The 45,260-nt window shown below is 61.5% G+C and carries 53 protein-coding genes and 1 tRNA gene; 12 read left to right on the forward strand and 42 right to left on the reverse strand.

Going from position 1 to position 45,260, the window contains the following annotated elements; all coding sequences use genetic code 11:
* From BEK68_RS22105 to BEK68_RS22125, 5 genes are all read right to left on the reverse strand, one after another.
* Positions 1-221 (reverse strand): transposase (locus BEK68_RS22105; RefSeq protein WP_139111376.1); only part of this gene is annotated, 221 nt, incomplete at its 3' end.
* Entirely contained in the window at positions 221-616 is a 396-nt protein-coding gene (locus BEK68_RS22110) for a hypothetical protein (RefSeq protein WP_065851901.1), read from the reverse strand. The genes BEK68_RS22105 and BEK68_RS22110, both read right to left, overlap by 1 nt.
* Positions 613-2,109, reverse strand: a complete 1,497-nt coding sequence (locus BEK68_RS22115; RefSeq protein ID WP_012436528.1) for a type I restriction-modification system subunit M — start codon at positions 2,107-2,109, stop codon at positions 613-615. The genes BEK68_RS22110 and BEK68_RS22115 overlap by 4 nt, the downstream gene beginning before the upstream one ends.
* A 363-nt stretch (positions 2,110-2,472) precedes the next feature.
* Positions 2,473-2,760 carry a type II toxin-antitoxin system mRNA interferase toxin, RelE/StbE family gene (locus BEK68_RS22120; RefSeq protein WP_012436529.1) on the reverse strand — a complete coding sequence of 96 codons (288 nt, stop codon included), beginning with the start codon at positions 2,758-2,760 and terminating at the stop codon, positions 2,473-2,475.
* On the reverse strand, positions 2,757-3,215 hold the full coding sequence (locus BEK68_RS22125; protein WP_012436530.1) for a hypothetical protein: 459 nt from the start codon (positions 3,213-3,215) through the stop codon (positions 2,757-2,759). Before BEK68_RS22125 ends, BEK68_RS22120 begins: the two co-directional genes overlap by 4 nt.
* A gap of 196 nt (positions 3,216-3,411) precedes the next feature.
* On the opposite strand from BEK68_RS22125, the gene BEK68_RS22130 reads away from it, so the two are divergent.
* Both BEK68_RS22130 and BEK68_RS22140 read left to right on the forward strand, forming a co-directional pair.
* Positions 3,412-3,642 carry a hypothetical protein gene (locus tag BEK68_RS22130; RefSeq protein ID WP_012436531.1) on the forward strand — a complete coding sequence of 77 codons (231 nt, stop codon included), beginning with the start codon at positions 3,412-3,414 and terminating at the stop codon, positions 3,640-3,642.
* A gap of 243 nt (positions 3,643-3,885) precedes the next feature.
* Entirely contained in the window at positions 3,886-4,662 is a 777-nt protein-coding gene (locus BEK68_RS22140) for a 3'-5' exoribonuclease (protein ID WP_249262952.1), read from the forward strand.
* A gap of 566 nt (positions 4,663-5,228) precedes the next feature.
* On the opposite strand, the gene BEK68_RS22150 is transcribed toward BEK68_RS22140, so the two are convergent.
* Complete coding sequence (locus tag BEK68_RS22150; protein ID WP_249262953.1) at positions 5,229-5,672, reverse strand: hypothetical protein; 444 nt, start codon at positions 5,670-5,672, stop codon at positions 5,229-5,231.
* A 169-nt stretch (positions 5,673-5,841) separates the two neighbouring features.
* Positions 5,842-6,177 (reverse strand): plasmid mobilization protein, encoded by a 336-nt coding sequence (locus BEK68_RS22155; RefSeq protein ID WP_249262954.1) that lies wholly within the window; start codon positions 6,175-6,177, stop codon positions 5,842-5,844.
* Positions 6,178-6,972: 795 nt separating this feature from the next.
* Here BEK68_RS22155 and BEK68_RS22160 point away from each other — a divergent pair.
* A complete protein-coding gene (locus BEK68_RS22160) occupies positions 6,973-7,152 on the forward strand; it encodes a hypothetical protein (protein WP_065851903.1) in 180 nt (59 codons plus the stop codon).
* A gap of 994 nt (positions 7,153-8,146) precedes the next feature.
* On the opposite strand, the gene BEK68_RS22165 is transcribed toward BEK68_RS22160, so the two are convergent.
* Entirely contained in the window at positions 8,147-8,935 is a 789-nt protein-coding gene (locus BEK68_RS22165) for a S1 family peptidase (protein ID WP_012436538.1), read from the reverse strand.
* A gap of 504 nt (positions 8,936-9,439) precedes the next feature.
* Here BEK68_RS22165 and BEK68_RS22170 point away from each other — a divergent pair.
* Positions 9,440-10,102: a hypothetical protein gene (locus tag BEK68_RS22170; protein ID WP_198135790.1), complete on the forward strand. Its 663-nt coding sequence runs from the start codon at positions 9,440-9,442 to the stop codon at positions 10,100-10,102.
* Positions 10,103-10,136: 34 nt separating this feature from the next.
* Here the strand turns inward: BEK68_RS22170 and BEK68_RS22175 are convergent, their stop codons facing one another.
* The 10 genes from BEK68_RS22175 to BEK68_RS22215 all read right to left on the reverse strand — a co-directional run bounded on the left by BEK68_RS22175 (position 10,137) and on the right by BEK68_RS22215 (position 17,245).
* Positions 10,137-11,168, reverse strand: a complete 1,032-nt coding sequence (locus BEK68_RS22175; RefSeq protein ID WP_012436540.1) for a PIN domain-containing protein — start codon at positions 11,166-11,168, stop codon at positions 10,137-10,139.
* Positions 11,169-11,311: 143 nt separating this feature from the next.
* The gene (locus BEK68_RS22180) at positions 11,312-13,084 is read right to left on the reverse strand and encodes a hypothetical protein (RefSeq protein WP_012436541.1); all 1,773 of its coding nucleotides are present in this window, start codon (positions 13,082-13,084) and stop codon (positions 11,312-11,314) included.
* 2 nt (positions 13,085-13,086) lie between these two features.
* Entirely contained in the window at positions 13,087-13,371 is a 285-nt protein-coding gene (locus tag BEK68_RS22185) for a hypothetical protein (protein WP_012436542.1), read from the reverse strand.
* A gap of 17 nt (positions 13,372-13,388) precedes the next feature.
* Positions 13,389-14,132, reverse strand: coding sequence for a conjugative transfer protein TrbJ (locus tag BEK68_RS22190; protein ID WP_012436543.1), 744 nt, complete (start codon positions 14,130-14,132; stop codon positions 13,389-13,391).
* 8 nt (positions 14,133-14,140) lie between these two features.
* A complete protein-coding gene (locus BEK68_RS22195; protein ID WP_012436544.1) occupies positions 14,141-14,323 on the reverse strand; it encodes a hypothetical protein in 183 nt (60 codons plus the stop codon).
* A gap of 19 nt (positions 14,324-14,342) precedes the next feature.
* Complete coding sequence (locus BEK68_RS22200) at positions 14,343-15,236, reverse strand: KfrB domain-containing protein (RefSeq protein WP_012436545.1); 894 nt, start codon at positions 15,234-15,236, stop codon at positions 14,343-14,345.
* A 41-nt stretch (positions 15,237-15,277) separates the two neighbouring features.
* Positions 15,278-15,478: a hypothetical protein gene (locus BEK68_RS22205; protein ID WP_012436546.1), complete on the reverse strand. Its 201-nt coding sequence runs from the start codon at positions 15,476-15,478 to the stop codon at positions 15,278-15,280.
* Between the two features lie 222 nt (positions 15,479-15,700).
* Positions 15,701-15,994, reverse strand: coding sequence for a hypothetical protein (locus BEK68_RS25255; RefSeq protein ID WP_081311604.1), 294 nt, complete (start codon positions 15,992-15,994; stop codon positions 15,701-15,703).
* A gap of 79 nt (positions 15,995-16,073) precedes the next feature.
* A complete protein-coding gene (locus BEK68_RS22210; protein WP_065851905.1) occupies positions 16,074-17,027 on the reverse strand; it encodes a hypothetical protein in 954 nt (317 codons plus the stop codon).
* 2 nt (positions 17,028-17,029) lie between these two features.
* On the reverse strand, positions 17,030-17,245 hold the full coding sequence (locus BEK68_RS22215; RefSeq protein ID WP_012436549.1) for a hypothetical protein: 216 nt from the start codon (positions 17,243-17,245) through the stop codon (positions 17,030-17,032).
* Between the two features lie 193 nt (positions 17,246-17,438).
* Between BEK68_RS22215 and BEK68_RS22220 the strand changes: the two genes are divergently transcribed.
* The gene (locus tag BEK68_RS22220) at positions 17,439-18,083 is read left to right on the forward strand and encodes a hypothetical protein (RefSeq protein ID WP_012436550.1); all 645 of its coding nucleotides are present in this window, start codon (positions 17,439-17,441) and stop codon (positions 18,081-18,083) included.
* Here BEK68_RS22220 and BEK68_RS22225 read toward each other — a convergent pair.
* The 7 genes from BEK68_RS22225 to petA form a co-directional block, all read right to left on the reverse strand.
* Positions 18,058-19,113 (reverse strand): tyrosine-type recombinase/integrase, encoded by a 1,056-nt coding sequence (locus BEK68_RS22225; RefSeq protein ID WP_012436551.1) that lies wholly within the window; start codon positions 19,111-19,113, stop codon positions 18,058-18,060. The genes BEK68_RS22220 and BEK68_RS22225 overlap by 26 nt on opposite strands.
* Positions 19,114-19,210: 97 nt before the next feature.
* Positions 19,211-19,286 (reverse strand) — tRNA-Thr (locus BEK68_RS22230).
* Between the two features lie 29 nt (positions 19,287-19,315).
* Entirely contained in the window at positions 19,316-19,813 is a 498-nt protein-coding gene (locus BEK68_RS22235; protein WP_004634651.1) for a ClpXP protease specificity-enhancing factor, read from the reverse strand.
* A 70-nt stretch (positions 19,814-19,883) separates the two neighbouring features.
* Entirely contained in the window at positions 19,884-20,495 is a 612-nt protein-coding gene (locus BEK68_RS22240) for a glutathione S-transferase N-terminal domain-containing protein (RefSeq protein ID WP_004634649.1), read from the reverse strand.
* A gap of 150 nt (positions 20,496-20,645) precedes the next feature.
* The gene (locus BEK68_RS22245) at positions 20,646-21,389 is read right to left on the reverse strand and encodes a cytochrome c1 (RefSeq protein WP_004634646.1); all 744 of its coding nucleotides are present in this window, start codon (positions 21,387-21,389) and stop codon (positions 20,646-20,648) included.
* Positions 21,390-21,426: 37 nt separating this feature from the next.
* Positions 21,427-22,830: a cytochrome b gene (locus BEK68_RS22250; protein WP_024542174.1), complete on the reverse strand. Its 1,404-nt coding sequence runs from the start codon at positions 22,828-22,830 to the stop codon at positions 21,427-21,429.
* Positions 22,830-23,438, reverse strand: a complete 609-nt coding sequence (gene petA, locus BEK68_RS22255; protein ID WP_004634643.1) for a ubiquinol-cytochrome c reductase iron-sulfur subunit — start codon at positions 23,436-23,438, stop codon at positions 22,830-22,832. Before petA ends, BEK68_RS22250 begins: the two co-directional genes overlap by 1 nt.
* Positions 23,439-23,683: 245 nt before the next feature.
* On the opposite strand from petA, the gene mscL reads away from it, so the two are divergent.
* Positions 23,684-24,112, forward strand: a complete 429-nt coding sequence (mscL, locus tag BEK68_RS22260) for a large conductance mechanosensitive channel protein MscL (protein WP_012436552.1) — start codon at positions 23,684-23,686, stop codon at positions 24,110-24,112.
* Between the two features lie 12 nt (positions 24,113-24,124).
* On the opposite strand, the gene BEK68_RS22265 is transcribed toward mscL, so the two are convergent.
* The gene (locus tag BEK68_RS22265) at positions 24,125-24,871 is read right to left on the reverse strand and encodes a Nif3-like dinuclear metal center hexameric protein (protein ID WP_012436553.1); all 747 of its coding nucleotides are present in this window, start codon (positions 24,869-24,871) and stop codon (positions 24,125-24,127) included.
* 19 nt (positions 24,872-24,890) lie between these two features.
* Here BEK68_RS22265 and BEK68_RS22270 point away from each other — a divergent pair, with 19 nt between their 5' ends.
* Complete coding sequence (locus tag BEK68_RS22270) at positions 24,891-26,105, forward strand: Do family serine endopeptidase (protein WP_012436554.1); 1,215 nt, start codon at positions 24,891-24,893, stop codon at positions 26,103-26,105.
* Positions 26,106-26,550: 445 nt separating this feature from the next.
* Here the strand turns inward: BEK68_RS22270 and BEK68_RS22280 are convergent, their stop codons facing one another.
* Both BEK68_RS22280 and BEK68_RS22285 read right to left on the reverse strand, forming a co-directional pair.
* Positions 26,551-27,657 carry a porin gene (locus BEK68_RS22280; RefSeq protein ID WP_012436555.1) on the reverse strand — a complete coding sequence of 369 codons (1,107 nt, stop codon included), beginning with the start codon at positions 27,655-27,657 and terminating at the stop codon, positions 26,551-26,553.
* A 334-nt stretch (positions 27,658-27,991) separates the two neighbouring features.
* Positions 27,992-29,134 (reverse strand): ABC transporter substrate-binding protein, encoded by a 1,143-nt coding sequence (locus tag BEK68_RS22285; RefSeq protein ID WP_012436556.1) that lies wholly within the window; start codon positions 29,132-29,134, stop codon positions 27,992-27,994.
* Positions 29,135-29,253: 119 nt separating this feature from the next.
* Between BEK68_RS22285 and BEK68_RS22290 the strand changes: the two genes are divergently transcribed.
* The 5 genes from BEK68_RS22290 (at position 29,254) to BEK68_RS22310 (ending at position 35,694) form a co-directional block, all read left to right on the forward strand.
* Complete coding sequence (locus BEK68_RS22290) at positions 29,254-29,955, forward strand: response regulator (RefSeq protein ID WP_004634631.1); 702 nt, start codon at positions 29,254-29,256, stop codon at positions 29,953-29,955.
* On the forward strand, positions 29,952-31,481 hold the full coding sequence (locus BEK68_RS22295; RefSeq protein ID WP_012436557.1) for a sensor histidine kinase: 1,530 nt from the start codon (positions 29,952-29,954) through the stop codon (positions 31,479-31,481). The genes BEK68_RS22290 and BEK68_RS22295 overlap by 4 nt, the downstream gene beginning before the upstream one ends.
* 122 nt (positions 31,482-31,603) lie before the next feature.
* Entirely contained in the window at positions 31,604-32,710 is a 1,107-nt protein-coding gene (locus tag BEK68_RS22300) for an ABC transporter substrate-binding protein (protein WP_004634626.1), read from the forward strand.
* 94 nt (positions 32,711-32,804) lie between these two features.
* Positions 32,805-34,616 (forward strand): ABC transporter permease, encoded by a 1,812-nt coding sequence (locus BEK68_RS22305; protein WP_012436558.1) that lies wholly within the window; start codon positions 32,805-32,807, stop codon positions 34,614-34,616.
* On the forward strand, positions 34,609-35,694 hold the full coding sequence (locus tag BEK68_RS22310) for an ABC transporter ATP-binding protein (protein WP_012436559.1): 1,086 nt from the start codon (positions 34,609-34,611) through the stop codon (positions 35,692-35,694). Before BEK68_RS22305 ends, BEK68_RS22310 begins: the two co-directional genes overlap by 8 nt.
* An 87-nt stretch (positions 35,695-35,781) precedes the next feature.
* Here BEK68_RS22310 and tatC read toward each other — a convergent pair whose 3' ends face one another.
* The 14 genes from tatC to hisG form a co-directional block, all read right to left on the reverse strand.
* Positions 35,782-36,585 (reverse strand): twin-arginine translocase subunit TatC, encoded by an 804-nt coding sequence (tatC, locus tag BEK68_RS22315; RefSeq protein WP_004634621.1) that lies wholly within the window; start codon positions 36,583-36,585, stop codon positions 35,782-35,784.
* A gap of 61 nt (positions 36,586-36,646) precedes the next feature.
* Positions 36,647-37,159: a Sec-independent protein translocase protein TatB gene (gene tatB / locus BEK68_RS22320; RefSeq protein WP_004634619.1), complete on the reverse strand. Its 513-nt coding sequence runs from the start codon at positions 37,157-37,159 to the stop codon at positions 36,647-36,649.
* A 21-nt stretch (positions 37,160-37,180) separates the two neighbouring features.
* Positions 37,181-37,438, reverse strand: a complete 258-nt coding sequence (gene tatA / locus BEK68_RS22325; RefSeq protein ID WP_004634617.1) for a Sec-independent protein translocase subunit TatA — start codon at positions 37,436-37,438, stop codon at positions 37,181-37,183.
* A gap of 62 nt (positions 37,439-37,500) precedes the next feature.
* Positions 37,501-37,875, reverse strand: coding sequence for a DUF4870 family protein (locus BEK68_RS22330; RefSeq protein WP_004634615.1), 375 nt, complete (start codon positions 37,873-37,875; stop codon positions 37,501-37,503).
* Between the two features lie 31 nt (positions 37,876-37,906).
* Positions 37,907-38,281 (reverse strand): phosphoribosyl-ATP diphosphatase, encoded by a 375-nt coding sequence (locus tag BEK68_RS22335; protein WP_004634613.1) that lies wholly within the window; start codon positions 38,279-38,281, stop codon positions 37,907-37,909.
* A complete protein-coding gene (hisI, locus tag BEK68_RS22340) occupies positions 38,274-38,696 on the reverse strand; it encodes a phosphoribosyl-AMP cyclohydrolase (protein ID WP_004634611.1) in 423 nt (140 codons plus the stop codon). The genes BEK68_RS22335 and hisI overlap by 8 nt, the downstream gene beginning before the upstream one ends.
* The gene (gene hisF / locus BEK68_RS22345) at positions 38,693-39,469 is read right to left on the reverse strand and encodes an imidazole glycerol phosphate synthase subunit HisF (RefSeq protein ID WP_004634609.1); all 777 of its coding nucleotides are present in this window, start codon (positions 39,467-39,469) and stop codon (positions 38,693-38,695) included. Before hisF ends, hisI begins: the two co-directional genes overlap by 4 nt.
* Positions 39,470-39,516: 47 nt before the next feature.
* Entirely contained in the window at positions 39,517-40,260 is a 744-nt protein-coding gene (hisA, locus tag BEK68_RS22350) for a 1-(5-phosphoribosyl)-5-[(5-phosphoribosylamino)methylideneamino]imidazole-4-carboxamide isomerase (RefSeq protein WP_004634607.1), read from the reverse strand.
* 73 nt (positions 40,261-40,333) lie between these two features.
* Complete coding sequence (gene hisH, locus BEK68_RS22355) at positions 40,334-40,987, reverse strand: imidazole glycerol phosphate synthase subunit HisH (RefSeq protein WP_004634605.1); 654 nt, start codon at positions 40,985-40,987, stop codon at positions 40,334-40,336.
* 8 nt (positions 40,988-40,995) lie between these two features.
* A complete protein-coding gene (locus BEK68_RS22360; protein ID WP_012436560.1) occupies positions 40,996-41,619 on the reverse strand; it encodes a MarC family protein in 624 nt (207 codons plus the stop codon).
* Between the two features lie 54 nt (positions 41,620-41,673).
* On the reverse strand, positions 41,674-42,264 hold the full coding sequence (gene hisB / locus BEK68_RS22365) for an imidazoleglycerol-phosphate dehydratase HisB (RefSeq protein ID WP_004634601.1): 591 nt from the start codon (positions 42,262-42,264) through the stop codon (positions 41,674-41,676).
* Positions 42,261-43,385, reverse strand: a complete 1,125-nt coding sequence (gene hisC, locus BEK68_RS22370) for a histidinol-phosphate transaminase (protein WP_004634599.1) — start codon at positions 43,383-43,385, stop codon at positions 42,261-42,263. The genes hisB and hisC overlap by 4 nt, the downstream gene beginning before the upstream one ends.
* 16 nt (positions 43,386-43,401) lie before the next feature.
* Positions 43,402-44,730, reverse strand: coding sequence for a histidinol dehydrogenase (hisD, locus tag BEK68_RS22375; RefSeq protein ID WP_004634596.1), 1,329 nt, complete (start codon positions 44,728-44,730; stop codon positions 43,402-43,404).
* Positions 44,727-45,260 (reverse strand): ATP phosphoribosyltransferase (hisG, locus tag BEK68_RS22380; protein ID WP_065851907.1); only part of this gene is annotated, 534 nt, incomplete at its 5' end. The genes hisD and hisG, both read right to left, overlap by 4 nt.

Here is a 45,260-nt window from a genome sequence, read left to right on the forward strand (position 1 = left end):
CAGCGTTGCGTCTGCTGGTACACAGCCTCCCAGGGCGGAAAGTTCGTCGGCAGCATGCGCCATGCGGCCCCCGCGCGTGCCAGCCAACGCAGCGCGTTGAACAGCTCTCGCAATTCATATCGCCTCTGCGGCGCGTCTTGGTTCATCAACGTCAAATACGGCGCCGCGAAGCTCCATTCTTCGTCACTCACGTCGCTCGGATACGGTCTGCGTTTCTCCATCACGCTTCGACTGCAGCACCGACGGAAAGTGCATAACACGCTCTAAATGGCGCGGCGATTACCTCATACTCATCTACCAGCATGCCGTAACGGCGATCATCGTTGAGATTAACTAAGTCATGGAGCCGGAAGGGCCGGAAGTCCCTGCCATGCAGTAGATAAAACGCACCATCCAGCACAGCCTTGAGGGATGTGGCTCGGGCCCAAATTTCGGCTGCGGTGGTCAGTTCACTCAAATGAGGGCTAGAGAAAGCGTACGCATTCGGCTTATCGTCTTCGATATCAACGATAAATACGACATCTGGACTGGCGAATTGATCAGCAAAGCTCTCAAACCATGAATACGCGGGATCTATTGGGAATGCCCACTTCAGTTCCGGCACCGACATGCTCATTTAAGCCATCCTCCTTTGGTCATAACCTGCGCGAGCCGTTCCTCTGCCTCGCGGCAGTGGGTGAGTGCATCCTTGAAGGATGCAATGGCGACTGGCAAAGGAGGAATGTCTTCCCGCAGCGGTGGTAACACGTAGCGCGAAATGTTCAGTGTCCAGTCCTCGGCCTTAATCTCATCGAGGCTGACCACTCGAACCGCATCCTGCACATTGGCAAAGCCGCGATACCACCCGAGGATCTCAGCGGCGTGCTCGGCCTCCAGATAGTTCTGCGCGCGCCCCCGGCGGAACAGGCGCGACGCATCGGCGATCAGCACCTTCTTCTTGTGCTTAGCCGACTTGCGCTTGCGCAGCAACAGGATGCAAGCGGCGAGTCCCGTGCCGTAGAACAGATTCGGCGCCAGACCGATCACGGCATCGACTAGATCCATTTCCAGTAGTTTCTGGCGGATGCTGCCTTCGACGCCTTTGCGGAACAGGGCGCCTTGTGGTAGCACCACTGCCATGCGGCCGGTCGCGTCGGCCATCGACTTGACCATGTGCTGCACCCAGGCGAAGTCACCGCTGGACGAGGGCGGCAGACCGGCAAAGTTGCGACCAAAGGGATCGTTCAACCACAGGTCCTCGCCCCACTTTTCCAAAGAGAACGGCGGGTTGGCGATCACGCAGTCGAAGGTAGCCAGTCGGTCGCCCTCGAAGAAGGCCGGGTTGCGCAGCGTGTCTCCGCGCACCACCTGGAAGTCCTCGATGCCGTGAAGGAACAGGTTCATCCGCGCGATGGATGAAGTGGTGAGGTTTTTCTCCTGCCCGTATAGCTTACCCCACAGCCGCTTGACGTCGCCGTGCATCTCTTTGACGTGTTGCACGGCTGCCAGCAACATGCCGCCGGTGCCACAGGCCGGGTCGTAGATGGTCTCGGCCTCCTTGGGATCGAGCATGTCGATCATCAGCCGCACCACACTGCGTGGGGTGTAGAACTCGCCGGCCTTTTTGTTGGTGGCGTCGGCGAATTTTTTGATCAGGTATTCGTAGGCGTCGCCGAGCAGATCCGAGTTGACGTTCTTGTTGCCAAACGGCAGCTTGGAAAAATGTTCGATCAGGTCTTTGAGGAGGGCATCCGACAGCCTCTCCTTGTTTGACCACTGGGCATCGCCGAACACGCCATATAGGGTGTCCGGGTTGGCTCTCTCAATTTCCCGCATCGCGCGCTGCAGCGCGGTACCGACATTGCTCGCTTTGGCGCGAACATCGTTCCAGTGGCAATCCTCTGGGATCTGAAAGCGGTGTGACTCCGGGAACCAGGCCAGTTCCTCATCGCCCGTCTCGTCAACGATCTCCTGGTATTCCTCGTCCCAGACGTCGCAGATGCGCTTGAAAAACAGCAGAGGGAAGATGTAAGTCTTGAAGTCAGCAGCATCAACCGGGCCGCGCAGAATGTTGGCGGACTCCCATAGGTGGCCTTCAAGCTGACTGAGAGTAATTTGTGGGTTGCTCAAACACATGCTCCTATTTCATCCATGCCGTAGCACTGCGGCGTGTGTTCTTGATTGGTATTCAACGACTACTCTACAAGGCTGGACTGTTTGACGATGTAGTCGGACAAGGCTGCACGGTCAGGTCGCGAGCGAAATTAGTCAAATTGCGGACCGGTGCCTTCGCGCTTCGGCTCCGCGCCGAAGGCAGGTGCCCCAGCTCGCCCAATAGAGCAGCATCGTTCCGCACCGTGTCACCTGGGCCGGAGGCTCAGCCAGCCCAAAGGTGCGAAACCTCATCAGGCTGTCCGTCCCCACCCGGTAGAGGTGGTACATCCGTGTCCACGGGTTGTAGAGAGGCATGTGAACTTCCGATTCGACATGGGCTCACCCTTCTGCAGGCCACTGCTGGCGCGCGTGCAGCACGCGGAGGATCTCCACGCGCTTGTCCGTCACGCGATAAACGATCAGGTAGTTTTCCGTCACCACGGCCTCGCGCGTGCCGCGCACGCGCCCCGGCCGATACTGCTTCGGATGCGCCGGCAAGGCTTCGGCCCTCTGCTCGATCAGTTCGTCCAGCTCAAGCGCGGCCACCGGGTTGTCCTGGCCGATGTAGTCCATGATGGCGGCGCGGTCCTCACGCGCCCTTGGGTTCCAGAGCAGCGCCAGCGTCAAGCGTTACCCCCGCGCTTCGCGATCCGCTGCCGCAGCGCCGCGCGGCGCGCGGCAAACTCGGCCTTGACCTCGGCGTGAGGAATGGATGGGCGCGGGTCATCCAGCGCCTGCTGTACCTGCTCGCGAAACCACTTGTCATAGGCTCGCGCGGCGTGTGCCTCCTTGAGCGCGGCCGACCGGTCGGGCCGCGTCGTCCGCTCAACAGAATCAGGGTCGTAGCCGGCGGCGTCCACGTCGAAGCGGCTGATGCCCAGCTCGCGCAAAAAGGCCACCAGCGTTTCGAGCTTGCGAAACACGCGCACGTCACCGCGCTTGGCCGCCAGGAAACGCTCGGTCAGACCGTACTTGGCCGCGATGGTCCAGCCGTTGCCGTGGCCGACGACATGCGCTGCACGCACCGCGCCGGCCTCCACAAGCTGCGAAAGGGTCTTTTGATCGATGGTCTCGGTTGCCATGGGAACCTCCGTCAATGGCTTGCGGCAAGCTCGGGCTTGCCAGTCCTGCACCAGCTCGCGCTGGTGCTGATGTTGAGCCAGCAGTTATTATTGCACACACCACCATTTTACAGTAATGTGGGAGACAAGGAATTTTTGAGCGGGCCGGCGATGTGACTTAACGCCCGTTCTCGGACGGATTGTGATGGAGGCAGCCATGGTCACCCCACGCGACGATGACACGGCTCGGTCGTTGTATGAACTGTTCGGGCCGCCCCTGCGCCGTGAGCGCAAGCTGCAGTGCCTGACGCTCTACGATCCGTCGACCCGCATGTATCACTTGTACCGGCTCGGCCTGGCCGGCATGATGCCGATTCGCAGCCTCGGGCCGGTCACCGTGCGCGACGCCAAGGACATCGAGCGGTGGTATTGGGAGGACGGGGCATGACCCGCGATGAGCTAATTCAGGCGGTGCCGATACGGGAGTCCCAGGGCCGTTTATACGTGCGCATGGACGACGTGCCTGAGCCATGGCGGCAGCAGTTTGCTAGGGCGATGATAGGCAGCGCGTTCATCGCGGTCCAAGGCGAGACGTGCATCACCCCGCATGCCCACGATTGGGATGCGTGGGTGAATGACCGGTGGGTCGGCCGCCCCGGACCGACAGGGCTCTCCACAAGGAGAAAAACCGGTGAATAGGGAAGATCTGCAAAGCTTGCTCATGCACCAAGAGGCGGTGCGGATGGTTCGCGCCGATCCGTCGCTAGAGGCTCGGGCACTGGAGATCCTGGAGCGCTGGGATACGGTGGCCTCCATCCGCTCCAAGCCGTTGCACGATGAATGGAAGCGCATCATTGCCGAGCGCGATTGGAAGCTGGCCCTGGAAGAGTCCGACCGTGGCCAGCAACTGCGCCAAGCCTCTCCCATGGCGATTCTGCTGCCCGAGCAGGTCCGGCTTGACATCATCCAGTCTGCTGCGCGTGCCATGCATGCATCCAAAGGCCCGCGCAGCCCGTGGAAGACGCGCTATTTTGTCGATACCGAGTTCACAGACTTTATCGATTGCCAGCTCATCAGCGTGGCGATCGTGGGTGAAGACGGCCGGGAGTTCTACGGCGAGCGTGCGGACTTCGAGCTGTCCGCGTGCAGCGAGTTCGTTCGGGCGGCTGTGCTGCCGCAGCTCGGCCGCGTCCCCGGTCGCTCGATGCCGGCCTCGCAGTTGCGTGACGAGCTAATGGCGTGGCTGCTCGCCGTGCCGGCAAAGCCCAAGCGGGTGTTGTGCTTCGACTATCAAGGCGACTTCGATCTGGTGCTCGATCTGCTCGATGCCGAAATCCCCCCTGGCTGGAAGTGCGAGCACGTAGGCGGCCGGCTTGATATGGAACGGCTAGAAACGTACTTCCGTGAGCACGGTGGCCGGCATCACGCGCTGCACGATGCGCGCGCCAATGCGTTTGCTTTTCGCTAACGACAAAGGGCCAGGGTGCAATTGGATACCCGAGACCTCCTTGTCGCCCTCAAGCGAGCCAAGGGCATAGACGGTCGGACGATGGTTGCCCCGTTGAGTCGCCACCTTAACAACACACGCGCAGAGACTGCTCGAAGTTCCGATGCCCAGGGTGGCCACAGCGTCCACCTGGCTCTAAAGGAAAAGGGGCTCGCCGAACTTTTGGTGCCGTAGCGCCTCTTCCAAGGCAGCTTGCTCACACCGGAAAGCCTCAAGGTGGTCGTCCTCAGTCATCGGTCGACGCAGCGCTTCAAGCTGCCGTAGAACCGCCCAGCCGCATCGCCACCGCCCCTCGCGGGTTAGCTCCCCGAACTCCGGGTCTTCGTCGCGGCGCACCTGATTTTCCTGGTCTGCCATGTCATCACCCTCGGATACGTGAGCCGCTATGGGGGTCATTTTCCTAACGCCACCTTGCCAACTATTGTTTGCAAAGCCGTCGCGCTCTGCCCGGCCAGGTCGAGCGTTGGGCAAGTTACACACAGTCCTACGGGACCTTCTGAGGACGCATACGTGAGCTTTCGTGGGGGTCATTTTCCGGCCCCTTGCCGCTTCGTCGACTTTCCTTTGCTTGAGGGCCGGGCGTCCTTTGGAGGACCAGCATCATTGCCAAACGCCGAATTCATGCCCTCGATCGAAACCGGCTTCGCTGGTTTCCGGATGATGCCTTTGAGAGCGGTCAATGGGCGTGCTGCTTGCCCCCTCTTATCCTGCCCATGCTCGCCACGGCCTTCGGCCATGAAATCCGGCCCGAATTTGGCGAACTTCTTCATACGCGGATGGCGCGCAATGTCGCTGCGTTCAATCCGCTTTTCGGGTGGCGTGATGCGCAACCACTCGCCCAACACTTCACGTACACAGTGCTGGCACAGATCGAGGCTGACTGTGTTGCCGTCACCAAACACCGAGTCGAAACCGCAGGAGTGATCAAACGACAACCGTTCCTGCCAGTCGCCAGGTTCATCGGCGATCAAGCGACGCTGGCAGCGGTCACAGGTACACACGGCCAGCTCTTGGATGGTTCGGGGTCGGTATTCGCGCATAACAGGCCCGACGGGGATACGTGACAAAGATGGCTGGGCCGCATGGGATGTGGTGGATGCCTGCCCGTGCCGTGTGAGGGTGTTTGACGGTCAAACACCCCTATTTCTTGCCGGCCACTCGCAGAATCGCCCGACGCGCCTCAAGTAGCACAGGCAGCAAGGCGTCCTCTGGCGGAGGAAAACCACGCTCAACCATCGAAGCATGGATTGCACGGATCTCGCGGGTGATCGCCGACAGGGCCAGCACGACCTCCGTTTCGTGATCCACATCAGCTTTCCGACCTAGGGCTGCACGTCGGATGAATTCCGCCACATCCATCTGCCGGCTTCCAGCGCTGTGGCGCACCTTCCGAGCCTCGTCCTCAGTCCATCGGACAAGCATCTGGACGCTTCGCTTCGCGGCGTCGGGCTTTTTCTGAAAGTAGGCGCGTGACATACAACCCATTATGTTGCGCGAACGCTCGCCCAGCAACCAATCCGCTCACCAATCCCTTAATCCGGGGTCTCGGGGCGTAGCCCTGAGTGTCTGCGACGGGCGCGTAGCGACCTAGCGGACAAGGATCAGGCAGCTATCGTGAGATAGCTACCTGGCATCCTGCCCTGTAGCGTGAAAACAGAAACGCTGCAAAACGCTGCAAACCGGTAGTAAATCTGAGGCAAATTTGCGATCAATTTGCGACGGATCTGCGATGGATTTGCGGCAGATCTGGGACAGACTCACCGAACATCTGCAGCGAATCTGCGGTGCATTTTGGGGGCTTCTGCGACGCATTTGCGGTGAGTCTGGAGTCAGACTCACCGCACACTTTCAACGCTTTCCGCTAAACACCGAACCTTTCTGAAACTCGTGACCATGTTGGCCGGCTTGGCAAGCATGGCGCTCATGGCTACCGCTAGTGCTGCCAGGCTGTCCGTGATCGACAGATGCCTGTGCTGCGCTCCTTAGAGCGTGCTTCGTATTGACGGCAAGGGGAGTTCGCAGCATGCCTGCGCGTCGTGTCACTTGCGCAAGCGACTGAGATGGTGGATCGTAGTATTTTGATGCTGCCGCCGGACGAAGGCAGTGGCGCACCGGTCGAGATTCACAGTGCCCCGCAACTTGATTGCGAGCGACGCGGGTTCAAGCCGGACTACTGATCAGCTGCCTACGAATCTGACCGCTCGCCGGCGGCAATCGGGGACACGATCCGCGCATGGTCGACTATCGCTTCGGGCAAGTTTAGGAACTTGTATGAGTGCACCCACCAACACCAAGAAGCTGGCGGCGACTGCCGCGCCGAAGGTCGTGGTCCGCCGGTCGGCCAAGCGCGTCATCGTTACCCGAGAGATGATGCGCCAACTGCGCGCCAATGCGAGGGGGTCCACCCGCGCCGACTTCCCCGAACTGCCAGAGTGGCGGCGCAAAGGGTGATAACGCCGCACACACCAGCAAACGGGCCGCCAGGCTCGTTGGGGCTCATACGTGAGCTGCTATGGGAGTCAAACAGCGCAACGGTTACCGACTGATGCCCGAAATCAGATTCACTAAAGGCGCCGCATAGGGGCACGGGTCAGACGGACGAAGCTCGCAGCCAACTTGGCCAAGATCCGACTGATATGTGAGCTGTTTTGGGAGTCTAGGGCACGGCTGGGCGGGGGATGGTCGCGCCATACTTTTGCTGCAAAAGATCGAGTCATGTTTTTGCGCATGGCCGAACTTGCGGTCGAACGTAGCTCGGAAACGCCGAGATCCCGATAGATAAGTGTTGGACCTCGCTAGATGGAACGGGCTTGGTGTTCAGTTGTGGCGGAGAGGCAATCCACGCGGATAGCTTCGCCGGCCGAAATATGGGAGTCGAGCAGTGCGTCGGTTACCGACTAATGCCGGCAATCAGATCCGGAAAGGGCGTCGCATTTGAGGATGAGGCAGGCTGACGACGCTCGCCGCCAACCTGGCCAGGACTCGACTGATATGTGAGCTGTTTTGGGAGTCTAGGGCACGGCTGGGCGGGGGATGGTCGCGCCATACTTTTGCTGCAAAAGATCGCGCCATGTTTCTGCGCATGGCCGAACTTGCGGTCGAACTTAGCTCGGAGATGCCGAGATCCAGCTTGCTCAGTGCTGAACCTTGCGAGACGGAACAGACTTGGTATTCAGGTATGGCGATGAGGCAATCCACGCGGATCGCTTAGCCGGCTGAAAAATGGTTCATCTCCGATTTTCGGGGAGCGCCAGTCCGACAGCCGAGTTCGGCCACTCACAGCCGCTCGGCAAGGGACTATCGTATGACCCTTGGCAGATAAGCTGACCTCGGGCTCCAGGGGTGGAGGTGGCGGGAAGGCCCCGCAGGGCCGGCGCGGCGTGCTTGGACGTACCACGGCCACCCGCGCCTCGGACCTAGGAGGCGACTTGTTCGCTGACACGGGTCAAGATTCGTCCCGGCAGAAGTCGAGCTTTTGCGCTACCGGAAGGATGCCGTGCTGCTCCAGCATCCCATAGACTGGCTCGATAGTTAGGACGGCCATGTAGCCGAGCTGCTCGGGCTCCCCGTTCTTACACAGTGCCTGGGTGACAACCCCCAGCGCTGCAGTGCCGCCATCGGGATTTGCCTCGTCATAGGCGACAAGCGCCGGGCCACCGCTGAAGCCACCGCGCGCTGTCGATGAAACGATGAAATGCGGATGGGGGGAACAATAGAGATCGGTAAGGGCATTCACCTCGCCGAGACTCGCGACTAGCAGCGGCTTTTTTGTCAACTGCACCGGCGGGTAGCCGAGAACGAGGGTCCGGTACAAAACGAGCTCATACTGGCCCATCCAGTCGTCGAGGTGACCGCCAAGCGGAATCGATCGCTTCGGGTAGGGCTCCGCAACGAAGCACGCCAGATCGATCTCGGCGTTGGAGTGGAAGAGCGGGCCGCGCGTGATCGTGACGCTACCTTGCGGCTTCCGGTCCCAGTGCTTCGGATCTTCAAGCAGGCTCAACGCAGTCAGGTCGTCGTCGAAGCCTATCTCGCTGATGGTCCGGCCCTCTACGACATGACGGGCGGTGACGAACACGCCCTCGCCGACATGGAAACATGTGCCAATGCCCTGCGTGCCGTGATCGTCCTCGGTGACGACGAAGGCGACGCAGCCCCTGTACGTGTTGAACGCGTCTCTGCCCCAACGCGCCGCCGGATCGCGTAGAGATCCGACTTTCCTCTTTGCTTCCATGTTGTCTGTGCGTCTCCTTTGTCGCGCGGCGCAAGCATGTGCCTGCCCCACCGGTACCGCAGCGCAGCGGACGATCGCAATGCCACACACGAACGTCGGCAACGGGCTCGCTAAGCGACCTTTCGTTTCCCGGAAATCGGCGATGAACCTGAAAAATGGGGGGGGGATCCGCGCTATGCGAAGCGCGGCTGGCCGGTGCCGATCCGCCTCAACTCGCAACGTAGTGTAGCCGCCCGTTGAGCTGTGGCCAGTAGCCCAGGTACGCAGCGCGAAGGTGTTTGCGCATCGTGCACGACTGCACGGACGGCACGGCGCAATGGGCGAGTCGCACGAGAGCGGACGCGGTACAGGCGCGTGTGTGCTGGCCTCGAAACAGTAGACTCGCGCGCTGGCTCGCGGGTCAATCGCCGTATGATCTAATCTTCGGCGTTGCCATAGAGCTTTCGGCTCGGGATGAAGACTAAGAACTTTTGGCTCAGGACGGGCCCAATAGCACTACTTACCTTGGTTGCCGTCTATGGCACGTTTGCAGGCACCAATGAGCCGGTCGTGGGCTGGCTACGGGGGACTTTGGCTGAACCATACCTCTACAAGTTGCATAGTGGAAACTCAATCCTGTTCAACATATCGGTCGGTTTCCTCAACAGCGTGGTGTTCTGGATCATGGTGGTGGTGTACCCAGAGCGAAAACGCAACAAGGTACTTCGCGAGAATCTTCGACGCCGCTATCAGGATTTCAAGGAAAGCACTGTTCAGACGCTTTTGCATGCCGCTGGCATTTCATGTAGCACAGCAGAAGTGCGAAACCTGACGGACCACCGAAACTTCAAAGCGTTTTTTGACGCCAACGAGAAGGCGCGCTGGTACGACGCGCTCAATGGCCTTCAAGATCAGCGCGAGCGCATAGACGACCTCTTGCTTGAAATGGAAATGCTTGCCGACGAGGTGCGCTACGTGCTCGACAAGATCAACATTGACGACGAGCACGTGCATGCGTCGTTTAAAGTGCTGTGTGCGCACATCCTCCGCTTGCGCCGTTACAGCACCTATTCATACGATCAGGTGAAGTACATCGGGCAATTCGTGTGGGGTACGCTCGCTCAATGGAGCTTCGTCGACGGCCAACTGGACGTCGATCCCATGCAAAGGCTCATCGATAGCATCTAGGGAAAGATCGTCCGACGTGTTCTAAGCCTTCGACCTACGTGTCCAGCATGTCCCACTCGTCTCCGAGAATCCATCGGAGTGCGGACAGCTTGCCGTTTAGCATTCCCCACTCGAAGTCGCTCCACGGGCCGAGGTTGTCGATGCCCACTTCGTCCTCTGTGCGCTTCGCGGCGGCAAGCGCACGAGCCCAGACACTGTCGAGAATCTGGTCTTGACGGTAAGGGCTCCTGCTGTAGTGCTCCTCAGGCACCACCCTGGTCTTGCCTGTCTCGATCTCATGGCGAAGTGTCCAGTGGCGGTTGTACCAGACCTGCCGGAACAGTAGGTGCTCGGCTTCCAGGATCTCGCGCAGGCGCCGAGCCTCCTGCGAGTAGTTGAATTCGGAGTCGTGGTCGCCAAGCAGTTCCGGGCTGTGATCCTTCAGGAATTCGACCATCGAGATCCAGTAAGACGACCGCGGCCCTTCGAATAGATACGAGAGGTCGGTGTGCGGCTTGCGGAAGTCGTCGGTCGCATTGCTGAAGTCTTTCGTGTTGTGAGTGATGAACGCGCACGGCGCGTCGTCGGACGCCGTCGATACCACATCGACGTAGATCTCCACTAGGATGGCGTCCCCGACGCTGTTCTTCGCGCGGTGATATGGAGCCTTCTTCCCTAGCGCTCGCTCGGTGACGCGTTGCTTGACCGCATCGCTGGTCGTAAGCGCGGGAGCACGGCGCAGAAGCCTGTCGATGCGTTCTATGGTGCCACCTACCGCATCACCGTCAACGCCGATCTGATGGTCGACCTCGTTCAGGCCCGCCAACAGGTCAGCTTTGCGCCCGTCGTCTCCGAACTGGTTCACGGCCTGCCGGACTAGCCGGAAATGGGAATGCAGACCGCGGCGCGCTTCGTCGATAATGCGCGCCTTGTTGCGGTCGAATTCGTCGAGCACCTGCTGCGGCACAATCAGTTCGACCTCGCCGTTTTTCACCAGATCTTCGAGCACGCTGATGACAGGCTGCTCCCGATAGTCCTTCGCGACGTCGAGCCAAACGCAGGTGTCGACCAAAAGCCGGATTGCCATGCCGTTCCTCTTAGTGTGAATCCGAGAATTCTAAGTGAGGGAGAGCCTCATGCAGGCGCCGCTGGGTTGGAAATCGGGCGCTGGCTGGCCTCTCGCGGCCAGCGCACACATAGCCGCCCAAATTCGAAGAAAAATCGAACACATCAGTCGTGGTGGTGGCCGCTGATAGACACGTGCGTGGTGGCCTGTTCCTGGGAAAGATGGCGGTTAGCTTCGCCCAGGCGCTCGCCGAGCGTCGGCTTCTTCGGCTGGGTCATGTGGTCGACAAGCTTTTCAAGCTTCTCTTCCAGTCTCGATGATCCAGACTCGGGCGGACCGCCAATCGCCGCGTTGGATGCTGCTCCGGCGGGGGCTTGGCTGGCCGTCTCAGGCAGCTCCGCACCATATCGCCCCGACGCCGCGTTTTTATTGCTCGATGCTGCCCCAGATCGCAGACCAAGTGATGATGGGCTTGAGCTGACCGGCATCGCTGGAGGTGCTTCAGGCACAGCCTTTGCCTGCTCGGCAGCGCTGCCCTGCAAGCTGGCCCCTGGCGCGGTCGTCGGCCCATCTGCAGAATTGCCCTGAGAGCCGGCCGGCGTGACAGTTACAGGATCGGTTGCCACAGCGCCAGCACCAGCCTCTTCTCCGATTGCGGCACCTTTCTCCGCGCTTGGCGAGCCTAGACTATCGTTGAGGCCTCTTCCTACGCCTGACAAATCAGCCCCGTATCGCCCAGAGGCGACGCTGCTACTCATGGATGGACTCGAAGCCGCCCCGCCTTGCTGCCTGCTGGGTGGCTGCGGTGCCGACGCACTACCTCCGGCAGGGGCGCCAGCGGACATGGCCGGCTTGGGCGTCTGAAACACAGGCGCGTCACCACCACCACTCCCCATCGAGGATGCGTTCGAGACCGAGCCGCGCCCCATCAGCTTGTCCATAAAGCCAGACATGGATTGAGGAGCTTTTCCCGCCGCCGAGACAGCGGAGGCCCCACCAGTTGCAGCCAACGCGCCTACGGCGGCCCCTGCGGCAGCGGCTGAAGTCACGTCGTTTGCGCCTAGAGACGCCGAGCCGGCGGCGAGAGAGCTGGCAATTGAATCACTCTTGAACAACAAAAAGGCCAGCAGCAAGTACGCACCGATGGCCGCCACAGGCGGGCCAAGGAGAGCGTCCAATCCATCCGTGATCGCCTGTTCCACCGTCATGGCGCTGAGGCTCGCTGTAAGAGCCCGGCTAACGCTGTCGAACGCGGTCATGATGACCCCCACCAGGATGATCCGGTACGCAAGCGCCAACAGCGATTTGAACGGTGCAATCCCCTGATCCCGCAGCGTTTTGAGCCCCAAGAACGAGAAGCTCAAGGGGCTGAGCGTGGCGATAAGAGCGACTTCGAGCTGGAGCATCAAGATCTTGAGTGCGAAGTACAGGCCTACCACCAGGGTAACAATCAAGATCCAAATGACGATACTTCCCGCTGTGGCTCCAACGAGGGGAAGCGCCCCAACACCGAGCGCGAGCGCTGCGAGCTTTCCCGCCAATGCAAAAGTGTTCGTCATGATTGTCGCTGGCGTCGGGATAGTGCCAGCGAGCCCGAACATCTGATCGCCAACCGCCTGGATAAACTGCGGCCCGTTGTCGATGAGGTAGAGAACGAAACCGACCCAGGCCACGGCGCCAACCAGCTTCGACACGGCTTTCGAAATGTCAGCCTCATCCAATAGCAGGTTGTAGTTTGTGATGAAAAATTGAATGGTGGCGAACGCAGCAAGCCACCGGAGTCCTTGGGTGCTCAGCTTGGCAAACGCTGGCAACATCGCCTGCTTGATGATCTCAAACACACTGTCCGCGCCCAGGATGGAACTGCTTTGAGCGAAGACGCTTTGAGAAACGACCAGCAAGAGCACCAGAGTCAAAATCCTCGCCTGGTTTCTCATCGTCAGTTCACCTTCTTGTAGACGTAGTTGTAGTTGGTCGTGAAGCTGTCGCCATCAATAGTTGCCTCAACCGGGTACCCTTTAGGGAACTTGAATTTCAAGGTGTTTCCAGTCACGGTGAAATCTGTCTCACCAGCAGACCCCACTAGCTTGACCTTGCCTCCACTAAACACGAATTGGGCGCCGTCCTTACCAACATACGTCCCGGAAACGGAGGCAGAACCAGACTTCTCTCCACAGCCCGCCAGGGCGGCGATGACGATGAAAATTGCGGCGATCTTGTTCATAGGTCTAAATCCACTAGTCAGTTTTGGAGAAAGCCCTTCCACTTCGGCGCAGGCGCATACTCCACCGAGGGTATCGGCCTTCCGGAAGGCCGCATAAGCCCCGTGGCGTCATCCAGCCCCTTCTGGTCCTTCGCATTCTGTGTCGCCATGTAGGTCGCCGCCGCTGTCGTTTGGGTCGCCATCATCTCTTTGAGAGACTGCAATTCTTGGATCTGGCGCACGTTGATCTGAGAGAGCGTCTGCAGGGCATCGAGATTGCCGTTGGTGGTCTGGCTCCGGTTGTAGAGGTCGGTCAGCGCAGCCTGGCTAGATGCGTAGTTGTCGCGCTGTGCCCCAACGGCGCGGAGCGCAGACTGAAGCGTGTCCGTATTGGTCTGGTGCCAGGAGGTGAACATCTTGGCGAGATTGCCCGCCGTTGGACTCTTGAACGTTCGCGCAAAGTTCTGGTCGATCTGCGCGAGGTTGTAGCCAATGGACTGCCCGCCGTTGTAGATCGACCCAATGGTGTTGATCATCTTGCCGACATCGTCACCCAGTATCGATGTCGGGTTGGAGATCAAGTTCCGTAGCTCGGCCTCGACCTGCTTGCCCTGAAGCACATACTGCTGCACCTGCTGCTCATAGGCTTGGATGAGCTGCAGGTTGTTCAGGATTTGCGTGACTTCGGTCGAACCGCCAGTCCCCGCCACGGTGCCGGCCAAGGCCGGCGTGGCAATGGCGGCAGCAAGGATGAAGCCTGCGATGCGCGTTTCGAGTTTCATCGTATTCCTCACTGGTTCAGTTGACGACGGCGAAACGGCAGGTAAACCAAGCTCGCGACAATGAGAGCGCCGCAGGGCCAAGGATTGCCCTTGAGGGCCAAGTAGACGGGGATGGCGCCAACGACAAGAACAATCGAGAAGGCCTTGGCCATTTGCGCGTGGCTCAGGGGTTTCTTGTTTGTGTTTTCCATTACCTAGTTCCTCTTCAGCTCAGCGAGAGACGCCCTGTTTCAGGGCCTTGTTGATGGCGTGGCCGCGCCCGTCTTGGTAGCGGATTTCAGCCGTCTGACCGATGGCGGGGACGTGACCATCCATCTTTTTCGTGTCGTGCCAAATGATCTGCTGGGGGTCACGGCCGGTTTTTTGACAAATGAATTGACCATCCACCGCCACGATGGGGCCGACATGATGGCCGTCCGTCGCCGGCATGATTTCATCCCAGCTTTCACGCACGGCTTGCATGGTTTGGGAGTGTTCTGCGGCCTTGGTCTCGGGTTCCTGCTCCACCGGCTGGGCCTGCTCGGGTAGGCCGCCCTGAGCTGCAAACGCCTTGGCCAGCCGCGCGAGATCCAGTTCTGTAGGTTTCCAGCCTTTGGCCTTGGCGAGTTCGATGGATGCCTGGTAGGCATCATGCGATTCGGACGTGAGATCCACTGCATCGCCCCGATCCTGAATGACCACCGGGCCGCCGGCGGATGGGCGGTAGGCGCCCTCCTTGTCGCGGGTGAATGCACCGGCCAGCAACGATGCCGGCTCGGCCGGGTTCGCCTTGAGCAGTTCATCGGTCCGGTATTGCTCCATGGCCACAATGTGCAGGCCGAGCGGCTTGGCCTCGGGAAAAAGGGTGGCCATCAGTTTCTGAATGGATTGCGGGTTGCGGATGATGAGGCGCTCCTCCTCGTTGATCACTTCATTGATCCGCTTAGCCAGCTCGATCCCCTGTTTGTTGTGCAGTCCGTTGAGCCAGTACGGCGCCATGACGGCCAGCTCGCCCGGTTCCGAAGTCGCCTCCAACTGTGTGATGGCTTGGGGCTGTGCCACGGCATGAGGCTTTTCTTGGGAAGCTTGCGTGAAACGCGCTTTCATTTGCTCGTCGTTTTCCATGCGAGATCCTTAGCTTTTCTTTTGCTGCAAAAGATGACGATTCAACTGCTGGCATCCAGTCCAAATGGATCTCCGTGCATTTGAATGAATTCTTGCCGTTGCTTCTCGATTTGCCGCATGGAAGCAAGGTCAGTCGTTCTGCCGAGGTCTGTTTGCGCCTGCGACAAGATGGCCCTCCGCTGCTCTTCCGGCAGTCGGTAGACCGTTTTTCTTGGCTCTGCAAGTACAATGTGGATAGCCATGCTGATCTCCTAGTCAGATCGCTTTGGTTAGCGGCGCCTGGTCGTTCCAGCGACCAAGCGCCGCGCTTTTGGGGCCCGCTGCTATTTTTTCTCTAGGCTTTTTCTTTATTTGTTTCGGATTTGAATTTTCCTGCAGAGCGCCCAGGCTTTTTCTTATTGTCTGTAGCCGGCGGCAGTGTTTTGATTAATTCGATCAAGTACTTTTCGGCCTTCTTGACCTGCTCAGCGCTGAGCAATTTCCTTTTTGCCATTTTTCTTGCCCTTTACGTTTTTGCCGCGTGCGTAGTATGACCTTAGCGTTGATTCGCTGAGATTTATACCTATCTCTGCCATCACATTTTTAATCTGCGACCAAGAGCATCCTTTGTCCCGCAGACATTGAATGGTCTTGATCTGTTCCTCGAAAAATTTCGCTCTAGTTTTTTCAGGCAGCATCAGGAAAGTTGCCGCCTTCAGAACTTCTTCCGCTACGGCGAAGTCCTCGCCGCTAAGTCTGCGCAATGGTCCTAGGTTCATCGTCTATCCCCTTCAAAATGCGCACGGATGCCACATTGCGTTCCCGTGCTTTGCAGACGCCAAGCGCTCTGCCTACGGACTACTCTTGGGAATCGGCGTACTGCAGGCGCTCGCGTCTCGCCGTGAGTTTTTCTGCGAGACGTTTTGGAAGACGCGCCTTGCATTGACGAAGCTCGTCATCGCTCATCGCAAGTAGCGCACCATCGATCTGCGAGCCGAATTCCGCCTCGCGCCTCACCATTGCTTGGCGGTCGGCACGCTCCCTTTGAACAGCCCGGCCATCGACAAGCACAAACGCAGCTGGGTCCTTTTGAAGATGACTGCACAGTGCCACCGCGCCTTTCAAACGCCCCGCTCTCCGCTTCCCCTCAATCTCATCGAGGACGTCTTGCCTGATCGAATGTGGGAACAACTCGATGCGCGTGCGCAGCTCCGCAAGCTCCGTCTCGTCCAACTTCGGAAACTCAAGCGAGGCGGCTTCCTGCACCCCGGGTGGGGTAGGAGTAGTAGTAGAGATAGAGATACCGTTACTTGTACTGTTAGAGGCTCCCCTGTCCTCAGGGTATGGACAGGGTGTCGACACGGTGTTCATAGCCTGTGAGAGCTCACGCGCGATCGATGCCCGCAGATCGTCCTTCGTCGGCAGTCTGGCCACAAAGTCGGCGATGTACGCCTGTTGCCACTGGCCTACTATTTGGCCAATTTGATCGTATGTCTTGGCTCGCAGCGAAGGGCCGACTGCCATTCGTGCCGAGTTGTGGTCCCACCAGATCTTGACCCAGACGGAGCACGAGTTCTCGTCGTAGTCGATCAGGCTGGCGTCGGAAAGCCGGGCGAGGACCGGAAAGAGCTGCTCGGAAGTCCACCCCATCTCCGCTGCGGCGACATGGGGAACGATCTGGTACACGCCGACGATATTGCTGAATGGGGAGGTCAAGAGATAGAGAAGCGTTGCCTTGTCCTCCTGGCTGCGAACCGAAATTTGCACTGAGCGCCAAAAGCCTGCGTCATCAATTACTCGCTGGCGTCCCATACTCAGGCCTCGTCAAGAATGCGCGCGAGTTCGGTAGCCTTGAAAAGAATGCGCCGCCCAATCTTCACTTTCGCCGCGCGGAGCTTGCGGGAGAGCTCCTGGTCTGTGTGTAACGTGACCCGCAACCCTTCAGCACTTCGGTTCAACAACGCAGCGCAATCGGCCAGCGACAGCAAGACGCCATAGCGACTCACCAACAGCTCTTCCATCTTTGACATAGCCAAGATCTCCATTCGTTCTGACAAGCGTTGACCAATTCGGGCAGCCAATAGCCGAGGAAGCTTCCGGACGCACTGGTGACAGGGCTACCGTCGCCGGCCATAATTACGCTAACACCACAAATATGGTGTACAAAATTTACACCGTTATAGTGTACTACGCAAGCTTTCGGATAAGGCCTGGAGAAGAGTTGTGACCAAGACCTTGAAGGACATTGAGCTCAGCAACCGGCTTCGCACCTTGATTGAAGGTACGTTTCCTACGCGCGGACGATTTGGAGCGCTGGAAAGCGTCAGCGGAATCGGCGCCAACAGGTGGAAAAATTTCTACTACAGGAAGCAGGAAGCCGCACCAGACATGGTGGATTTTTGGTGTAAAAAATACCCCATGGAGCAAACATGGCTATTGACCGGCGTTGAAGCCCCCAATCAAGCGGAATTTCCGTTCGATGCCCCCGTTCCTCGCGACTGGGAAGGTCAAACCATGGGCGACCGCTTGAACTGGGTAATCAAGGAATGGGCCTCCCCCTCAGGGGAGCAGCTCTTTGCGTACTTGGAAAAAAAGTCCAGGGGAAGTATCCCTGCGGCCGAATGGTCCCGTGTCGTTCTGCGCCTGGCCGAGCCAACTTTGGAAATGGCACAACTGGTCTGCCAGTTCCGGCCTCGCTTCACCGAATGGGTGCTACTTGGCCGCGTAACAGGCGAACCGCCAGTCGATCCGACGGACCAATCGTCGATTGAGAACTGGAAGAAATGGAATGACCTGCGGATGGCCAGGCATGTCGAGCTTGCGAATAGGAGCCGAGCCGCAGCTAGGCAGAACCACAGCCAAGAATGACTGCGTCAAGCTTCTCCACCAAGTCCTCAGCCCGTAGGTGCGTGTAGCGCTTGAGCATCTGCATGGACTTGTGCCCGCTTATGGCGGCTACCTCCTGATCGCTCAGGCCCGCCTCAACGAGACGGCTCACGGCTTCATGGCGAAGGTCGTGGAAATGAAGATCGGCCAAGCCCATATCACGAACAATGCTCGCCCACAGCTTCTGGAACACATAGGGCCGTCGTTTCCCGTCGCGCCCCGGCTCCCCAAAGAACACGAGGTCTGAGTCCAATGGACGAATAGGATTGCCGAGGGCCAGTTGCAAGACATCAGCGGCAGCACGCGTAAGCGGTACTACTCGCGCGGAGCCATTTTTCGTATCCCGCAAGGTCACAACTCGACGGTTCAGATCGACCTGTGAACGGCGTAGCGTTGCGATCTCCGATGAGCGCATACCAGTCTCCACAGCCAAGCTCACGATCCAACCCAGCATCGGATTGCTGTGAGCTGACACAGCCGCGAACAAACGCGCCTGCTCGTCCAGACTAAGACGACGATCGCGCCCGGCCCCCGGGCTAGGCTTGCGGATGTTGGCAACCGGATTGAACGTCAAGCCGATGCTCCACTCTTGAATCGCCGTTCGAAACAAATGACCCAGCATCGCGAGTTCAATGCGAACCGTGTTGTTCGACTTGCCCGCCGCCAAGCGTGCATCGCGGTACTTGGCGACCAGGTCTGCGCTAACGGCCGCCATCGAATACTTCCCGAAGAAGGCCTCCAAGTGTTGAGCCGTAAAGCGCTCGCTGCGCTGAGTGGTCGGCTTCTTCGTGACCGAAACCTCCTCCATATAGCGCTTCAACGCGCCAGCGACGGTCAGCTTCTCAGATGGTGCGCGGGACAGATACACACCTCGGACCATCTCATCCTCAGTCCGGCGCGCCCAATCCTCCGCGTCGCGTTTGGTGCGGAAGGTCTTGGCCGTGGTCGGCCAGCCGAGCTTGCGAATGACCGCCTTCCACGTGCCGGAAGGCGTCTTGACGATGGTCGCCATGTACCTGTTCTGAGAGCTGACTGTACCGAAAATGTACTTTTCAACGCCCAGAAAGCACAAGGGGTCACGTGAAATTCACGTAACCCCTTGATTTTATTGGTGCCGGCTGCAGGACTCGAACCCGCCACCTGATGATTACAAATCAACTGCTCTACCAGATGAGCTAAGCCGGCAAAGAAACGCGATTCTAACCTAACACGCGTTACTTGACGACCTTTAGCGCAGGCTTGCCACCGATGCGCGGCACATTCGGCGGTGTCGGGTCGTCTTCCGGGCCAGTTTCGGCTTCGGCAGGGACCGGCGCAGGCATGGATTCGGAGTCCACTGCGGCCAGCTTGGGCGGCGGATTGTTCTCGCGTTCGGTCGCGGCCTGCACCGTCGGCGTGCTGCGTTCCACCGGGAATGCCATACCCTGCCCGTTCTCGCGCGCATACACAGCAAGCACGTTTTCGATCGGCACCTCGATCTTGCGAGACACGCCCGAGAAGCGTGCGTGGAACGTGATCCACTCGTTGCCCATGTCGAGCTGGCTGGTCGCGTCAAAGCTCACGTTCAGCACGATCTCGTCGTTCTTGACGAACTCGCGCGGCACGTTGGTACTGTTGTCGACGAAGACAGCGATGTACGGCGTGAAGCCGTTGTCCGTGCACCATTCGTAGATTGCACGGATCAGATAGGGCTTGGTGGAAGTTTCCGACATGATGAAATCAGTGACCGTTGGGCGCGGCCGCGCGCAGGCTCGACCCGAGCGCGGCGCGACCCGGCGGCAATCAGCGGCGCATGACCTTTTCCGACGGCGTCAGCGCTTCAATATACGCCGGACGGCTAAAGATACGCTCAGCGTATTTCATCAGCGGGGCGGCGTTCTTCGAGACTTCAATGCCGTAGTGGTCCAGGCGCCACAGCAGCGGCGCAATCGCCACGTCGAGCATCGAGAACTCTTCGCCCAGCATGTACTTGTTCTTCAGGAAGATCGGAGCCAGCTGCGTAAGGCGATCGCGGATGGCCGCACGTGCCTTCTCGTGATTCTTCTCGGCGGCCTTGCCCTTTTCGTTCTCGAGCACGGAGACGTGCGTGAACAGTTCCTTCTCGAAGTTGAACAGGAACAGGCGGGCGCGGGCGCGCTGCACCGGATCGGCCGGCATCAGCTGCGGGTGCGGGAAGCGCTCGTCGATGTACTCATTGATGATGTTCGACTCGTACAGAATCAGGTCGCGTTCAACCAGGATGGGCACCTGGCCGTACGGGTTCATCACCGCGATATCTTCCGGCTTGTTGAAGAGATCGACGTCGCGAATCTCGAAATCCATGCCCTTTTCGAACAGGACGAGGCGGCAACGCTGCGAGAACGGGCAAGTGGTGCCCGAGTACAAGACCATCATGGTTGTAGTTCCTTGGCGCATGGGCCGGGGGCGGCCCGATGACGGTACAACCGTGACGACAAATGACATCGCCACGGCACAAAAAGCGAAAAGGCAAAGGGCTAGAGCCAGTTCTCCACCGGCCTAGCCCTTGCCCGGAAAACACGGATTTTACTTGATGTCCTTCCAATAGGCCGCATTCAGGCGCCAGGCCAGCACGAAGAACACGCCAATGAACAACAGTACCCAGACGCCGAGACGTTTGCGCAAGTTGCCGGCGGGCTCAGCCATCCAGTCCAAATAGCTGACCAGGTCGGCCACCGCCTGGTCATATTCGACCTTGTTCATCTTGCCGGGGACCGACACCTCAAGGCCGACGAGCTTCTTCTCGGCCTCGCCGTGCTCGGACTTCACTTCGGCGTACTTCGCCACTTGCTGGCCTTGCAGCTCCCACAGCACATGCGGCATGCCGACCTTGTCGAAGACCAGGTTGTTCCAGCCGGTCGGACGCGTGTCGTCACGGTAGAACGTGCGCAGGTAGGTGTAGAGCCAGTCGCTGCCGCGCGCGCGGGCGATCACCGAAAGGTCCGGCGGTACGGCGCCAAACCACTTCTTTGCGTCCTCGCGGTCCATGGCGATGTGCATCGTGTCGCCGACTTTGTCCGACGAGAACAGCAGGTTCTGCTTGATCTGCTCCTCGCTCAAACCGATGTCGCGCAGGCGGTTGTAGCGCATGGCGCTCGCGCCGTGGCAGTTCAGGCAGTAGTTGACGAACAGCTTGGCGCCGCGCTGCAGCGCAGACGTGTCGCTGGACTGGTTGGGCGCCGGATCGAGCGGCACGCCGCCCTCATTGGCCATCACGGGCGCGGCAAACACGAGACCGGCCAAGGCGAAAATCGCAAGCAGCTTTTTCATTCTTGTGTCCTTCATGGGTCCTTGTGCGCGGGCTCTATCAGTGCGGCGTGAACGTGACGCGCTCGGGCACTGGCTTGAACGTCCCGATCTGGCTCCAGATCGGCATCGCGAGGAAGAACGCGAAGTACAGAATGGTGCCGATCTGCGAGATGATCGAACCGACCGGGCTCGGCGGCTGAATGCCCAGGTAACCCAGGACCGCAAAGGCGATCACGAAGAGGATCAGTAGCGTCTTGTGGAAGCCAGGGCGATAGCGAATCGACTTGACCGGCGAGTGGTCCAGCCACGGCAGGAAGAAGAAGATCACCACCGAACCGCCCATCACAACCACGCCCCAGAACTTCGCGTCGATGAACTTGAAGCCCAGTGCCAGGATCACGGCCACAGCCACGGCCACCACTTTGACATTCATACTCTTCGTGCGAGCGAACAGCAGACCCAGCATGATCGCGATGAAGCCCCACAACCACGGCAGGAAGTCCGACGTGGTCGCGCGCAGCATCGAGTAGAACGGCGTGAAGTACCAGACCGGCGCAATGTGTGGCGGCGTCTTCAGCGAGTCTGCCGGGATGAAGTTGTTGGCTTCCAGGAAGTAGCCGCCCATTTCCGGCGCGAAGAACACGATCGCGCTGAAGATGAACAGGAACACCGCCACGCCGACGATGTCGTGCACCGAGTAATACGGGTGGAACGGAATGCCGTCGAGCGGAATGCCGCGCTCGTCCTTCTTGGCCTTGATCTCGACGCCGTCCGGATTGTTCGAACCCACTTCGTGCAGCGCGATGATGTGCGCCACCACCAGGCCCAGCAGCACCAGCGGCACGGCGATGACGTGGAACGAGAAGAAGCGGTTCAGCGTCGCGTCCGACACCACGTAGTCACCGCGGATCCACAGCGACAAGTCCGGACCGATCAGCGGGATGGCGGAGAACAGGTTCACGATGACCTGCGCGCCCCAGTACGACATCTGACCCCACGGCAGCAGATAGCCCATGAAGGCTTCTGCCATCAGGCACAGGAAGATCAGGCAGCCGAAGATCCAGACCAGCTCGCGCGGCTTACGGTACGAGCCGTACAGCATGCCGCGGAACATGTGCAGATACACGACGATAAAGAACGCCGAAGCGCCGGTTGAGTGCATATAGCGCACCAACCAGCCCCACGGCACCTCGCGCATGATGAACTCCACGCTCGCATAGGCGACGGGAATGCCGGCGGCGTTGAGCGTGCCGTCCGGCTTGTAGTTCATCACCAGGAAGATGCCCGTGACGATCTGGATCACCAGCACCAGCAGCGCCAGCGATCCGAAGAAATACCAGAAGTTGAAATTCTTCGGCGCGTAGTACTCCGACAGATGCGCCTTCCACAGCTCCGATGCCGGGAAGCGCGCATCGATCCAGCCCAGCAGCCCGGTTGTCTCCACCTTCTTCTCGGCCATGATCAAGCCTCTCCTTTCTCGTCTTTACCGATCACCAGCTTCGTGTCGGACAGGAACATGTACGGCGGAACGTCGAGGTTCTGCGGCGCGGGCTTGTTCTTGAACACGCGGCCAGCCAGGTCGAACGTGGAGCCGTGGCACGGGCAGACGAAGCCGGGGTCTGCGGCGAGTTGCACGTTGGCGCCCGCGGGAAACGGACCAGACGGGGAGCAACCAAGATGGGAACAGATGCCGACCACGACCAGCAGGTCTTTATGCTCGGCACGGGAGCGGGTTTCGTTCTTGCAGTAGTCCGGCGTCTTCATGGTGAAGGGCACGTCGGACTTGGGGTCTGCGACTTCGTTATCGGTCTTCTTGAGCGATTCCAGCATGTCCGGCGTGCGTTTGAGCAGCCAGACCGGCTTGCCGCGCCATTCCACCACCTTCATCTGGCCCGGGGCCAGGTCGCTCACGTCCGCCTCTACGGGCGCGCCCGCTGCGCGGGCTTTTTCAGATGGTGCGAATGTGCAAACGAAAGGGGCCGCAACTGCAACCCCTCCCACACCACCAGCCACGGACGTCGCAATCAATAGATTGCGGCGACCCTTGTCCACGTTTTGCTGGTCACTCATGCAAGACCCCAGGGTGAGAAATCAAGATAGATTCGCGTCAACCAAAAATTATACCCGAGCGTACCTAGCCAACGGTAGCGGTCGCGGGGGGCGTCCGTTGCGGATATAGTGGTCGCACCGATTGCCCTCCAGCCCAGTCCAGGCAAGGCTTCGGCATGTCTCTTGCAACCTCGCTTTCAACAATTCAGGTCAACCGTTCGCTAGCTTGACCGTTTGTCTCGAATCAAACAATCCGGAGAAAACCGATGGCACTGATGCAAGACTTCAAAAAATTCGCGATGCGCGGCAACGTGATCGACCTCGCAGTAGGCGTGATCATCGGTGCGGCGTTCGGCAAAATCGTCGATTCGCTCGTCAATGATCTGATCATGCCGCTGATTAGCCGCATCGTTGGCAAGCTGGATTTCTCGAACCTGTTCATCCAGCTGGCAGAGGCGCCCGCCGGTGTGCCGCATACCCTGGCTGATTTGAAGAAGGCAGGCGTGCCGGTCTTCGCCTATGGCAACTTCATCACCGTGGCGGTCAATTTTCTGATTCTGGCGTTTATCGTATTTCTGATGGTGCGCGCCATCACGCGCATGATCGACGCCAACCCGCCGGCTGCCCCCGCCGAAACACCAGAAGACATCCAACTGCTGCGCGAGATTCGCGACAGCCTGAAGAACAAGCCGTAATCGGACGTCGACTCACACCGGATTCGGGATATCGATGAAGGTGTGACGCACACCGAAGCGCTCGGCCAGATGAGTGCCGAGCGCCCGAACGCCACCGCGCTCGGTGGCGTGGTGACCCGCACCGATATAGGCAACACCCGATTCACGCGCAAGATGCGTGGTCTGCTCCGACGCTTCACCGCTCAGATACACGTCTACACCGGCGGCCACGGCGGCATCAAACCAGCCTTGGGCACCGCCTGTGCACCAGCCGATTGTGCGCACCGGGCGATCCCCCTCGCCGATCACAAGCGGCTCCCGGTTCAGCTTTGCCGACACCGTCTGCGCGAAATCGCCCAGCGTGGTTGCTTCGGCAAGCGTACCAATCCAGCCAAGTTCGTCGTCGCCGAACCTGCCCTGAGGCGAGATGCCCAGCAACGCACCCAGTTGCGCGTTGTTGCCGAGCCCAGGATGCGCATCGAGCGGCAAGTGATACGCGAACATGTTGAGATCGTGCGCCAGAAGTTGCTTCAAGCGCGCATGCTTCTGGCCTACGACACGGCCATCCTCTCCCTTCCAGAAGTAACCGTGATGCACGAGGATGGCGTCGGCACGCGCTTCGATGGCGGCTTCGATCAGCGCCAGGCTAGCGGTCACCCCCGTCACGATATGCGCAATGGTGTCGCGCCCCTGTACCTGGAGACCATTGGGGCAATAGTCCCGAAAACGGGCCGCCTGCAACAGGTCGTTCAAGTACAATTCAAGTTCTTTTCGATCCATTTGGACTCAACTTCGCTCTATGTTGCGCCGCTTTTGGCTGTTTTTTGCGCAAGCCGTCACGGTCGTCCTGGCCGTCTGGTTTGTGATCGCCACGCTCAAGCCTGATTGGCTGCAGCGCGGCAAGGTCGCAGTGCAATCCGGCTCGCCCATCGTCGCGCTGAAGGAAGTCGCGCCGATCGGCCACGGCGGCACCTCCAGCAACTCCTACGCGGAAGCGGCCAAGGTGGCGATGCCGGCGGTGGTCAACATCTTCAGCAGCAAGAACGCGCCGAAGCGTGGCAGCAGCCCACAAGCCAGCGCAGATCCGTGGTTTCGCTTCTTCTTCGGAGACCGCGCTCCTGAGCAACGCCAAGAACCCACGGCCAGTCTCGGCTCGGGCGTGATCGTCAGCTCGGAAGGCTACATTCTAACGAACCACCACGTAGTAGACGGGGCCGACGAGATCGAAGTCGCCCTGACCGACGGCCGCAAGGCCAACGCGAAGGTGGTCGGCTCGGATCCCGAAACCGACTTGGCCGTCCTCAAGATCAACCTACCGAATTTGCCCGCCATTACGCTGGGCCGGCTGGAGAATGTGCGCGTCGGCGACGTGGTGCTCGCCATCGGCAACCCGTTCGGCGTGGGCCAGACGGTGACGATGGGCATTGTCTCCGCACTGGGACGCAGCCACTTGGGCATCAACACCTTCGAGAATTTCATCCAGACCGACGCCGCGATCAACCCAGGCAACTCGGGCGGCGCCCTGGTTGATGCCGACGGCAACCTCCTCGGGATCAACACCGCGATCTACTCGCGCTCGGGCGGCTCGCTGGGCATCGGCTTCGCGATTCCGGTATCGCTGGCCAAGCAGGTGATGGAGTCGATTATCTCGACCGGTAGCGTGGTCCGCGGCTGGATCGGTGTTGAACCGCAGGATGTGACGCCGGAAATTGCCGAGTCGTTTGGCCTGTCGCGCAAGGATGGCGCGCTGATTGCCGCCGTGGTCCAAGGTGGCCCGGCGGACAGGGCGGGCCTGCACCCGGGGGACATTCTCACCAGCGTGAATGGTCAACCGATCCTGGATACGACGGCGCTGCTGAACAGCATCGCGCAGCTGAAACCCGGTGCGGAAGCCAAGGTGACGGTGTCGCGCAAGGGCAAGGCGGTAGAGCTGACCATCGTTGTCGGCAAACGTCCGCCGCCAACGCGCCGCAACGTACCGATGCCCTCGCAGGACGACGAAGAACAGCAGTAAGCAGCAGGCTTCGGAATATACAAACGGCGGCCAGATGTGCCGCCGTTTTTTATGCGCGCACGCTTGAGAATCAAGCCGGCATGTTGATGAGGTGAGAGGCTGCCTTGATGCCACCCTCCGTCCGACCGGCGATCAGGCGTACCAACAGCTGCGCTGTGTGGATGGGAGCGCCCTGTCCTGCGAGGCCAGACAGGCGGCGCGTCTGGGCGTGTGCCGAAGCACTGCAGTCAGCGTGACGCCCCGCCCCCGCTTCGCCCGCGTCAGCACCATCAGCGGAGACATCTTGCACATAGGCGATAGGCGCGCCGGCGTCAGCCAAGCCAGCCCTGGACCCCGCCTCAGTCATGGAGAAGCACGCGAATCGTTCGCACAAAGAAAAACGCCGACCCCTTTCGGGATCGGCGTTTAACCGTTTAATTCGATGCACCCTTACGAGCGCGTCAAATTAGAACTTGTGACGCAGGCCAACCGTAGCACCGAACTGGTTGTTGTTGTTGTTCGGACCCGAGAACACTTGGCTGCCGCTCGTCAGCGTCGTGCCAGCGTAGCTAGCATCGTTCAGGCCCAGCACGCCCAGACCCGAGCCGCCGCTGTTCTTAGCATAGGCCAGGTTGAAGTACGCGTCGGTGCGCTTCGACAGAGCGTAGTCGGTGCCGACCACGAACAGCCACGGGTTGCCCGTACCGCTGTTCTTGAACTGTTGGTAGTAGGCCGTGCCCGTCAGCGACAGAGCCGGAGTAGCTTGGTAACCCAGGCCAGCCCAGTACAGGTTCGAACGCAGGTTGCCGTTGCCAGCAACAGTTGCGTAGTTAGCCTTGTACCAACGGTAGCCAGCGTACAGCTTGGCCGGGCCGAAAGCGTACGTGCCAGCGATCGTGGCGCGTTGTTCGCGGTTGTCGCTACCAACGGTCGTCGAGTTGGTCTGGTCATACACTGCGCCGATACCCAGCGGGCCGCCAGCGTAGTTAGCACCCAGGCTCCACTCGCGGCCGGTCTTGCTGCTGCCAGCCACTTCGTTGCCGTTGTAGTTGAACGAGTACAGACCGGAGACGCTCAGGCCACCGAACGTGCCGACGTACTTGACGGCGTTGTCAGCACGACCAGAGAAGAAGGCGTCTTGCGCAGCCAGCGAGTAACGCGTGGCGATTGCCATCGGGTCATAGACCAGCGAGAAGTCATACAGCAGGTTTTGCTGACGACCCAGGGTCAGTTGACCCCACTGGCCTTGCAGACCAACGTAGGCGTTACGACCGAACAGACGGCCACCTTGAGCCGACGTGCCGGTGTCCAGGTTAAAGCCGCTTTCCAGGTTGAAGATACCCTTCAGGCCACCGCCCAGGTCTTCAACGCCACGCAGGCCCCAACGCGAGCCCGACAGGCCGCCCGAATCCAGGCCAAAACGCGAGCCGCTCGAACCAGCGGTTGCGCCCGGCACCTTGTTTGCGTAGGTCAGACCAGCGTCGACCACGCCGTACAGGGTCACGGAGGATTGTGCATAGGCGCCACCGGCGGCCAAAGCTGCAACAGCAGCTGCAAACAGTTTCATCTTCATATCGACACTTTCCTTGTCAACTGATTGGGAAATCTTGACTGTCCTTATGGACGACGCAGATACCTCACGTCTGACCGCATTATGTGCCAGCGCTGACTGATTCCGGAAACCCTTTCTGGCTCTGGGCCGCGATTTGCGGCCAAGTTGTTGCTCATGGGCAACACGCGCCCAGCCCCATTGAGAGGGGGGCGCGACCCGCTTGTTGCGCGGTGGCACAGGGGTTGGCGGGCGATTGTCACCCTCTTACTGCGCAACAAATTTGGCAGTCGGTGACAGTTCTGAATTGTCGCCTTCGCACCACGTTACGGCAATAAGTGCTTCCTTGTCCTCTTTTTTATCGGCCGAGTGCGGCGTGCCATCGCTTTAGGAAATCGGCACGGCGGAGCTGATCTTGATGGGCGAGTAAACCCGGGCCAACGGGAATGGGCCGATGCGTGTTTCCCAGTTCGGCGAGCAGGCGCTTGGCGGTGAGCCCAGTCTCAACGTCCTGGCGCAGCGAAAACAGGAACGCACGGTCCGCCATCACGCTCTGGCCGTCGCGCGAGAGCATGAAGTCGAGCCAGAGGCGCGCGGCGTTCGGGCGGGCAGCGCGCCGCGCAATGAAGGCGACGCGCGTAGCGACCAGCGTGTAGTCGGTCGGCATCTTGATGGCGAGCGCCGGGTTGCGATCGGCGTAGCGTGCGGCGTACGAGCCGATCACGTTGTAGGCGAGCAGGCTTTCGCCGGAAGCGACGCGCTCCAGCATCGCGGCCGTGGTGATGTACAGGTTGACGTTGACGCCGCCCAATGCCTTGGCAACATCCCAGAACACCGGCGTTGTGCGGGCGTCTTCGGCGGCGAAGAGGAACGCGGAGCCGGAGTGTTCGATGTCGTAGGAGGCGACGCGACCGCGCAGCAAGTCACGATGGCTATTCAGAATGCGGGCGAAGTCGGCATGGGTGGAAGGAATCAACTCCGCCGGTAACTGGCGCGTGTTGTAGACGAAGACGACCGGCTCGTAGCTCGTGCCGTACGCCTCGTTCTTCCAGATCGCCCACGATGGCAGGTAAGGCCGCTCGGGCGATGCGTAAGGAAGTGCGTGGCCGTCGTTCACGAGCTTGAACTGCTCGGGCATGGCCGAACTCCAGACCACGTCGGCGCCCGGCGACTTGGCGGCGAATTCTGCGAGGAAGCGGCGGTAGATATCGTCACTGTTCTGCTCGCGGTAGTCGACGGTGATGCCGGGGTAGCGCGTTTCGAAGGCGCGGATCAGCGGGTAGGCGGCAGAGAAATCCGTCGTGGAATACACAGTGACGCGGCCTTCGCGACGCGCGGCGTCGATCATCGCACCGTAGTCGCGCGGGTAGTACGACGGCAACTCCGGGGCCTGGCGGGCCAGCCATTGCCCGTGCGCCCCACGCGCGACGGCGCCGCTTGCAGCCAGCAATGCGGCGGTCTGACAAAGCCAGCGGCGACGGGAATTGGGGATGGACGACATGCCGGTTGGAGCGCATCTGTGCGACGCGTCAGGTGGACGGAGTGATCGGCATGTGGCCGAGATCAAGGCGCCACGCATTATCATGAAAAAGTGGCCAGAACGATATTGAGAGACACCCGATGCGGATCTTGCTGGTGGAGGATGAGGAAGAATTGGCCGCATGGCTGGCGCGCGCGCTGGCGCAAAGCGGCTTCGTGATCGAGCGCGCCGCTGACGGCGTCATCGCGGAAGCCTTCCTGGGCTCCGGAGAATTTGACGCAGTGGTGCTGGACCTGCGCTTGCCGCGCAAGGATGGCTTTGCCGTGCTGGCCGACATGCGCGCGCGCGACGACCGCACGCCGGTGTTGATCCTCACGGCGCAGGGCGCACTGGATGAGCGCGTGCGCGGGCTCAATGCCGGCGCGGACGATTTCCTCACCAAGCCGTTCGCGCTGTCCGAGCTGGAAGCGCGGTTGATGGCGCTTATCCGCCGCAGCCGCGGCCGGGCGTTCCCGCGCCTGCGTTGCGGGCCGCTGGAATTCGATACCGGACGCAAGGCATTCCTGCTGTCGGGCGAGCCGCTATCGCTCACGCCGCGCGAGCACGCCGCACTGTCGGCACTGCTGCACAAGACCGGCCAGCCGATCAGCAAGGTGCATCTGTTCGACAAGGTCTTCAACCTGGACAGCGATTCCAGCCCCGACGCAGTCGAGGTGGTCGTGCACCGCCTGCGCAAGAAGCTGGCGGGCACGGGCGTGCAGATCGTCACCGTACGGGGGCTGGGTTACCTGCTCGAGGCCGGCGATGGTGAAGGGCCCGCCGCCGGCGACAGCAGCGCATGATGCAGCGGCCCGCCTGGCTTCGGCTGCCGCGCAGCCTGAAACTCACGCTGCTCTGGTTGCTGCTGCCGGGGCTGGTAGGTGTGCTGGCGATCGACATCGTCTCGGCGTACCAAGCGCTGCGTGGCGCGACCGACCGCGCGTACGATCGCGCCCTGCTCGGCTCGGTGCGCGCCATCGAAAACGGCGTGACGATCGAGCGCGGCCAGGTGCAGGTCAACGTGCCGTATGTGGCGCTGTCCATGTTCGAATCGACGGCGCAGAGCAACGTCTATTACCGCGTCGCTTTCGAGCCCTTGCCGGGCAAGGCGCCTGAAGCGGCGCTGACCGGCTACGACGATCTGCCGCTGCCCGTCACCCGGCTGGAAAACGACACCCCGCTCTTCTACGACGCGACATACCACGACGAGCCCGTACGCGTGGCCGCCGTGGCCAAGCCGCTCTATCAACCGGGGCTGCCGGCGCGCATCGTCATTCAGGTGGCAGAAACCATCGAGACGCGCCGCGCGCTGCAGCAGGCGGTGTGGCGCGGCACGCTGCTGCGCGATGCAGCGCTGGTGGCGGTCAGCGCCGCGCTGCTGTGGCTCGGCGTAACCGTCGCGCTGCGGCCGCTCAGTCGCCTGGCACGCAGCATCGGCGTGCGCGCGTCGGATGACCTGCGTCCGCTCGACGCCACCGACGTGCCTGCAGAAGTCCGCCCGCTGGTCGACGCGATCAACCACCACATTCATCGCTATGCCGAACTTGCGGAGGCGCAAAGCCAGTTCCTAGCCGATGCGTCGCACCAGTTGCGCACGCCGCTGGCCGTGCTGCTCACGCAAGCGGAATACGCACTGCGCGAAACCGACCCGGTGCGCGTACGCGAAAGCCTGTCCGCCATCATCGCGCGCCTGCAGTCGACGAACCGGCTGACCACACAGCTGCTCGCCCTTGCCCGCGCCCGGCATGCGGGGCAGGATGCGCCGGCCGAAACCTTCGACCTGGGTGTTTTGGCACGCGACGTGGTGGTCGATGCGCTGCCGTTGGCGCGTGAAAAACAGCAGGACCTCGGCTGGGATGACGGCGGCCTCGTCATGGCGCTGCCCGTCATCGGCTATCCGGCCTTCCTGCGCGAGGCGCTCTCCAACCTCGTGCACAACGCCATCCGCTACACGCCGGCCGGCGGACGCATCACCGTACGCGCCACGGCTGACGGCGATGCCGCACTGGTCTGCGTGGACGACACCGGGCCGGGCATGAACGCCGACGAGCGCGCACACGCGTTCCAGCGCTTCCGCCGAGCGCACGAGGGCGGAAGTCGCTCGGGTAAACCCAAGGTCGCGCCCAAAGACGCCCGCTACGCCGCCGAAGGCTCCGGCCTTGGTCTGGCCATCGCGCGAGCCTATGCAGCGCGTAGCGGCGGGCAAATCGAGCTGGCCGACGGGGAGCCGAACGAGTACGGCGGCGTCGGTTTGTCGGCGCGGATCCGCGTGCCGCTGGCGGCTGCGGCAGCCTCGACCGAGCATGCTGCGACGCAGCAGCCGCAATGAAAGCGTGACGAAAGCGCGCGATTTCTATAATCCGCCACACCTGGGGCCATCCGTCCGAGCTACAAGCAACACGCCATAAGTAGCCGGCCCCACACCATCACAAGCAAACAGGAGACAAACCCATGCTTCGTGGACGCTTTACGCCTGCGCACGCCGCTCTCGCCTCAATCGCAGCTGCCGCACTGACCCTCAGCGCCGCCGCCTTCGCGCAAGTTCCGGCCGGCTACCCCGCCAGCTATGCCGACACCATTGCCGCCGCCAAGAAGGAAGGCAAGGTGGTGGTCTATGCGACGACCGACACCAAGGCCGCCGACCCGCTGATCAAGGATTTCGAGTCGCTCTACCCCGGCGTGAAGGTCGAGTACAACGACATGAACAGCAGCGAGTTGTACAACCGCTTCATCAGTGAGCAGGCTGCCGGCGGCGCCTCGGCTGACATGATGTGGAACTCGTCGATGGACTCGCAGCTCAAGCTGGCGCAGACCTACGCGATGAAGTACGACTCGCCGGAAGTGCCGAACGTGCCGAAGTGGGCTGTCTACAAAGGCCTGGCCTACGGCACGACGTACGAGCCCGCCGTGTTCCTGTACAACAAGCGCCTGATCAAGGATTCGGAAGTGCCGCAAACGCACGCCGATTTCGCCAAGTTGGTCGCCAGCCAACCCGAGCGCTTCAAGAACAAGGTCACGACGTACGACATCGAGAAGTCGGCCGTGGGCTTCATGATGGCTGCGCAGGACAATCTGGATTCGCCGCAGTACTTCGACTTCGTCAAGGCAGTGGGCCCGAACCTGGTGCTGCAGTCCTCGACCGGCACGATGATGGAGCGCGTGGCCTCGGGCGAAAACCTGGTGGCGTACAACATCCTCGGTTCTTACGCGATTGCGCGCGCCAAGAAGGATCCGTCGATCGGCATCGTCTATCCGAAGGACTACACGCTGGTGGTGTCGCGCGTGGCGATGATCGCCAAGAAGGCGAAGAACCCGAACGCGGCCAAGCTGTGGCTGGACTACATCCTGTCCAAGCGCGGCCAGGAAATCCTCGCCAACAAGTCGGATCTGCACTCGCTGCGGGACGACGTGACGGGCGAAGCCACCGCCGCCGGCCTGAAGAAGATTCTCGGCAACAGCATCAAGCCGATTCCGGTCGACGAATCGATCCTGGCGTTCCTGGAACCCAAGAAGCGTCTGGACTTCATCAAGCAATGGCGCACCGCCGCCGGCCGTTGATCTGAGATCTGATCCGCTGATCACCGGCACACCTCTCATCTGACCGACCTGCCGGCGCCATCCGTATCTGGCGCCGGTTCCTCCTGGAGGCACCATGCGTTCTCTAGCGCAAGACCGTGCCGCCGCTCGCCAAGCCACCCTCAAGCGCTCGCCCTGGACGCGTGTGGGACAGGCTTTGCCGCGCGGCGTGGTCATTCTGCTTACCGCGCTGGCGATTTTCACGCCGCTGGCGCTGATCTTCTACCAGAGCTTTCTGTCTGCGCCGTTCTTCATGCCCGACGCGCTGGCGGGGCTGGATGCGTATCGCTTCATCTTTACGGATTCGGACTTCTGGCACGCCTTCGAGAAATCCACCGCGCTCGCTTTCGGCCTGGCAGTGATCTCGGTACCGCTGGGCGGCATCCTGGCGTTCCTGATGGTGCGTTCCGACTTGCCCGGCCGCCGCATTCTCGAACCGCTGCTGATGATTCCGGTGTTCGTCTCGCCGATGGTGCTGGCGTTCGGCTACGTGGTGTCCGCCGGCCCGGTGGGCTTCTACACCGTGTGGTTCAAGAGCCTGTTTGGCGGTGCGCCGTGGAACGTGTATTCGTTCATCAGCATCATCATCATTGCGGGCCTGACGCATGTGCCTCACGTGTATCTGTATGTCTCGTCAGCGCTGCGCAGCCTCGGTTCGGATGTGGAAGAAGCCGCGCGTATCGCGGGGGCATCGCCGCTGTCGGTGGCGCTCAACGTGAGCCTGCCGATGGTGCGCCCCGCGCTGCTGTACGCAGCCGTGCTGGTGATCTTCCTGGGCTTCGAGGTCTTCGGCCTGGTGCTCGTGTTGGGCGATCCGGAAGGCCACCTGGTGCTCGCCACGTACCTGTACAAGCTGACCAACAAACTCGGCACGCCGGCCTATCACCTGATGGCAGCCGTGGCGGTCTGCCTGGTGATGGTGACGTTCCCGCTGGTGCTGCTGCAACGCTACATGCTGCGCTCGGCCAACCGCTTCGTCACCGTCAAGGGTAAGGTCACGCGCAGCCGCCCGCTGCCGCTGGGCTCGTGGCGCTGGCCGGCCTGGGCTGTCGTGGTGCTGTGGTTCTTCGTGACGGTGGTGGTGCCGCTGTCGGGCATCGCGCTGCGCGCCTTCGTATCGAACTGGGGTGAAGGGGTGTCGCTGGTGGAAGCGTTCTCGACCACCGCGTTCCAGCAGATCTTCGAGCAGCCGCAATTCCTGCGCGCGATGGTCAACACGGTACTGATTGGCGTGATCGGTGGCGCCATCGCCGTGGCTTGCTACACCTGCATCGGCCTGGCCATGCACCGCAAGCCGGATGGCTGGACGCGTTTCCTCGACTACAGCGTGCTGGTGCCCCGCGCCATTCCGGGTCTCCTGGCTGGCCTGGCGTTCCTGTGGGTGTTCCTGTTCGTGCCGAACTGGATCGAGACCGGCCTGACCGACAGCGGCCTGCCGTTCGCCAACTGGATCATCGAGAACGTCGTGCCGAGCCTGCGCGACCTGCGCAGCACGATCTTCAGCGTGTGGATCGCCTACACGGTCGTGTGGCTGGCTTATGGCCTGCGGCTGATCTCGGCCGCGCTGCTACAAGTCGGTCCGGAACTGGAAGAGGCGGCACGCTCGGTCGGCGCCACCCGCGCCCGCACCACGCGCGACGTGACGGTACCGCTCACGCGCTACGGCCTGCTCGGGGCGTGGCTGCTGATCTTCCTGATTTTCGAGCGCGAGTACTCGACCGGTGTGTATCTGCTGTCGCCGGGCACCGAGACGATCGGCTCGATGCTGGTTTCCCTGTGGGCGGGCGGCGCCATCGATATCGTTGCCGCGCTGTCCTTCGTCAATATCGTGCTGGTGGCCGTCGGCCTCGGCATCGCACTGCGTTTCGGAGTGAAGCTCCATGATTGAACTCACTGTCAACGACCTGCACCTGCAATACGGCAACAACCCGGTTCTCAAGGGTGTCTCGATGCAGCTGCAGAAGGGCGAGGTCGTCTCGCTGCTGGGCCCGTCGGGTTCGGGCAAGACCACGCTGCTGCGTGCTGTCGCCGGCCTCGAGCAAGCGAGCCAGGGCACTGTCCAGATCGGCGATCGCGTCATGTTCGACGGCGCCAAGAAGCTCGACGTGCCGGCCGAAGGGCGCAACCTGGGCCTGGTGTTCCAGTCGTACGCGCTGTGGCCGCACAAGACCGTGGCCGAGAACGTCGCCTACCCGCTCAAGCTGCGCAAGACGCCCTCCGCGCAGATCAAGGAACGCGTGCAGGCCGTGCTGCAGCAACTGGGCCTCGGCCACCTGGGCGAGCGTTTCCCGAGCCAGCTCTCCGGCGGCCAGCAGCAGCGTGTGGCGATCGCCCGCGCGCTGGTCTACAACCCGCCTGTGATACTGCTCGACGAGCCACTCTCGAACCTCGACGCCAAGCTGCGCGAAGAAGCCCGCGCCTTCCTGCGCGAGCTGATTGTGCGCCTGGGCCTCTCTGCACTGATGGTCACGCACGACCAGAGCGAAGCGATGGCCATGTCCGATCGCATCCTGCTGCTGAACAACGGCGTGATCGAACAGCAGGGCACGCCCGAGCAGATGTACGGCGCGCCCGAGACTCTCTTCACCGCCGAATTCATGGGCAGCAACAACCGCATCAATGGCAAGATCGCCGAAGTGCGTGACGGCATGGCGCGCCTGGTAGACGAGACGGGCGGCTGGTCTCTGTGGGGTGTGGCGCGCGGTGATCTGAAGCCGGGTGCATCGGCGCACGGCGTGATCCGCCTGGAACAGGTGCGCGTGGGCGTCGACAACGCCGACAACACCATCCACCTGCCGCTCGCAACGCGCATGTATCTGGGTGACCGCTGGGAATGCCTGTTCCGCGCCACCGACGACAGCGGCGCGACCGGCACAGGCCTGCGCGCCTACTCCGCCAGCGCACCGAGCGACGGCAAGTACGCGCTGACCTTCCCGCGCGAACAGTTTTGGCTGTACGCCGCTTGAAGCAACAAACGCAACAGCGGATTCATCGGCAACAAGAAAGGCAGCCTCGGCTGCCTTTTCTTCTTTGGCTGATACTGGATCGGCCCGTCAGTCTTTCACCACCGGCAGGTGCTCCGGATCGTTCTCCGGTGCCGTGGTGTTACGGATGAAGATTGCCGCCAAGATCAACCCCAGCTCGTACAGCAACCACAGCGGCACCGCCAGCAGCAACTGCGACATCACGTCCGGCGGCGTCACGACCGCGGCAATCACGAAGGCGCCCACCACCACGTATGGCCGCGCCTGTCGGAGCTTCTCCAGGCTCACGATGCCAAAGCGCACCAGCACCATCACCACCACAGGTACCTCGAAGGTGATGCCGAAAGCCAGGAAGGTGGTCATCGCAAAGCTCAGATACTTGTCGATGTCGGTCGACATCTCGGCCCCCAGGGGCGCGTTGTAGTGCGCCATCACCTTGAACACCGTCGGGAAGACCAGGAAATACGCAAATGCCACACCGCACAGGAACAGCACATAGGTGCTCACCACCAGCGGCATGATCATCCGCTTCTCGTGCGTGTACAGCCCCGGCGCTACAAAGCGCCAGATCTGGTACAGCACCCACGGCAGTGCGATCAGAAAGGCGGCCAGCAGCGTCACCTTCATCGGCACGAAGAACGAGCCGGTGACGTCCGTCACGATCATGTGACCGTTCTTGGGCAACGCCTGGATCAGCGGCCGCGAGAACAGGTTGAAAATATCCGGCGCCCAGTAGACCAGGCCCAGAAAGATCAGCAGCACGCCGGCACCCGCCTTGACGATGCGCTCGCGCAGCTCGACCAGGTGCGAAATGAAGGTTTCCTGCGCGCCGTCCTCGGGCGACTCTTGCGGATCGAGTGGAGCGGCACTCATGTCGGGTTGGAAAGGGGGAAGTCAGGACGCGACACCGCAGACACGGCTCGCGCCCGGAAGATCATTCGAAGAAGGAGCGCGCACGCGACTGTGCGGCAACGATGGGCGGACGATGACGCTTGACGCGTGCCGCACCCGATTGCGCCCACATGCGCACGCCCTGCTTCTGGCGGTACCACTTGGGCATCGAGAGCTGCTTGTTGCGCCAGCTGTTGCGACCGTTGCGCGACTTGCCCGGTGCCGGGCGCCAGTCGGGGGCGGAGGTCGCCGTGTGCGCGGGATCACCAAGCGCCTCGTTCAGGCGTTCGTTGATCTCGGTCGTGTGCTTACTGACCTCCTGGTGGATGGTCTGCTCGACATTGCGCGCGGCCTGCTCGAAGTCGGTGCGCATCTTGCGCAGTTCCTCGAGCTCGATTTCGCGGCTGACCTCGGCCTTCACATCGGCGATGTAGCGCTGTGCGCGGCCAAGCAAGGCGCCAGCGGTACGCGCCACCTTGGGCAGACGCTCGGGCCCGATGACGACGAGCGCCACCATGCCAATCAGCGCCAGCTTGGAAATGCCGAGATCGATCATCGGTCAGCGGGGCGTCTGTGTTCAGCCTTGCTTGGACTTGTCGCGCGCTTCGACGTCGATCGTCGTCGCATCGTGCAACTCGCGCGGCGGCTGACCGGCGGTCTGTTGAGGCTGTTGCGAACCGGCGGGCTTGTCTTCCTGCCCTTCGCGCATGCCGTCCTTGAAGCCCTTCACGGCGCTGCCCAGATCCGAACCGATGTTGCGCAGCTTCTTCGTGCCGAAGACCATCATGATGATGACCAGCACGATCAGCCAGTGCCAAATGCTAAAGGAACCCATGTCCTACTCCCACGTAAATACGGCTGGTGGCGTCGCAACGGTGGCGACGCCATTGGTTGATTTTACGGATTTGCGTACATCGGCTTGCTGTCATTCAGATACAGCCAACCTTTCACAATACGATACAGCATCCAGATGCCCAGAGCCCACAGGACGGCAAAGCCGATGAACGCTACGGGAATGAGCAACACCCCGATCACACCCCACAATACGCACCACCAGAACGAACGGATTTGCCAACGAAAGTGCGACTCATACAGCGTGCCGCGCACATCGTCGCGCTTAACATACCCAACGATGATGGCAATCAATGCAGTGATACCGCCGGTCAGCCAAAAAATGGCGTAGAGCGCATACAAAATATGCGTGAGGCGACGCAGCCCGGCTAGGCGCTCCGCGTCGTCCGTCATCACCACTGCCGCTGCGTATTTGTCCACACTGCCTCCCTGCGACGATCCGTCACCGTAGTCAGTCCCCCGCTGCGTCGCGTGCCTGCAACTTGCGCAGCGCCTTCTCTTCCAGACCGGAAAGCCCCTCGCGGCGCGCCAGTTCGCCCACGACGTCATCCGGCGTGAGGTCGAAGTGCGACAGCAGCACCATGGTGTGGAACCACAGGTCGGCTACTTCGTAGACGACTTTGCTGCGCGCCTCGTCGGTCATGCCCGCGGCCCGAGCATCCTTGGCGGCCATGACGGTCTCGGTGGCCTCTTCGCCGATCTTTTTGAGGATGGCATCGTCGCCCTTGTTGAACAGGCGCGCGATGTAGCTCTTTTCCGGGTCACCGCCGTTGGCGAGCTTGCGGGATTCGAGCACCTCGCCCAGGCGGCGCAGGGTGTCACTCATGATTGTGGCCGGGCTTGCCGGCGTAAATGTCGTCGGGGTTCTTGAGCACCGGCTCGACGGTGTGCCAATCGCCGTCTTCCACATTGCCTTCGAACTTCTGGAAAAAGCACGCGTGGCGGCCAGTATGGCAGGCGATGCCGCCGATTTGTGTGACGCGGAGCAAGATCACGTCTTCATCGCAGTCGAGGCGGATCTCGTGCACCTTCTGGATGTGGCCGGACTCCTCGCCCTTGTGCCACAGGCGCTTGCGCGAGCGCGACCAGAACACGGCCTCGCCGCTTTCAACCGTCTTCTGCAGCGCCTCGCGGTTCATGAACGCGAACATCAGGACGTCATTGCTGCCCTGCTCCTGCACGATCACCGGCACCAGGCCGTTGTCGTCCCAGTGGACCTTGTTCAGCCACTTCTTGCTCATGATCCGATCCGTACTGGAATGCCTTGCTCTGCCATGAATTGCTTGGCCTGGCCAACGGTGTATTCGCCGTAGTGGAAGATGCTGGCGGCCAGCACCGCATCGGCGTGACCTCGCTGAATGCCGTCAGCCAGATGCTGCAGGTTGCCCACGCCGCCCGAGGCGATGACCGGCACCGGCACTGCGTCCGACACGGCGCGCGTGAGTTCCAGGTCGAAGCCGGCTTTCGTGCCGTCGCGGTCCATGCTGGTGAGCAGGATTTCGCCGGCGCCGCGCTGCGCCATTTCGCGCGCCCATGCCACGGCGTCCAGGCCCGTGCCTTTTCGGCCGCCGTGCGTGAAGACTTCCCAGCGCGGCGCTTCGCCTTCGGCCGACACCTTCTTGGCGTCGATAGCCACGACGATGCACTGCGCGCCATGGCGGGCACTGGCGTCCGACACGAGCTGCGGATTCGCCACCGCCGAGGAGTTCATGCTGATCTTGTCCGCACCGGCATTGAGCAGCCGTCGCACATCTTCCAGCGCACGCACACCGCCGCCCACCGTCAGCGGAATGAACACCTGCGACGCCACCGCTTCAATGATGCCCAGCATCAGGTCGCGGCCGTCCGACGTGGCGGTGATGTCGAGGAAGGTGATTTCGTCGGCGCCCTGCTCGTCGTAGCGGCGTGCGATTTCGACGGGGTCGCCGGCGTCGCGCAATTCGACGAAGTTGACGCCCTTGACCACCCGGCCGTTGGTCACGTCCAGGCAGGGGATGATTCGTTTGGCTAGCATGATGAGTCGGGCGCCGGAGCGCCCGTTGTGCACGGCTGGATCAACGATCAGGCCGCGCCGAGTTTGTCCGCGAGGGCTTGTGCTTCCTTGAAGTTCAGGTCGCCCGAATAGATGGCGCGACCGCAGATCACGCCTTCCACGCCATGCTCTTCGACCGCGCACAGGTGGTCGATGTCCTTGAGGTTCGACAAGCCGCCGCTGGCAATGACCGGAATTTTCACCGACTGTGCCAACTTGACGGTGGCATCGATGTTGATGCCCTGCAGCATGCCGTCGCGGCCGATGTCGGTGTAGATGATGCCTTCGACGCCGTAGTCTTCGTACTTCTTGGCGAGGTCCACGACTTCGTGGCCGGAGAGCTTGCTCCAGCCGTCGGTCGCGACCTTGCCGTCCTTGGCATCGAGCCCGACGATGATATGGCCGCCGAATGCCGTGCATGCGTCCCGCAGAAAGCCCGGGTCCTTGACCGCCGCCGTGCCGATGATCACGTACGACAAGCCGTCGTCGAGCCAGCGCTCGATGGTGCCCAGATCGCGGATGCCGCCGCCGAGTTGCACGGGGATCTCGTCGCCCACCTCGGCGAGGATGGCCTTGACGGCCGCCTCGTTACGCGGCTTGCCCGCGAAAGCGCCATTCAGATCGACAAGATGCAAGCGGCGCGCACCCTGCTCGACCCAATGCCGCGCCATGGCCGCGGGGTCTTCCGAGAATACGGTGGCTTGATCCATATCGCCTTGTTTGAGGCGCACACACTGACCGTCCTTCAGGTCGATGGCCGGGATGAGCAGCATAGTCGTAACGACAAAGTTGAGGGGGTGAGGTTAAACGGGCAAAAGGGATTCGGTCGCGACTGTGAGCCCGATTTCACGGGTTCCAGTGCACGAAGTTCCGGTAGATCTGCAGCCCGGCTTGCGCACTTTTTTCCGGGTGAAACTGTGTTGCAAAAATATTATCCCGGGCGATGGCGGAGGTAAACCGCACGCCGTATTCGGTCTCTCCGACCGATTCGTCGGCATTGGCGGGCCGCGCGTAGTAACTGTGCACGAAATAGAAGTAGCTCTGGTCCGGCACACCTTCCCAAAGGGCGTGGGCACGACTCTGGTGCACGCGGTTCCAGCCCATCTGAGGCACTTTGTACCGTGAACCGTCCGGCTGCAACTGGCCGTCCAGCTCAAAGCGGACCACATCGCCCTTGATGAGGCCCAACCCTTCCGTGTACGGCTGCCCGGGGCGCGCCTCGGTGCTGCGCTCGAGCAGCATCTGCTCGCCCACACATACGCCCAGCATCGGCTTGCTGCGCGATGCCTCCAGCACAGCATCGCGCAGGCCGGACTGGTCGAACGCGGCCATGCAGTCGGGCATGGCGCCCTGCCCTGGCAGCACCACACGGTCGGCCGAACGAATTTCATCCGCTTGCGCACTGATGCGCACATCGGCCTCCGGAGCAACGGCCATCAGGGCTTGCGCCACCGAGCGCAGATTGCCCATGCCGTAATCGACGATTGCGATCTTAGTCATGACTTCACTTAGGCCCTAAGTACGGGCAACAGGGTTTTCAGCCCGTCAACGATGAATTCCACGGCAAGCGCCGCCAGGATCAAGCCCATCAACCGCGTACCGACGTTGATGCCGGTGCGGCCGATCACACGGGCGATGGGCTCCGCCGCGCGCAACACAATCCAGACCACGCCCGCGATTGCCACGCCCACGCCGGCCAGAAGCAACAGCTCCCACCAGTGCTTGGTCTTTCCCGCATAGACGATCACGGTGCTGATCGAGCCGGGGCCCGTGAGCAGCGGAATCGCCAGCGGCACGACGGCAATGCTGGCCTTGGCGCCGGCCTCGTCCTCTTCCTCGGGCGTGGCCTTGGTGCGGCTGGTCTGCGCATTGAGCATGTTCAGCGCGATCATGATCATGATGATCCCGCCGCCGACCTGCAACGAGCCAACTGAGAACCCGAAAAAGCTGATGATCTGCTCGCCCAGCAACGCCGACAGGCCAATCACAATTGCCACCGAAATCGACGCAACCTTGATGGTGCGGCGCTTCTCCTCATCCGTCTGGCTCTCGGTCAGGCTGATGAAGAACGGGATCGCCCCGATCGGGTTGATCAGCGCGAGCAGCGAGAAGAAGCTTTTTGTCAGATCCATCGGATCGGCGGCCGGTTTCTGAGTCGGTAGGCGCGGCCAGGCCGACGCAGTGATTTACAGGGCGCCCTTGGTCGACGGAATCGTGCCGGCAGCGCGCGGATCGATCTCTACCGCCATGCGCAGCGCGCGGCCAAAGGCCTTGAACACGGTTTCGATCTGGTGGTGCGCGTTGACGCCGCGCAGGTTGTCGATATGCAGCGTCACGCCGGCATGGTTGACGAACCCGCGGAAGAATTCGATGGACAGGTCAACGTCAAAGTTGCCCACGCGTGCGCGCGTGAACGGCACGTGGAACTCCAGGCCCGGACGGCCCGAGAAGTCGATGACCACGCGCGACAGGGCCTCGTCCAGCGGTACGTAGCTGTGGCCGTAGCGCACGATGCCCTTCTTGTCGCCGATGGCCTTGGCGACGGCCTGGCCCAGCGTGATGCCGACGTCTTCCACGGTGTGGTGATCGTCGATATGGGTGTCGCCAGTGGCCGAGACGTCCAGGTCGACCATGCCATGTCGGGCGATCTGGTCGAGCATGTGGTCCAGGAAGGGGACGCCGGTGTTCAGCGTCTGCTTGCCCGTGCCGTCCAAATCAAGGGCGACGCGGATCTGCGTTTCAGAGGTGTTACGAGTGACCTCGGCACGGCGGCTCATGGGGCTTCCTGCATCGATGCGACAAAGGCATCGATAAATTGCGCGTTTTCTTCGGGATTGCTGACCGTCACGCGCAGACAGTTGGCCAGCAACGGGTGCATTTTACTGACGTTTTTAATCAGAATCCGCCGATTGAGCAGGCGCTCGAACAAGGTGGCGGCATTCGGCACGCGCAGCAGGATGAAATTCGCCGCGCTTGGGAACACCGTCACGCCCGGCTGAGCCGACAGCACATCGATCAGCTTGGTGCGCTCGGCACGCAGGGTCGCTGCCTGGGCATCCAGCACGTCCACGTGTTCGAGCATGAACTGGGCGGTCGCCTCGGTCAGCACATTCACGTTATACGGCGGGCGCACCTTGTCCAGCTCGGCGATCCACTTCGGGTGGCCGGCCACGTAGCCGAGGCGGATGCCGGCCAGGCCCAGCTTGGAGACGGTGCGCATCACCAGAAGATGATCGAAATCGCGCAGGCGCGGCATCCAGCTATGTTGCGCGAATGGCTGGTAGGCCTCGTCGACTACCACCAGGCTTTGGCACACCGGGCCACGTGCGGCACGGATGATCGCGTCCATGTCCGCCGCGTCGAACAGATTGCCCGTCGGGTTGTTCGGATACGCCAGGTAGATGACGGCGGGCTGGTGTTCGGCCATGGCCGCCAGCATCGCTTCACGGTCAAGCGTCAGGTCCGCCTTGAGCGGTACGCCGACAAAGTTCAAGCCCAGCAGCTGCGCCGACATCGCGTACATCACGAAACCCGGCACCGGCGCCAGCACGGTCGCGCCCGGCTTGGCCGCCGCAATGGCGATCAGGCTGATGATCTCGTCCGAACCATTGCCCAGCAGCACCTCGGCACCGGCCGGCACATGCATCACCTGCTTGAGCTGCGCCTTTAACGCGTCGGCCGTCGGCACCGGGTAGCGGTTGAGCGCGACTTCGGCCAGGCGCTTGCCCAGCGCGTCGCGCAGCATCGCCGGCAGCAGATATGGGTTTTCCATCGCGTCCAGCTTGACCATGCCGGTCGCGTCGGGCACGTGGTATGCGCCCATGGCGCGAACGTCGTCGCGCACGATGCGGGCGAGCAGGTCATCGAGAGAGGCTTGGGCCGGAGCTGTGGCGTTCATCGTCGTGCTGCAGGCGTTATTCGGAGGTTGGGCGTTGCAGGCGATATTCGGCGCTGCGGGCATGCGCCTGCAAGCCTTCGCCGTAGGCCAGTTCGGCAGCAATCTCGCCCAGCATCTGCGCGCCGGCTTCGCTCACCTCAATCAGGCTCGAGCGCTTGATGAAGTCGTACACGCCCAGCGGCGACGAGAAACGCGCCGTGCGCGAGGTGGGCAGCACATGGTTCGGGCCCGCGCAGTAATCGCCCAGCGACTCGCTGGTGTACTTGCCGAGGAAGATCGCACCGGCGTGGCGGATGCGCTCGGCCCACTGGCGCGGGTTCTCCGCCGAAATCTCCAGATGCTCCGGCGCGATGTCGTTGGCGATGTCGCACGCCTCTTCCATGTCGCGCACCTTGATGAGGGCACCCCGGCCCGACAGAGACTCGGCAATCACGCTTCGGCGGGGCATGTCTTCAAGCTGACGGTTGATGCTGGCTTCCACCTGCGCGATGAACTCGGCGTTCGGGCACAGCAGAATCGACTGAGCCAGCTCGTCGTGTTCGGCCTGCGAGAACAGGTCCATCGCCACCCAGTCCGGATCGGTCGTGCCATCGCAGATGACGAGGATTTCCGACGGGCCGGCAATCATGTCGATGCCCACCGTACCGAACACGCGGCGCTTGGCCGCCGCCACATAGGCATTGCCGGGGCCGACGATCTTGTCGACGGCGGGGACGGTCTCCGTGCCATAAGCCAGCGCACCCACGGCCTGTGCGCCGCCGATGGTGAACACGCGGTCCACCCCGGCGATGCAGGCCGCAGCCAGCACCAGCTCGTTGCGCACGCCACCGGGCGTGGGCACGACCATGATGATTTCCTTGACGCCGGCCACACGTGCCGGGATGGCGTTCATCAGCACCGACGACGGGTACGCAGCCTTGCCGCCCGGCACGTAGATGCCCACGCGATCGAGCGGCGTGACTTTCTGGCCGAGCACCGTGCCGTCGGCTTCGGCGTATTCCCAGCTGTGCGTGCCGCACTCGATCTTCTGCTTCTCGTGATACGCACGCACGCGGGCGGCAGCGGCTTCCAGCGCCGCGCGGCGCTTGGGCTCCAGGCCATCCAGCGCAGCTTGCAGCGTGGCCGGCGACAGTTCCAGCGCGGCCACGCTATCGGCTTCAATGCGGTCAAAGCGCTGCGTGGCTTCCAGCACAGCGGCGTCGCCGCGCGCCTTCACGTCGGCCAGGATCTGCGCGGCCGCCCGGTCAATGGCTTCGTCTTCGCTCGCCTCGAAAGCGAGCACCTGGCGCAGTTGCGCCGCGAATCCGGCTTCGGCCGAATCCAGCTTACGGATGGTCAGGCTCATGCGGGTTCCCCAGCACGCTCGTCCTGGGCGGAGGCGCGCTCGAAAGCGTCGAGGATGGGCGCCAGCCTGTCACGCTTGAGTTTCAGCGCAGCCTGGTTGACGACGAGTCGGGACGAGATCTGCACGATCTCTTCCACCTCGACAAGGTTGTTCGCACGCAGCGTGCCGCCTGTGCTGACCAGGTCAACGATGGCGTCAGCCAGGCCCACCAGCGGACCCAGCTCCATCGAGCCATACAGCTTGATCAGGTCGACGTGCACGCCCTTCTTGGCGAAGTGTTCGCGCGCGGTATTCAGATACTTCGTCGCCACCGACAGGCGCGCACCCTGGCGCACCGCGTTGGCGTAATCGAAGCCCTTGGGCACCGCCACCGACATGCGGCAGCGGGCGATGTTCAGATCGATGGGCGCATACAGGCCCGCCATGCCGTGCTCCATCAGCACATCTCGGCCGGCCACGCCGAAGTCCGCCGCCCCGTATTGCACGTAGGTCGGCACGTCGGAGGCGCGCACGATGATCACGCGCAGCGC

The organism is Ralstonia pickettii (assembly GCF_001699815.1).
Classification (GTDB): Bacteria; Pseudomonadota; Gammaproteobacteria; order Burkholderiales; family Burkholderiaceae; genus Ralstonia; species Ralstonia thomasii.

Coding starts and splice junctions, on each gene's coding strand:
- tatC (WP_004634621.1), bottom strand. CDS start 36,585: ATGAGTGCCGCTCCACTCGATCCGCAAGAGTCGCCCGAGGACGGCGCG.
- BEK68_RS22335 (WP_004634613.1), bottom strand. CDS start 38,281: ATGAGTGACACCCTGCGCCGCCTGGGCGAGGTGCTCGAATCCCGCAAG.
- BEK68_RS22160 (WP_065851903.1), top strand. CDS start 6,973: ATGAGTGCACCCACCAACACCAAGAAGCTGGCGGCGACTGCCGCGCCG.
- hisH (WP_004634605.1), bottom strand. CDS start 40,987: ATGACTAAGATCGCAATCGTCGATTACGGCATGGGCAATCTGCGCTCG.
- BEK68_RS22225 (WP_012436551.1), bottom strand. CDS start 19,113: ATGGCGACCATCGTCAAGACGCCTTCCGGCACGTGGAAGGCGGTCATT.
- BEK68_RS22155 (WP_249262954.1), bottom strand. CDS start 6,177: ATGTCACGCGCCTACTTTCAGAAAAAGCCCGACGCCGCGAAGCGAAGC.
- BEK68_RS22265 (WP_012436553.1), bottom strand. CDS start 24,871: ATGGATCGAAAAGAACTTGAATTGTACTTGAACGACCTGTTGCAGGCG.
- BEK68_RS22130 (WP_012436531.1), top strand. CDS start 3,412: ATGGTCACCCCACGCGACGATGACACGGCTCGGTCGTTGTATGAACTG.
- hisA (WP_004634607.1), bottom strand. CDS start 40,260: ATGCTGCTCATCCCGGCCATCGACCTGAAGGACGGTCAGTGTGTGCGC.
- BEK68_RS22280 (WP_012436555.1), bottom strand. CDS start 27,657: ATGAAGATGAAACTGTTTGCAGCTGCTGTTGCAGCTTTGGCCGCCGGT.
- tatB (WP_004634619.1), bottom strand. CDS start 37,159: ATGATCGATCTCGGCATTTCCAAGCTGGCGCTGATTGGCATGGTGGCG.
- BEK68_RS22285 (WP_012436556.1), bottom strand. CDS start 29,134: ATGTCGTCCATCCCCAATTCCCGTCGCCGCTGGCTTTGTCAGACCGCC.
- BEK68_RS22310 (WP_012436559.1), top strand. CDS start 34,609: ATGATTGAACTCACTGTCAACGACCTGCACCTGCAATACGGCAACAAC.
- hisD (WP_004634596.1), bottom strand. CDS start 44,730: ATGAGCCTGACCATCCGTAAGCTGGATTCGGCCGAAGCCGGATTCGCG.
- hisI (WP_004634611.1), bottom strand. CDS start 38,696: ATGAGCAAGAAGTGGCTGAACAAGGTCCACTGGGACGACAACGGCCTG.
- BEK68_RS25255 (WP_081311604.1), bottom strand. CDS start 15,994: ATGAACCTAGGACCATTGCGCAGACTTAGCGGCGAGGACTTCGCCGTA.
- BEK68_RS22295 (WP_012436557.1), top strand. CDS start 29,952: ATGATGCAGCGGCCCGCCTGGCTTCGGCTGCCGCGCAGCCTGAAACTC.
- BEK68_RS22125 (WP_012436530.1), bottom strand. CDS start 3,215: ATGGCAACCGAGACCATCGATCAAAAGACCCTTTCGCAGCTTGTGGAG.
- BEK68_RS22215 (WP_012436549.1), bottom strand. CDS start 17,245: ATGTCAAAGATGGAAGAGCTGTTGGTGAGTCGCTATGGCGTCTTGCTG.
- BEK68_RS22185 (WP_012436542.1), bottom strand. CDS start 13,371: ATGAACAAGATCGCCGCAATTTTCATCGTCATCGCCGCCCTGGCGGGC.
- petA (WP_004634643.1), bottom strand. CDS start 23,438: ATGAGTGACCAGCAAAACGTGGACAAGGGTCGCCGCAATCTATTGATT.
- BEK68_RS22240 (WP_004634649.1), bottom strand. CDS start 20,495: ATGATGGTCTTGTACTCGGGCACCACTTGCCCGTTCTCGCAGCGTTGC.
- hisC (WP_004634599.1), bottom strand. CDS start 43,385: ATGAACGCCACAGCTCCGGCCCAAGCCTCTCTCGATGACCTGCTCGCC.
- BEK68_RS22175 (WP_012436540.1), bottom strand. CDS start 11,168: ATGGCAATCCGGCTTTTGGTCGACACCTGCGTTTGGCTCGACGTCGCG.
- BEK68_RS22290 (WP_004634631.1), top strand. CDS start 29,254: ATGCGGATCTTGCTGGTGGAGGATGAGGAAGAATTGGCCGCATGGCTG.
- BEK68_RS22245 (WP_004634646.1), bottom strand. CDS start 21,389: ATGAAAAAGCTGCTTGCGATTTTCGCCTTGGCCGGTCTCGTGTTTGCC.
- BEK68_RS22360 (WP_012436560.1), bottom strand. CDS start 41,619: ATGGATCTGACAAAAAGCTTCTTCTCGCTGCTCGCGCTGATCAACCCG.
- mscL (WP_012436552.1), top strand. CDS start 23,684: ATGGCACTGATGCAAGACTTCAAAAAATTCGCGATGCGCGGCAACGTG.
- tatA (WP_004634617.1), bottom strand. CDS start 37,438: ATGGGTTCCTTTAGCATTTGGCACTGGCTGATCGTGCTGGTCATCATC.
- BEK68_RS22305 (WP_012436558.1), top strand. CDS start 32,805: ATGCGTTCTCTAGCGCAAGACCGTGCCGCCGCTCGCCAAGCCACCCTC.
- BEK68_RS22205 (WP_012436546.1), bottom strand. CDS start 15,478: ATGGCTATCCACATTGTACTTGCAGAGCCAAGAAAAACGGTCTACCGA.
- BEK68_RS22300 (WP_004634626.1), top strand. CDS start 31,604: ATGCTTCGTGGACGCTTTACGCCTGCGCACGCCGCTCTCGCCTCAATC.
- BEK68_RS22180 (WP_012436541.1), bottom strand. CDS start 13,084: ATGAGAAACCAGGCGAGGATTTTGACTCTGGTGCTCTTGCTGGTCGTT.
- hisB (WP_004634601.1), bottom strand. CDS start 42,264: ATGAGCCGCCGTGCCGAGGTCACTCGTAACACCTCTGAAACGCAGATC.
- BEK68_RS22190 (WP_012436543.1), bottom strand. CDS start 14,132: ATGAAACTCGAAACGCGCATCGCAGGCTTCATCCTTGCTGCCGCCATT.
- BEK68_RS22110 (WP_065851901.1), bottom strand. CDS start 616: ATGAGCATGTCGGTGCCGGAACTGAAGTGGGCATTCCCAATAGATCCC.
- hisF (WP_004634609.1), bottom strand. CDS start 39,469: ATGCTAGCCAAACGAATCATCCCCTGCCTGGACGTGACCAACGGCCGG.
- BEK68_RS22235 (WP_004634651.1), bottom strand. CDS start 19,813: ATGTCGGAAACTTCCACCAAGCCCTATCTGATCCGTGCAATCTACGAA.
- BEK68_RS22195 (WP_012436544.1), bottom strand. CDS start 14,323: ATGGAAAACACAAACAAGAAACCCCTGAGCCACGCGCAAATGGCCAAG.
- BEK68_RS22165 (WP_012436538.1), bottom strand. CDS start 8,935: ATGGAAGCAAAGAGGAAAGTCGGATCTCTACGCGATCCGGCGGCGCGT.
- BEK68_RS22200 (WP_012436545.1), bottom strand. CDS start 15,236: ATGGAAAACGACGAGCAAATGAAAGCGCGTTTCACGCAAGCTTCCCAA.
- BEK68_RS22210 (WP_065851905.1), bottom strand. CDS start 17,027: ATGGGACGCCAGCGAGTAATTGATGACGCAGGCTTTTGGCGCTCAGTG.
- BEK68_RS22270 (WP_012436554.1), top strand. CDS start 24,891: ATGTTGCGCCGCTTTTGGCTGTTTTTTGCGCAAGCCGTCACGGTCGTC.